Origin of the sequence: Nocardioides carbamazepini, from assembly GCF_024614185.1 — a bacterium.
Taxonomy (GTDB): Bacteria; Actinomycetota; Actinomycetes; order Propionibacteriales; family Nocardioidaceae; genus Nocardioides; species Nocardioides carbamazepini.
The window spans coordinates 56,302-113,972 of the sequence record NZ_JAHTLF010000008.1 but is presented as its reverse complement, the minus strand read 5'-3'; the positions used below and the strand labels follow the sequence as shown (position 1 = coordinate 113,972).

At 70.6% G+C, this 57,671-nt stretch carries 51 protein-coding genes (2 of these 51 only partly in view); 46 read left to right on the top strand and 5 right to left on the bottom strand.

All coding sequences use genetic code 11. The annotated features are described in order from the left end of the window. The 20 genes from KVF89_RS03110 to KVF89_RS03015 all read left to right on the top strand — a co-directional run. Positions 1 to 717 carry the 3' portion of a class I SAM-dependent RNA methyltransferase gene (locus KVF89_RS03110; protein WP_308212699.1) on the top strand. It extends 414 nt beyond the left edge of the window, so 717 of the gene's 1,131 nt are visible here — the last part of the coding sequence; its start codon lies beyond the left edge, outside the window; its stop codon occupies positions 715 to 717. Between the two features lie 154 nt (positions 718 to 871). After that, positions 872 to 1,594: a helix-turn-helix domain-containing protein gene (locus KVF89_RS03105; RefSeq protein WP_257423271.1), complete on the top strand. Its 723-nt coding sequence runs from the start codon at positions 872 to 874 to the stop codon at positions 1,592 to 1,594. Beyond that, positions 1,591 to 2,325 carry a hypothetical protein gene (locus KVF89_RS03100; RefSeq protein WP_257423270.1) on the top strand — a complete coding sequence of 245 codons (735 nt, stop codon included), beginning with the start codon at positions 1,591 to 1,593 and terminating at the stop codon, positions 2,323 to 2,325. The genes KVF89_RS03105 and KVF89_RS03100 overlap by 4 nt, the downstream gene beginning before the upstream one ends. Positions 2,326 to 2,346: 21 nt before the next feature. Then, on the top strand, positions 2,347 to 3,321 hold the full coding sequence (locus KVF89_RS03095; RefSeq protein WP_257423268.1) for an ERCC4 domain-containing protein: 975 nt from the start codon (positions 2,347 to 2,349) through the stop codon (positions 3,319 to 3,321). Between the two features lie 160 nt (positions 3,322 to 3,481). Next, positions 3,482 to 3,634 (top strand): hypothetical protein, encoded by a 153-nt coding sequence (locus KVF89_RS03090; RefSeq protein ID WP_257423267.1) that lies wholly within the window; start codon positions 3,482 to 3,484, stop codon positions 3,632 to 3,634. A 74-nt stretch (positions 3,635 to 3,708) separates the two neighbouring features. Next, positions 3,709 to 4,317, top strand: coding sequence for a hypothetical protein (locus tag KVF89_RS03085; protein WP_257423265.1), 609 nt, complete (start codon positions 3,709 to 3,711; stop codon positions 4,315 to 4,317). Then, complete coding sequence (locus tag KVF89_RS03080; RefSeq protein ID WP_257423263.1) at positions 4,314 to 6,251, top strand: YhgE/Pip family protein; 1,938 nt, start codon at positions 4,314 to 4,316, stop codon at positions 6,249 to 6,251. Before KVF89_RS03085 ends, KVF89_RS03080 begins: the two co-directional genes overlap by 4 nt. Before the next feature lie 55 nt (positions 6,252 to 6,306). Then, entirely contained in the window at positions 6,307 to 8,187 is a 1,881-nt protein-coding gene (locus KVF89_RS03075) for an ABC transporter ATP-binding protein (RefSeq protein ID WP_257423261.1), read from the top strand. 138 nt (positions 8,188 to 8,325) lie between these two features. Next, on the top strand, positions 8,326 to 11,142 hold the full coding sequence (locus KVF89_RS03070; protein ID WP_257423828.1) for an aconitate hydratase: 2,817 nt from the start codon (positions 8,326 to 8,328) through the stop codon (positions 11,140 to 11,142). 82 nt (positions 11,143 to 11,224) lie between these two features. Continuing rightward, positions 11,225 to 11,524, top strand: coding sequence for a thiamine-binding protein (locus KVF89_RS03065; protein ID WP_257423260.1), 300 nt, complete (start codon positions 11,225 to 11,227; stop codon positions 11,522 to 11,524). After that, complete coding sequence (locus KVF89_RS03060) at positions 11,521 to 12,294, top strand: thioredoxin-like domain-containing protein (RefSeq protein WP_257423258.1); 774 nt, start codon at positions 11,521 to 11,523, stop codon at positions 12,292 to 12,294. The genes KVF89_RS03065 and KVF89_RS03060 overlap by 4 nt, the downstream gene beginning before the upstream one ends. Positions 12,295 to 12,452: 158 nt before the next feature. After that, a complete protein-coding gene (locus KVF89_RS03055; RefSeq protein ID WP_257423256.1) occupies positions 12,453 to 13,919 on the top strand; it encodes a dicarboxylate/amino acid:cation symporter in 1,467 nt (488 codons plus the stop codon). Next, positions 13,916 to 15,163, top strand: coding sequence for a fibronectin type III domain-containing protein (locus KVF89_RS03050; RefSeq protein ID WP_257423254.1), 1,248 nt, complete (start codon positions 13,916 to 13,918; stop codon positions 15,161 to 15,163). Before KVF89_RS03055 ends, KVF89_RS03050 begins: the two co-directional genes overlap by 4 nt. 81 nt (positions 15,164 to 15,244) lie before the next feature. Further along, positions 15,245 to 17,566 (top strand): Ig-like domain-containing protein, encoded by a 2,322-nt coding sequence (locus tag KVF89_RS03045; protein WP_257423252.1) that lies wholly within the window; start codon positions 15,245 to 15,247, stop codon positions 17,564 to 17,566. A gap of 94 nt (positions 17,567 to 17,660) precedes the next feature. Next, on the top strand, positions 17,661 to 18,599 hold the full coding sequence (locus KVF89_RS03040; protein WP_257423250.1) for an SMP-30/gluconolactonase/LRE family protein: 939 nt from the start codon (positions 17,661 to 17,663) through the stop codon (positions 18,597 to 18,599). An 18-nt stretch (positions 18,600 to 18,617) separates the two neighbouring features. Beyond that, positions 18,618 to 20,528: a 1-deoxy-D-xylulose-5-phosphate synthase gene (dxs, locus tag KVF89_RS03035; protein ID WP_257423249.1), complete on the top strand. Its 1,911-nt coding sequence runs from the start codon at positions 18,618 to 18,620 to the stop codon at positions 20,526 to 20,528. Beyond that, entirely contained in the window at positions 20,509 to 21,762 is a 1,254-nt protein-coding gene (locus tag KVF89_RS03030) for a gluzincin family metallopeptidase (RefSeq protein ID WP_257423247.1), read from the top strand. Before dxs ends, KVF89_RS03030 begins: the two co-directional genes overlap by 20 nt. Positions 21,763 to 21,769: 7 nt before the next feature. After that, a complete protein-coding gene (locus KVF89_RS03025; RefSeq protein WP_257423245.1) occupies positions 21,770 to 23,263 on the top strand; it encodes an amino acid permease in 1,494 nt (497 codons plus the stop codon). A gap of 9 nt (positions 23,264 to 23,272) precedes the next feature. Further along, positions 23,273 to 24,223 (top strand): proteasome assembly chaperone family protein, encoded by a 951-nt coding sequence (locus KVF89_RS03020; protein WP_257423243.1) that lies wholly within the window; start codon positions 23,273 to 23,275, stop codon positions 24,221 to 24,223. Next, positions 24,220 to 25,083: an acyl-CoA thioesterase gene (locus KVF89_RS03015; protein WP_257423241.1), complete on the top strand. Its 864-nt coding sequence runs from the start codon at positions 24,220 to 24,222 to the stop codon at positions 25,081 to 25,083. The genes KVF89_RS03020 and KVF89_RS03015 overlap by 4 nt, the downstream gene beginning before the upstream one ends. Here the strand turns inward: KVF89_RS03015 and KVF89_RS03010 are convergent. Further along, complete coding sequence (locus KVF89_RS03010) at positions 25,080 to 25,934, bottom strand: MaoC family dehydratase (protein ID WP_257423239.1); 855 nt, start codon at positions 25,932 to 25,934, stop codon at positions 25,080 to 25,082. The genes KVF89_RS03015 and KVF89_RS03010 overlap by 4 nt on opposite strands. A 1-nt stretch (position 25,935) precedes the next feature. Next, on the bottom strand, positions 25,936 to 27,270 hold the full coding sequence (locus KVF89_RS03005; RefSeq protein ID WP_257423236.1) for a 3-oxoacyl-ACP reductase: 1,335 nt from the start codon (positions 27,268 to 27,270) through the stop codon (positions 25,936 to 25,938). A gap of 97 nt (positions 27,271 to 27,367) precedes the next feature. Between KVF89_RS03005 and KVF89_RS03000 the strand changes: the two genes are divergently transcribed. Further along, positions 27,368 to 28,648, top strand: coding sequence for an acetyl-CoA C-acetyltransferase (locus KVF89_RS03000; protein WP_257423234.1), 1,281 nt, complete (start codon positions 27,368 to 27,370; stop codon positions 28,646 to 28,648). A 46-nt stretch (positions 28,649 to 28,694) separates the two neighbouring features. Here KVF89_RS03000 and KVF89_RS02995 read toward each other — a convergent pair whose 3' ends face one another. The 3 genes from KVF89_RS02995 to KVF89_RS02985 all read right to left on the bottom strand — a co-directional run bounded on the left by KVF89_RS02995 (position 28,695) and on the right by KVF89_RS02985 (position 31,585). Beyond that, on the bottom strand, positions 28,695 to 29,381 hold the full coding sequence (locus tag KVF89_RS02995; protein ID WP_257423232.1) for a TetR/AcrR family transcriptional regulator: 687 nt from the start codon (positions 29,379 to 29,381) through the stop codon (positions 28,695 to 28,697). 67 nt (positions 29,382 to 29,448) lie between these two features. Next, positions 29,449 to 30,972: an ATP-dependent DNA ligase gene (locus tag KVF89_RS02990; protein WP_257423230.1), complete on the bottom strand. Its 1,524-nt coding sequence runs from the start codon at positions 30,970 to 30,972 to the stop codon at positions 29,449 to 29,451. Positions 30,973 to 30,976: 4 nt separating this feature from the next. Further along, on the bottom strand, positions 30,977 to 31,585 hold the full coding sequence (locus KVF89_RS02985) for a TetR/AcrR family transcriptional regulator (protein ID WP_257423228.1): 609 nt from the start codon (positions 31,583 to 31,585) through the stop codon (positions 30,977 to 30,979). A gap of 118 nt (positions 31,586 to 31,703) precedes the next feature. On the opposite strand from KVF89_RS02985, the gene KVF89_RS02980 reads away from it, so the two are divergent. The 25 genes from KVF89_RS02980 to KVF89_RS02860 form a co-directional block, all read left to right on the top strand. After that, entirely contained in the window at positions 31,704 to 32,669 is a 966-nt protein-coding gene (locus KVF89_RS02980; protein ID WP_257423227.1) for a DNA-3-methyladenine glycosylase family protein, read from the top strand. A gap of 171 nt (positions 32,670 to 32,840) precedes the next feature. Next, on the top strand, positions 32,841 to 33,665 hold the full coding sequence (locus tag KVF89_RS02975) for an MlaE family ABC transporter permease (protein ID WP_257423226.1): 825 nt from the start codon (positions 32,841 to 32,843) through the stop codon (positions 33,663 to 33,665). Continuing rightward, positions 33,665 to 34,534 carry an MlaE family ABC transporter permease gene (locus KVF89_RS02970; protein ID WP_257423224.1) on the top strand — a complete coding sequence of 290 codons (870 nt, stop codon included), beginning with the start codon at positions 33,665 to 33,667 and terminating at the stop codon, positions 34,532 to 34,534. Before KVF89_RS02975 ends, KVF89_RS02970 begins: the two co-directional genes overlap by 1 nt. Positions 34,535 to 34,543: 9 nt before the next feature. Continuing rightward, positions 34,544 to 35,602, top strand: a complete 1,059-nt coding sequence (locus tag KVF89_RS02965) for an MlaD family protein (protein WP_257423222.1) — start codon at positions 34,544 to 34,546, stop codon at positions 35,600 to 35,602. Next, entirely contained in the window at positions 35,599 to 36,615 is a 1,017-nt protein-coding gene (locus tag KVF89_RS02960) for an MCE family protein (protein ID WP_257423221.1), read from the top strand. The genes KVF89_RS02965 and KVF89_RS02960 overlap by 4 nt, the downstream gene beginning before the upstream one ends. Further along, a complete protein-coding gene (locus KVF89_RS02955; protein WP_257423219.1) occupies positions 36,612 to 37,595 on the top strand; it encodes an MCE family protein in 984 nt (327 codons plus the stop codon). Before KVF89_RS02960 ends, KVF89_RS02955 begins: the two co-directional genes overlap by 4 nt. Continuing rightward, a complete protein-coding gene (locus KVF89_RS02950; protein ID WP_257423217.1) occupies positions 37,592 to 38,641 on the top strand; it encodes an MCE family protein in 1,050 nt (349 codons plus the stop codon). The genes KVF89_RS02955 and KVF89_RS02950 overlap by 4 nt, the downstream gene beginning before the upstream one ends. Positions 38,642 to 38,649: 8 nt before the next feature. Continuing rightward, on the top strand, positions 38,650 to 39,843 hold the full coding sequence (locus KVF89_RS02945; protein WP_257423215.1) for an MCE family protein: 1,194 nt from the start codon (positions 38,650 to 38,652) through the stop codon (positions 39,841 to 39,843). 1 nt (position 39,844) lies between these two features. After that, positions 39,845 to 40,936, top strand: a complete 1,092-nt coding sequence (locus KVF89_RS02940; RefSeq protein ID WP_257423213.1) for an MlaD family protein — start codon at positions 39,845 to 39,847, stop codon at positions 40,934 to 40,936. Further along, a complete protein-coding gene (locus KVF89_RS02935) occupies positions 40,933 to 41,493 on the top strand; it encodes a hypothetical protein (protein WP_257423211.1) in 561 nt (186 codons plus the stop codon). Before KVF89_RS02940 ends, KVF89_RS02935 begins: the two co-directional genes overlap by 4 nt. Positions 41,494 to 41,523: 30 nt before the next feature. Continuing rightward, on the top strand, positions 41,524 to 42,786 hold the full coding sequence (locus tag KVF89_RS02930; RefSeq protein WP_257423209.1) for a phospholipase D-like domain-containing protein: 1,263 nt from the start codon (positions 41,524 to 41,526) through the stop codon (positions 42,784 to 42,786). A gap of 94 nt (positions 42,787 to 42,880) precedes the next feature. After that, a complete protein-coding gene (locus KVF89_RS02925; protein ID WP_257423207.1) occupies positions 42,881 to 43,762 on the top strand; it encodes an SDR family oxidoreductase in 882 nt (293 codons plus the stop codon). Continuing rightward, the gene (locus tag KVF89_RS02920) at positions 43,759 to 44,325 is read left to right on the top strand and encodes a carboxymuconolactone decarboxylase family protein (RefSeq protein WP_257423206.1); all 567 of its coding nucleotides are present in this window, start codon (positions 43,759 to 43,761) and stop codon (positions 44,323 to 44,325) included. Before KVF89_RS02925 ends, KVF89_RS02920 begins: the two co-directional genes overlap by 4 nt. A gap of 46 nt (positions 44,326 to 44,371) precedes the next feature. Beyond that, a complete protein-coding gene (uvrB, locus tag KVF89_RS02915) occupies positions 44,372 to 46,501 on the top strand; it encodes an excinuclease ABC subunit UvrB (RefSeq protein ID WP_257423205.1) in 2,130 nt (709 codons plus the stop codon). A gap of 179 nt (positions 46,502 to 46,680) precedes the next feature. Then, entirely contained in the window at positions 46,681 to 47,454 is a 774-nt protein-coding gene (locus KVF89_RS02910) for an MlaE family ABC transporter permease (RefSeq protein ID WP_257423203.1), read from the top strand. After that, positions 47,454 to 48,293, top strand: a complete 840-nt coding sequence (locus KVF89_RS02905) for an MlaE family ABC transporter permease (RefSeq protein ID WP_257423202.1) — start codon at positions 47,454 to 47,456, stop codon at positions 48,291 to 48,293. Before KVF89_RS02910 ends, KVF89_RS02905 begins: the two co-directional genes overlap by 1 nt. A 19-nt stretch (positions 48,294 to 48,312) precedes the next feature. Next, positions 48,313 to 49,629, top strand: a complete 1,317-nt coding sequence (locus KVF89_RS02900; protein ID WP_257423201.1) for an MCE family protein — start codon at positions 48,313 to 48,315, stop codon at positions 49,627 to 49,629. Continuing rightward, entirely contained in the window at positions 49,626 to 50,714 is a 1,089-nt protein-coding gene (locus tag KVF89_RS02895; RefSeq protein ID WP_257423199.1) for an MCE family protein, read from the top strand. The genes KVF89_RS02900 and KVF89_RS02895 overlap by 4 nt, the downstream gene beginning before the upstream one ends. A gap of 126 nt (positions 50,715 to 50,840) precedes the next feature. Next, positions 50,841 to 51,833: an MCE family protein gene (locus KVF89_RS02890; RefSeq protein ID WP_257423198.1), complete on the top strand. Its 993-nt coding sequence runs from the start codon at positions 50,841 to 50,843 to the stop codon at positions 51,831 to 51,833. A 5-nt stretch (positions 51,834 to 51,838) separates the two neighbouring features. Beyond that, a complete protein-coding gene (locus KVF89_RS02885) occupies positions 51,839 to 53,068 on the top strand; it encodes an MCE family protein (RefSeq protein ID WP_257423827.1) in 1,230 nt (409 codons plus the stop codon). Further along, the gene (locus KVF89_RS02880; protein WP_257423197.1) at positions 53,065 to 54,441 is read left to right on the top strand and encodes an MCE family protein; all 1,377 of its coding nucleotides are present in this window, start codon (positions 53,065 to 53,067) and stop codon (positions 54,439 to 54,441) included. The genes KVF89_RS02885 and KVF89_RS02880 overlap by 4 nt, the downstream gene beginning before the upstream one ends. Next, positions 54,438 to 55,709, top strand: a complete 1,272-nt coding sequence (locus KVF89_RS02875; RefSeq protein WP_257423196.1) for an MCE family protein — start codon at positions 54,438 to 54,440, stop codon at positions 55,707 to 55,709. The genes KVF89_RS02880 and KVF89_RS02875 overlap by 4 nt, the downstream gene beginning before the upstream one ends. Next, complete coding sequence (locus tag KVF89_RS02870; RefSeq protein WP_257423194.1) at positions 55,706 to 56,296, top strand: Rv1363c family protein; 591 nt, start codon at positions 55,706 to 55,708, stop codon at positions 56,294 to 56,296. Before KVF89_RS02875 ends, KVF89_RS02870 begins: the two co-directional genes overlap by 4 nt. A gap of 20 nt (positions 56,297 to 56,316) precedes the next feature. Next, on the top strand, positions 56,317 to 57,165 hold the full coding sequence (locus KVF89_RS02865; protein ID WP_257423192.1) for a hypothetical protein: 849 nt from the start codon (positions 56,317 to 56,319) through the stop codon (positions 57,163 to 57,165). A gap of 19 nt (positions 57,166 to 57,184) precedes the next feature. Next, a protein-coding gene (locus KVF89_RS02860; RefSeq protein WP_257423190.1) for an NAD(P)/FAD-dependent oxidoreductase crosses the window boundary here: on the top strand, positions 57,185 to 57,671 show its 5' portion. 515 nt of this gene lie beyond the right edge of the window; only the first 487 of its 1,002 coding nucleotides appear in the window; the start codon lies at positions 57,185 to 57,187; its stop codon lies off the right edge, out of view.

Here is a 57,671-nt window from a genome sequence, read left to right as displayed (position 1 = left end):
CCCGGCGACGAGAACGGCCTGCACTGGCGGACCCGGCAGCGGTACGTCGAGCTGCCCGGCGGCGGGCGCGGCATGCGCAAGCACCGCTCCCACGACACCGTCGCGGTCGACGCCTGCCTCCTGGAGGCACCGCACGGCCCGTCGTACGACGTCCGCGGGCGGGCCTTCGAGGTCGCCACGGCACCGGATCAAGCGGCGAGCTTCTGGCAGGTCCATCCGGGCGCTCCGGAGGCTCTGGTCGGGGCCGTGCTCGAGGCGCTCGACCCGCGGCCGGGGGAGAGCGCTCTCGACCTGTACGCCGGCGTGGGACTGTTCAGCCGGTTCCTCTCCGAGGCGGTCGGGCCGACCGGCCGGGTCGCGGCGGTGGAGGGCGATCCGACCGCGTCAGGGCTCTCCGAGCGCAACTGTCCCGCTGTCCTGGCCCGCGCGGGCGATGTCGGCGCCGTCCTCGCCGACGGGCTCCCACCGGAGTGGGCCCGCGCCGACCTGGTCGTGCTCGACCCGCCCCGGGCCGGCGCGAAGCGTGCCGTCGTCGAGCAGGTCGTGGCGCGCGGACCCCGTGCCGTCGCCTACGTCGCCTGCGACCCGGCGGCGCTCGCGCGCGACGTCGCGATCTTCGCCGAGCACGGCTACCGGCTCGCGTCGCTGCGCGCCTTCGACCTGTTCCCGATGACGCACCATGTCGAGTGCGTGGCGAAGCTTGTCAAAAGCCGCTGACCTGCCGTTTTACGGCAAACGACTCGCTGTCGCGACGCCTGGGGCCTGCTTTGGGCTCGCTTTGGACTCGGTTTGAGGTCGTGGGGAGGCCATAGACGTGACTTTCGGGAACCATGCCGCCAGCGGTATGGTTGACGAAAGGGAGGTGAGGTTGATGGCGATCAGCGTCAAGGAAGCGTCGAGCCGACTCGGGGTCAATGACTCCCGCGTCAGGCAGTTGCTTCGTTCGGGAGACCTGCGTGGTCGCCGCCTGGGCAACTCCTGGCTCGTCTCGTCTCAGGATGTAGCTCGGCTGGAGCTGCAAGGACGTCCCCCGGGCCGACCGTTGGCACCGAAGCGTGCTTGGGCAGTCATCGATCTCCTCGACGAGGGGCGGGCAGCCTGGTTGTCGGACTCCGCGCGTTCGCAGGTACGCCGCTATCTCGCTGATCTGCAAGATCCGGGTCCGGACGGCTGGCGCGCCGCTCTGCGTGGACGCAGCAACCTGCTCGATGTTGTCGCGCACCCGGCGGCTGTTCAGCGCCTCCGGCGAGCGGGTGGTGTTCGCGCTGCCGGGATCGATGATGCAGCCAGCCGCGGGTTCGACGTCGTTGCTCTGGCGAACCCGATCCCCGAGTTCTACGTCGAGGAATCGCATTGGCCCGAGCTGTCGCGGTCACTCGCACTGCGCGAAGGGGCCGATCCCAATCTCAGGATCCGCGTTCCGAAGGAGGTCTGGCCGTTCGCGGGGGACGGAGCCTTGGCGCCTGGCGGGGTGGGTGACGCCGTGCTCTCTGCTGACCTTCTCGAGAGCATGGAGCCTCGTGCCGTCGCCGCGGGTGCCGCGCGTCTGGCGGAACTGCTCTCGGCCTGGCAAAGCGAACGGTCCCGCGCATGACCGTGGTCATCGAACTCCCGATCCTGCCGGCGCCGGTTGACGAGTTGTGGCACACGCTCCTTGATCTAGGCGAGAGCCTGGACGTGCCTTGGGCGCTGATCGGGGGTCAGATGGTGCTGCTGCATGCGCTCGAGCACGGCCAGGTTCCGCCGCAGATCAGTCAGGACGGGGACGTGATCGCGGACATTCGGGCCATCCCCGGTGCCTTGACCCGGGTCGTGGCCGGCATCGAGGACCTCGGGTTCTCGCTGCAGTCCATCAGCGCAGATGGACTCGCTCACCGCTACATCCGGGCCGCGAAACCACGCCCGGTCGTCATCGACGTCCTGGCACCGGAAGGCCTGGGAGAGCGGGCCGATCTGACGACAACGCCTCCGGGGCGGACCATCGAAGTGCCTGGCGGTACTCAGGCGCTGAGTCGCGCTGAGCGGATCACCGTCGTGCATGAAGGGCGCCGCGGAATGATTCCACGGCCCACTCTGCTGGCAGCAATCGTAGGCAAGGCGGCGGCGACGGCGCTGCCCGGTCCCGAGCGTCACTACCGGGATCTCGCGCTGCTTTGCGCTCTCGTCCCGGACCCTTTCGACGTCGCGGAGCAGTTGACTCGCAAGGATCGGCAGAGGGTGCGCTTGGCGAGCAAGCTCCTCAGCGACACCCACCCGGCCTGGGCACTGGTGCCCGACGCGATCCGCAGCTCGGGACAGATCGCCTACGGCGTCATCCACGGCTGACCTGACGTTATCGTGGCCGGCGTGTCGGAGGACTTCGTCATCGCTCGCAACACCGAACCCCGGTCGACGCTGCCCTACCTGCTCCGGATCCCGCTCGGGGACGGGATCATTCTCAAGGCCAAGGACACCTGGCCGCGTACCGGCAAGGTCTACTGCCACCGTGCCGAGGAATGGCCGGATGATGCCGAGATCGTCGAGCGGATTCCGGTGCGGTCGTGCGTGAGGCGCGGCGCTGCCATCGACCTGGTCCTCGACCGCAGTCGGGAGAACCGCTCCCAGATCATCATCACCAATGGCCGCGGGCGGCAGATGATCTTCTGGCAGACCGCCCGCACCGCCAAGCAGGCACGTCCCGCGGTCAACGTCCCGGGCGCCCGCGCCAGCGGAGTCGCCGACCTCGAGATCGCGGTCGACATCCGCGAGCGGTACCCGTTCACGTTTGCCGACCGGCAGGTGACAACGCGACGTGCGCCGCTCAGTGCCGGTGACTACGGACTCATCGTCGACGGACTGCTGCAGGCGACGGTCGAACGGAAGTCCCTGGCCGACCTCGTCTCGTCGCTGACGACGGGCAAGCTGACGTTCCAGCTCACCGAACTGTCGGCGATCCCGCGCGCCGCGGTGGTCGTGGAAGAGCGCTACTCCCAGGTCTTCAAGCTCGACCGCGTCCGGCCCAGCGTCGTGGCCGACGGGATCGCCGAGTGCCAGATCAGGTTCCCGACAGTGCCGATCGTCTTCTGCGAGACCCGCAAGCTCGCCCAGGAGTGGACCTACCGCTTCCTCGCGGCTGCGCGCGTAGGACTGGCTGAGGAGATCGTCGGCGACCTCGCCGTGCGCGGACTCGAGGCGCCACCGCCGCTCGCGCCCGCACCGCCGACGCCCGCGGACGTACGTCGCTGGGCCTTCGCGCACGACATCGACGTCTCGGACCGCGGCCGGATCCCAGCCACGCTGATGGATCAGTACCTCGAAGCCCGCGCTCGCGGCGAGACCTGAAGCTGCGGTCGTTCGCGACCATCGGTGCCCGCTGGCACGAGGGCTCGAATTGGGCTCGCTCTGATTCGCAGACACCCGCGGCCAGAAGGCGGGCGCGCAGATCGTCGAGCTGGAGCGCCCCCACCTGGGCTCGGAGGACTTCGCCTACTATCAGCAGGTCGTGCCCGGCGCGATGTTCATGCTCGGCTGCGGGCGGCCAGTTGCCACCGGCGGCGGCCTGCACACCGCGACCTTCGACCCCGACGAGGATGCCCTCGCCGTCGGTCTGGCGGTGCTCTCAGCGATCGCGCACCGGGTCAACGGCGCGACCTGACCGACTCGGTCACGTCGCGTGCGTCGCGCTCCGGGTTCCGAGGTACGGGAGGTGGTCACGGCAGACTGACCGTCATGGCGAACCTGGTCATGACGGACGGGGCAGTCGCAGGGCTGCTGGAACCCACCTCGGTGGAGCTGGTTCCGGGGGAGGTGGTCGTGGCGGTGGGCCGGCCGGGGCACGGCAATGTGGCCCTGGCCCTGGCGCTCGCCGGCCGACTTCGGTTGACCGGCGGCAGCGTCGACCTCGGGGGTGATCCCGCGCCGGCCACGCTCCAGCGGGCGGTGGTGCTGGTCGACGTACCGGGGGTCACGGAGCCGGACGACAGTGTCCCGTTCCGGGTGATCGTCGCCGAGGAGCTGGCGCTGGCCGGCCTGTCCTCCGGCCCGCACGCGACCTCGGCCTGGCTGCGTGAGCACCGGCTCGGCACCAGCCCGCGGCTGCGGACCGAGGAGGTTCCTCCCGGCGACCGGATCCGGTCGCTGACCGAGCTCGGGGCCTCGCGACCGGACGCCCGGTTCCTGGTCCTGCTCTCCCCGGACCGGCACGGCCTGCACCGCCGCGAGTGGTGGCCGATCGCCCACGGGGCGGCCGACCGCGGACTGGGCGTCCTGGTCACCATCAGCGAGGCGGTCGACCTCGGCGACGTCGCCCGGGTGGCGTCGATCGGGGGTGCCGCGTGAACGCCCTGCGCATCGCCTGGAGCGAGCTCTCCCGGCTGCTCAGCATCCGGATGGGCCGGATCACCGTGCTCGCGCTGGTCACCGTCCCGACCATCTACGCCGGGCTCTACCTGTACGCCAACCACGACCCGTACTCGGCACTGGACCGGGTGCCGACGGCCCTGGTGGTCGAGGACGCCGGGGCCACCGGACTGGACGGCGCCCGGCTCGAGGCCGGGCGCGAAGTGGCCGACCAGCTGCTCGACGCGCGGGACTTCGGCTGGCACGAGGTCGACCGCGCGACCGCGAAGGCCGGTGTCGACGACGGCACCTACGACTTCGCGCTGGTGATCCCGCGTGGCTTCTCGGCAGCGTTGACCAGCACCTCCGGCTCCGAGCCGGAGCAGGCCCGGATCACGATGATCACCAATGACGCCAACTCCTACCTGTCCACGACCATCGCCAACACGGTCGCGACCAAGGTGCGTGACGCGATCGGCGAGAAGGTCTCCCAGGAGGCGGTCGGCACCTTCCTGCTCGGCATCGCCGACGTCCGGCAGGGCCTGCAGCAGGGCGCCGACGGCGCCGGCCAGCTCCACGACGGCCTGCGTGAGGCGAAGCACGGGTCCCGCAGGCTCGTCGACGGCAGCGCCCGGCTCGCCGACGGCGCGGGAGACCTCCGCGACGGCGCCGGACAGCTGCGTGACGGGCTGTCCACGCTGGCGACCCGGACCGCGTCCCTGCCGCAGCAGGCCCGGCAGCTGGCCGCCGGCGCCCGCCAGGTCGCGGACGGTGACCAGAAGGTGGCCGACGCGGGCAACAAGGTGGCCGATGCGGTCCACACCGCCCGGGTCGCGTACGACGGCGGCCGTGCCGACCTCGTCGCCCAGATGAACCAGCTCGGGATCGACCAGGCCGGCCAGGACCGGCTGCTGGCCGTCTACGACCGGGTCGGTGCCAAGGTCCACGCCGGCGACGCCAGGGCCGGCACGGTCCGCAAGCAGCTGAACCAGCTGGCGGACGGAGCCGACCAGGTGGCCGACGGCGCGAGTCAGCTCGCCCGCTCGGCCCCCGCGCTGGTCGACGGCATCGGGCAGGCGCGCGACGGAGCCGGTGAGCTCTCGGCCGGCGCCGGGCGGCTGACCCGCGGGGCCGGCACCCTGCATGACGGCACGGTGGAGCTGCGCTCCGGGCTGCGGGAGCTGACCAGCGGCGCGGGCACGCTCCGCGACGGGCTGGCCGCCGGCGTGCTGCAGGTCCCCGACACCACCGAGGAGTCCCGCCAGCGGATCGCCGAGACCGTCGCCAACCCGATCGACGTCCGGGCCCGCAGCGACGCGGCGGCCCGCAACTACGGCGCCGGACTGGCTCCGTTCTTCCTGGCCCTCGCGGCGTGGATCGGCGGGTACGTCCTCTTCCTGCTGGTGCGCCCGCTGTCGAGCCGGGCACTGGCGGCCAACCAGCACCCGCTCCGGGTCGCCCTCGGCGGCTGGCTGCCGCCGGCGCTGATCGGCGCGGCCCAGATGACCCTGGCGTTCGTGGTGGTTGCGGTCGCGCTCGACGTCGGCATCGTGGAGAGCCTGCGGACGTGGCTGTTCATGATCCTGATCTCGGCGACGTTCGTCGCTGTCGTCCACTTCATGAACGCGCTGCTCGGCACCCCCGGCCAGTTCCTGGCGCTGGTCTTGATGGTCGTCCAGCTGGTGACCGCCGGGGGCACCTTCCCGTGGCAGACGATCCCCGAACCCCTGCACTGGCTGCACCAGGTGCTGCCGATGAGCTATGCCGTCGACGGGCTGCGCCAGCTCATGTACGGCGGGGACCCGGCCCGGGCGCTCACCGCCGCGCTCGTGCTGGCGGCGTACCTCGTCGGCGCCCTGGCGCTCACCTCGCTGGTCGCGCGGCGGCAGCGGGTGTGGACCCCGAGCCGGGTCAAACCGACGGTCGTGCTGTAGCGGATCCGCGCTCGCGCTTGTCCTCATGTCGGCTTGAGGTTCTACGGTCACCGATATGAGCATGGAGTCGATCGCCTGGAACCAGGTGTACCGGGGGATGAACGGGCCGGACGAGGAGCGGGCGTTCAGCGCGGCGACCGCGAAGCGGATCTTCCGCTTCGCGCGGCCGCACCGCCGCAAGCTGGTCGGGTTCGTGGTCCTGAGCGTCGTCACCTCCGGGCTCGCGGTGGCGACGCCGGTGCTGGCCGGTGGCGTCGTCAACGCGATCGTCGCCGGCGACAGCCGGGACGTCGTCGTACGGCTGGCGGTGGCCATCGCCGTCCTGGCGGTGCTCGACGCGGCGCTGGGCCTGGTGGCCCGCTGGCTGTCGTCCAAGATCGGCGAGGGCCTGATCCTCGACCTGCGCACCGCGGTGTTCGACCACGTCCAGCGGATGCCGGTCGCGTTCTTCAGCCGGACCCGGACCGGCGCCCTCGTGAGCCGGCTCAACAACGACGTGATCGGGGCGCAGCGCGCGTTCAGCCAGACCCTGTCGGGCGTGGTCGGCAACCTGGTGACGCTGGTGCTGACCCTCGTCGTGATGCTCGGGATCTCCTGGCAGGTGACGCTGCTCGCGCTGGTGCTGCTGCCGGTGTTCGTGGTGCCGGCGCGGCGGATGGGCCGGCGCCTGGCCGACATCCAGCGGGAGGCGGCCGACCACAACGCCGCGATGGGCAACCAGATGACCGAGCGGTTCTCGGCGCCCGGCGCGACGCTGGTCAAGCTGTTCGGGCGCCCCGAGCAGGAGTCCGCCGAGTTCGCCGCGCGCGCCGAGCGCGTGGCCGAGATCGGCGTGCGGACCGCGATGGTGCAGACCACCTTCGTCACCGCGCTGACCCTCGTCTCCGCGCTCGCGATCGCCGTCGTCTACGGGCTCGGCGGCGCCCTCGCCCTGGAGGGGACCCTCGACGCCGGCGACGTCGTCGCCCTCTCCCTGCTGCTGACCCGCCTCTACGCGCCCCTGACCGCGCTGGCCAGCGCCCGGGTCGAGGTGATGAGCGCCCTGGTGAGCTTCGAGCGGGTCTTCGAGGTGCTGGACCTGGAGCCGCTGATCACGGACCGCGCGGGCGCCGGGCCGGTGCCCGACGGGCCGGTCGGTGTCGAGATCGACGACGTGCACTTCGCCTACCCGTCGGCCGACAAGGTCTCGCTCGCCTCGCTGGAGGCGGTCGCCACGCTCGACACCCGCGGTGGCGAGGAGGTCCTCCACGGCATCTCGCTGCGTGCGGAGCCGGGGCAGGTCGTCGCCCTCGTCGGCTCCTCGGGGGCGGGGAAGTCGACCATCGCGCAGCTGGTGTCGCGGCTGTACGACGTCGACACGGGCGCCGTACGCCTGGCGGGGGTGGACGTGCGGGACCTGACGGCCGCGTCGATCCGCGGCGCGGTCGGGATGGTGACCCAGGACGGGCACCTGTTCCACGACACGATCCGTGGCAACCTCCTGCTGGCCCGTCCGGAGGCGACCGAGCAGGAGCTGTGGGACGCGTTGGCCCGCGCCCGGCTGGCCGACCTGGTCGACGCGCTGCCCGACGGGTTGGAGACCGTGGTGGGGGAGCGCGGCTACCGGCTCTCCGGTGGTGAGCGGCAGCGGCTCACGATCGCGCGGCTGCTGCTCAAGCAGCCGCGCGTGGTGATCCTCGACGAGGCGACGGCCTCGCTCGACTCGACCTCGGAGGCGGCGGTGCAGGCGGCGCTGGGGGAGGCGCTGGCCGGGCGGACCGCGCTGGTCATCGCGCACCGGCTCTCCACGATCCGGGCGGCCGACCTGATCGCGGTCGTCGAGGACGGGCGGATCGTGGAGCGGGGCACCCACGCGTCGCTGCTGGCGGCGGGCGGCCGGTACGAGGAGCTGTACCGCACCCAGTTCTCCGAGACTTCTCCGGATCGTGTATCTTGATATCAAGAGATATCGGGACTCCGGTGTCCCTGCGAACTTAGGTCAACCTCACTATCCGGTCCGCCGTCGGCGGCGGCAGGATGCAGCAGGAGACCTACCAACGATCAGTCGATGGCAGTCGATGAGGACGGAGACGCGATGGCCAGCAAGAACAGCTTCGGCGCCAAGAGCACCCTGGATGTGGAGGGGAAGTCCTACGAGATCTTCCGTCTCGACGCGGTCAAGGGCGACGGGCTCCCCGACAACGCTGTCGAGAGCCTGCCCTTCTCACTGAAGGTGCTGCTCGAGAACCTGCTCCGCACCGAGGACGGCGCGGACATCACGGCCGAGGACATCAAGGCCCTGGCCGGCTGGGACGAGACCGCCCAGCCCGACAAGGAGATCCAGTTCACGCCGGCCCGCGTGATCATGCAGGACTTCACCGGCGTCCCCTGTGTCGTCGACCTCGCCACCATGCGCGAGGCCATGGCCGAGCTCGGCGGCGACGCCACCAAGATCAACCCGCTCGCGCCCGCCGAGATGGTCATCGACCACTCCGTCATCGCCGACGTCTTCGGCAATCCCGAGGCGTTCGAGAAGAACGTCGAGATCGAGTACGAGCGCAACCGCGAGCGCTACCAGTTCCTGCGCTGGGGCCAGACCGCGTTCGCCGACTTCAAGGTCGTCCCGCCCGGCACCGGCATCGTGCACCAGGTCAACATCGAGCACCTCGCCCGCACCGTCTTCACCCGTGAGGTCGATGGCGAGCTGCTGGCCTACCCCGACACCTGCGTCGGCACCGACTCCCACACCACCATGGTCAACGGCATCGGCGTCGTCGGCTGGGGCGTCGGCGGCATCGAGGCCGAGGCCGCCATGCTCGGCCAGCCCGTGTCGATGCTCATCCCGCGCGTGGTCGGCTTCAAGCTCTCCGGCGACCTGCCCGCCGGCGCCACCGCGACCGACCTGGTGCTCACGATCACCGAGATGATGCGCAAGCACGGCGTCGTCGGGAAGTTCGTCGAGTTCTACGGCCCCGGCGTCTCGGCGCTGCCGCTGGCCAACCGCGCCACCATCGGCAACATGAGTCCCGAGTTCGGCTCGACGATCGCGGTGTTCCCGATCGACGAGGAGACGGTCAAGTACCTCAGGCTGACCGGCCGTCCCGAGGAGCAGCTCGCCCTTGTCGAGACCTACGCCAAGGAGCAGGGGCTCTGGCACGACCCGGCCGCCGAGCCGCGCTACTCCGAGAAGCTCGAGCTCGACCTCGCCACGGTCGTCCCGTCCCTGGCCGGCCCCAAGCGCCCGCAGGACCGGATCTCGGTGACCGAGGCCAAGGCGTCGTTCCGCACCGCGCTGGTCGACTATGCCGGTGGGCCCCAGGGCTACGACGAGGCCGTGGACGAGAGCTTCCCCGCCTCCGACAGCCCGTCGCACGACAGCAACCAGTCCAACGGTGAGCCCGCCCCGGGCGACCTGCCCGCCGTGGCAGCCGGTGCCGGGCGCGCGTCCAAGCCGGTCGAGGTCACCCTTGCCGACGGCACGACCTTCACCCTCGACCACGGCGCCGTCACGATCGCCGCGATCACCTCGTGCACCAACACGTCCAACCCCTCGGTCATGATCGGCGCCGCGCTGCTCGCCAAGAAGGCCGTCGAGAAGGGCCTGACCCGCAAGCCGTGGGTGAAGACCACGCTGGCGCCGGGGTCCAAGGTCGTCAGCGACTACTACGACCGCTCGGGCCTGACGCCGTACCTCGACAAGCTGGGCTTCAACCTCGTCGGCTACGGCTGCACCACGTGCATCGGCAACTCGGGCCCGCTCATCCCCGAGGTGTCCGCCGCGGTCAACGAGGCTGACCTCGCCGTGGTGTCCGTGCTGTCGGGCAACCGCAACTTCGAGGGCCGGATCAACCCGGACATCAAGATGAACTACCTCGCCTCGCCTCCGCTGGTCGTGGCGTACGCGCTCGCCGGGTCGATGGACGTCGACCTCTACGGCGACCCGCTCGGCCAGGACACCGAGGGCAAGGACGTCTATCTCGAGGACATCTGGCCGACCCCGGCCGAGGTCGAGGAGACCATCGCCCAGGCGATCAACGCGGAGATGTTCGGCGAGTCCTACAAGGACGTGTTCGCCGGCGACGAGCGCTGGCAGTCGCTGCCGACGCCCGAGGGCAACACGTTCGCCTGGGACCCCGAGTCGACGTACGTCCGTCGGGCTCCCTACTTCGACGGCATGCCCGACGAGCCGACGCCGGTCACCGACATCGACGGTGCGCGGGTCCTGCTGAAGCTGGGCGACTCGGTGACCACCGACCACATCAGCCCGGCCGGTGCGATCAAGAAGGACAGCCCCGCCGGTGCATACCTCGCCGAGCACGGCGTCGAGCCGCGGGACTTCAACTCCTACGGCTCGCGTCGCGGCAACCACGAGGTGATGATCCGCGGCACCTTCGCCAACATCCGGCTGCGCAACCAGATCGCCGAGGGCACCGAGGGCGGCTTCACCCGGGACTTCACCCAGGCTGACGCGCCGGTCTCGTCCATCTACGACGCGTCGGTGAACTACCAGGCCGCCGGCATCCCGCTGGTCGTCCTGGCGGGCAAGGAGTACGGCTCCGGCTCGTCGCGCGACTGGGCCGCCAAGGGCACGTCGCTGCTGGGCGTCAAGGCCGTCATCGCCGAGTCGTACGAGCGGATCCACCGCTCGAACCTCATCGGCATGGGCGTCATCCCGCTGCAGTTCCCCGAGGGTGCGAACGCCGAGTCGCTGGGTCTGACCGGAGAGGAGACCTTCTCGTTCTCGGGCATCACCGAGCTCAACGAGGGCACCACGCCCTCGACCGTGAAGGTCACCACCGACACGGGCGTGGAGTTCGACGCGGTCGTCCGCATCGACACTCCCGGCGAGGCGAACTACTACCGCAACGGCGGCATCATGCAGTACGTCCTGCGCAACCTGCTGCGCGGCTGACACTCGCTCGACCCGACGGCCCGCTCCCTGACGGGGGCGGGCCGTCGGCATTCCGCCGTGGCCGGCTGACTACGGTGGGGCCATGCTCGTCGCGTTCAGCATCAGCCCCTCGGTCTCCGACGACACCGGTGGGGTGTCCGAGGCGGTCGCCGCCGCGGTCCGCGTGGTCCGCGCGTCCGGGCTGCCCCACGAGACGACGTCCATGTTCACGACGATCGAGGGGGAGTGGGACGAGGTGATGGCGGTCGTGAAGCAGGCGGTCGACGTCGTCGCCGCGACCTCACCCCGCGTCGGGCTGGTGCTCAAGGCCGATATCCGCCCCGGCTTCACCGGCGAGCTCACCGCCAAGGTGGAGCGGGTCGAGCGGGCGCTCGAGCAGTGAGTCAGCTGCCGCCGCCCCCGCCGCCGTTCGGCCCACCGTCTCCGCCGCACGGCCCGCCGCCCGGCGCGCCGCCTCCGCCATACGGCCCGCCGCCCGAGTCGCCGCCGGCCTACCCGCCGTCCTTCCTGCCGCCGTTCCCACCGCCCCCGCGGCGCCGCTCGCCACTGCCGATCGTGCTCGCGGTCCTCGCCGCGGTACTGGTCGTCGGTGCGGCGGTGCTGGTGCCGGTCGTGCTGACGAGGGGCGACGACGACGCGGACGGGTCCGACCGGTCGCGGGCGAGTGCCGCGAAGGTCGACACGAGCAACCTCGACGCCGTCGAGGAGTACACCGGGCTGACCAACCAGCATCTCGCGATCGGTGCGGACCACGACTACCCGCAGTCCCCGCCGGTGGGCGGCGACCACGCGCCGTACTGGCTCGAGTGCGGCGTCTACGACGAGCCGCTCCCCGAGGAGCCCCTCGTGCACGACCTGGAGCACGGCACCGTGGTGCTGACCTACCGTGACGACGAGGTCGATGCGGCGGGCGTGCGTCGGCTCGCGGACCAGCTGCCGGCCAACGGGATCCTGGCGCCGTACCCCGACCAGGAGCCGTCGGTCGTCATCACCGTCTGGGGCCGACAGCTGGCGCTGACCGGTGCGGACGATCCGCGGATCGGCCTCTTCGTCGCGGCGTACGGCGCCGGCGACACCGCGCCCGAGCCGTTCGCCTCGTGCCACGGCGGCGTCCATCCGGACGACCTGCCCTCGACGGACACCAGCGCCTGACCTGCCCGACTCCGCCTCTGTGCTGATAGGCGGAACCGATCAGCCATCCCGGTTCTCGGGATGGCTGATCGCATTTCGGCCGTTTTGGCACGAGACACCCTCGCCGACCCCATAGTCTTTAATTCGATCGAAATAGTCGACTAAAGAAGAGGGGCGCCATGGGCGGGTACGCCGTCACCGCACTGCTGGTGACGCTGGGGCTGTTCGCCGGCATCTACGTGCTGGGCCGGTTGCGGGTGAACTTCAGCGTGCTGACCATCGCGGCGCTGGGACTCGGTGTGGGGGTCGGGGTGGTCTTCGAGGGCCACCTCGACTACGTCGAGCCGGTCGGCAAGGTCTACCTGAACCTGCTGCTCGCGATCGTCGCGCCGCTGATCATCGTCTCGATCCTGTCGAGCATCACCTCGCTGGGGACCACCGCGCAGCTGCGCACCATCGGTGCCCGTTCGGTGGGCTGGCTGCTCGGCCTCAACGCCCTCGCGGTGCTGCTGACCCTCGGGCTGGCACTGCAGCTGGGGATCGGCCGGGGCGCGGGCATCGAGGTCGGGGAGCGCGACACGTCGGCGCTGGAGAACATCAAGAAGCCGTTCTCCGAGGTCTTCATCGACTTCTTCCCGACGAACATCGTCACCGACATCGCCGAGACGAACGTCATCCCGATCATCCTGTTCAGCGTCCTGATCGCGGTGTCGTACTCGCTGGTCGCCGACCGGGCGCCCGCGACGGTGGCGCCGTTCAAGGGGTTCATCGACGCGCTGCGCGAGATCATCTACCGCGCCGTCGGCTTCGTGATCGCGCTGACGCCGTACGCCGTGCTCTCGCTGACCGCCGTCGCCACCGCCCGTGCGGCGGGGCAGTGGTCGCAGATGGTCTCGCTCCTCGGCGTGCTCGGTCTGGCCTGGCTGGCCTGCTTCGTCCACGCCTTCATGATCAACGGCGTGCTGCTGCGGGTCTTCGCGGACGTCGATCCGGTGCTTTTCTTCCGCAAGATCCTCCCGGCCCAGGTGACGGCGTTCACCACGCAGAGCAGCGCCGGCACCCTGCCGGTGACCACGCGGCTGCTGCGCGAGCGGGTCGGCGTGCCGTCGGACATCGCCGGGTTCACCGCACCCCTCGGCACCACGATCGGCATGCCGGGCTGTGCCGGCGTGTGGCCCGTGCTGCTGGCCGTGTTCGGGGTCAACGCGCTCGGCATCTCCTGGGGCGTGCAGGACTACCTGGTCCTGATCCTGCTCGGGGTGATCGTCTCGGTCGGGACGGCGGGCGTGCCGGGCACCGCCACGATCACGGCGACCACGGTGCTCACCGCGGCCGGCCTCCCGCTCGAGCTGGTGGCGATCACGCTGCCGGTCAGCATGGTCGCCGACATGGCGCGGACCCTCGACAACGTCACCTCCGCCGCCGTCGCCGCCACGATCGTGGCCCGTCAGGAGGGCCGGCTCGACGACGCGGTCTTCGACGGGACGGCCCTCCCCGCCGACTCGCCCGACGACCTGGCCGACGACCTGGCCGGGCAGGTCTCCGACGACGTCTTCGACGACGTGCTGCTCGTCGACCCCGGCGTCCCCATCGGCGCCTGCGCGCTGCCCACCCCCACCCGCACCCCCCAAGGAGTGAACGCATGACCGTCCGGCGATCCCATCGGATCCTTGCCCTGCTGCCCGCTGCCGCCATCGCCGCGACACTGGCCGTCTCGATCGGCCCGGCCCCGGCCGCGCACGCGGACGGCTGGGTCGACGGGGCCGACGAGTTCCCCTGCCTCGACGATGTGACCTGCCTGTGGATCCAGGACTGCGAGCTCGACGAGAACCAGCACCCCGTCTACCCGAACCGCAACGGCAAGACGTCCTACCCCGCCGGCAGCTACAGCTACAAGGGGGACACGCCGACTCCCACCCCCACACCGACCCCGACGCCGACCCCCACCCCGAGCCCCGGGGGGACCGGCGGCGGAAGCACCGGCGGCACGTCCGGCACCGCGGGCTCGGGCACCGGCAAGGACACGGGCAAGAACACCGGCAAGAACACCGGCAAGACCGGAGGCGCCGGCACGACGGGGACGACGGGCGCCGTCGTCGACCCGACCGCGACCGAGGGTGCGACCGAGCAGGTCGCTCCCGGCGCGCCGAGCGCCCTGGCCGCACCGACCCTCGCGGTCGACGGCGACACGGTGACGGTGTCGTGGGCCGCCTCGGCCAACGCCGAGATCGAGCAGGTCACCGGCTATCTGATCCGGTTCACCGGACAGGCGGCGGTCGAGACCGACGCGACCACCTTCGAGTACGTCTTCGAGGACGTGCCGCCCGGCAGCTACCGCGCCGCGGTGTGGGCCAGCAACGCCGCCGGCGAGTCGCCCGGCTCGCCGCCGTCGGACCCGGTCGTCGTCGGCGTCGACCCGACCACGGTCGCCGGCACGGTCACGGTGACCGGCGAGCTCGCGCCCGGCGCCACGGTGACCGTCACCGGCACCGGCTTCGCGCCCCGGATCGAGGGCTATGCCCTCGAGCTGCACTCCGACCCGGTGCCGCTCGGCACGGTCACGACCGACGACAACGGCGGGTTCACCGCGGAGGTCGTCGTCCCGGCCAACGTCCCCGAGGGCGACCACGAGCTCGTCGTCCTGTTCGCCGGCACCCAGGTCTCCAGCAGCCCCGTCGCCGTGTCCGCGGCCGCCACGGGCGTGGCCGCGCCGGCGGAGGAGGCCGCCGAGAAGGAGGCCACCCCGGTGCCCGACAACGCCGGCCTCGCGATCCTCGGCGGCCTCGCCGCCGCCGGCGCCCTCGCGCTGGCCTGGCGCCTCCTGCGCGGACGCCGCCACCGTCCCCGCCGGGCTCTCGTGCCCACGACGGTCGCTGCGCGCACGTCCTGACCGCGAGCACCGCGAGCACCGCGAGCACTCCGTCCGACCCGATCGACACTCACCCACCCGAGAGCAGAGAGCGAAGCACCCATGAACCACCGCACCCACCTGAGGCGCACCGCCGCGACCGCCACGGTCGTCGCGCTCGCGGCGTCGGCCCTTCTGGGGACCGACTCGCCGGCGCGCGCCGCGGACCCCGATCCGGCCCCGGCGACCTACCCGGCGGCCACCCACGGGGCCACCGTCGACTGGTTCGACGACAGGTTCCCGGCACTCGACCCGGGCAGCGTGTTCGAGACCGTGACCTTCGAGCGCTTCGAGTACCTGCTGAAGAAGAACACCGGGAGGTGGGCCTTCGTCATCGGCGGCGCCGAGGACGACTACCTCCAGGACACGATCGGCGCCATCCAGGACGTCGCCGAGGCCGAGGGCATCGAGCGGATCTACAACTTCGACCCGAACCTCGACGGCGAGGCGCTCAGCGTCTTCGACCTCACCGGCTACGAGCTGGCCAGCGCCGACAACGCCGGCAAGGACCAGTTCCTCGACCTCGGCGAGCGACTCGTGACCAGCTACCTCGGCAAGGACGCCGAGACGCCGTTCACCGTCGTCACCGACCCGGCCAGGCCGGACCAGCGGGTCTCGGCGGAGCACCCCTACCTCTTCGTGTACGACGCCGCGGGCGGCGACTCCGCCCGCATCGTCGACGCGCTCGTCACGCCTCCCGCCGACCTCGCGTCGCCGCCCGCGCTGGCGGCGTACAAGACCGACGTGAAGCGGGTGCTGACCTCGGCGCCGCTCGACGTCGACACGCAGTGGGACTTCCTGAGCACGGAGCACAACCGGCGCCACTACGAGCGTTACGTCAAGAACGCCGATCCCGCGACCGAGGCGCTGAACCGCAAGCGGTTCGGCGGCGACGTCTTCGACGCCGCCAAGGACCTCGCCGACGGCGACGAGGACGACTTCCGGATCCAGAGCGTCACCTATCCGGAGCTGATCGACATCCTCGACAGCGAGGGCGACTTCCTGCTCCTGTTCGGCGGCACCTGGTGCCACAACACCGCGGCGATCATCCAGCAGACCGCCGAGTACGCCCGCCGCTACGGGATCCGCAAGGTCTACAACTTCGACTTCTCGCTCGACTCGACCGGCAACGCCGGCTCGCTCGACAAGCACATCCGCGACAATGCCTTCCGCACCGTCGGTGGCGCGCCCCTGCAGACCCGGCCGTCCCACCTCTACGGCCGGATCCTCGAGAGGCTCTCGAACGCGCAGACCCAGTACCGGATCACCGCCGACGAGCCGGGCACACAGAGCACCAGCCCGGTGAAGTACTACGCCGACGGGGTGGTCACCGACCCGGCGAACCCGGCCACGGGGGAGAAGCTCGCTCGCAAGATCCAGGTCGGGCACCTGCTGTCGTACGACAAGGACGCGTCCGCCGGTGGCCAGTCCGCCCCCGTGCTCGACCAGGCCATCCGCGACGGCTGGACCAACCCCGCCGCGGGTGACCCGCCGGCCGCGCAGTTCGCCGGCAACGTCGAGTACATGACCGAGGTCTGGTTCACCCAGGGCAAGGACGACGCGTACGACGCCGCCGACCCGGACCGGCTGCGCGGCAACGTGAACGTCAGCGCCGAGGCTGGCCAGAACTCGCTGCGGAACCAGCGCAACTTCGCCCGTGAGGCGATCGACGAGATCCGCGACGTGATCGCCGGTGTCGGCGGTGGCTACGACAGCGCGCTGACCGTGTCCGGCGCCCCGGCGACGGTCCCGGCCGCGAACCCGGGCACCCTGACCGCCCAGGTCGCCGTCGACAGCACCTTCAGCGGGTTCTTCTCCGACCGGACCGCGGGCGCCACCCTCGCCCCGCTCACCGGTCGGCGCCCGGTCGGCGGCTCCGTCCAGGTCTACCTGGACGGAGCGAAGCTCGGCGAGGTCGACGTGGCCGCCGACCGGGTGGCCGCGGTCAGCCTGCCGCTCCCGGCCCTCGCCGTCGGGCAGCACAGCGTCCGCTACGTGTACGGCGGCGGTGCGGCCGGCCTCGTGGGCGGGTCCGAGCGGACGCAGCCGCTGACCGTCCAGGCCGCGAGCACGCCGATCGGCCCGGTCGCCGTGTCCGGTGCGAGCCTCGGCATCACGAAGAAGCCGACGTCGAAGAAGGCCGGCACGGCCCAGGTGACGATCGCCGTCCCCACGGGGCAGCCCGCGGCCACGGGCACGGTCAAGGTGGTCCTCAAGAAGGGTGCCGTCAAGCGGACGGTGAAGCAGGCCGTCGTGAACGGCGTGGCCACCGTGAAGCTGCCGAAGCTGGCCAAGGGCAGGTGGAAGGTGAGCGTGAAGTACTCCGGCGACGCCGGCTACCTGCCGCTGACCTCGGCGGCGAAGGCGATCAAGGTCGCCAAGTAGCGCCGGCCCCACCCACGACCGGGCCCGGCGGCACCGTGCCGCCGGACCCGGTCGTTCCCACCTGGGCCGGAGGTGATCCGGCTAGGGTCGGACCGTGACCTCTCTCACCGTCATCCCGGTCCCCGGCCACGGCGCGGAGGACGTCGTCGTGGCGACGTCCGGTCCCGACCGCGGCTGTGTCTTCACCGGCACCGAGGACGGCGCGATCCTGCGGGTCAGCCCCGAGGGCGGGAAGGTCGAGCGGGTGGCCCACACCGGCGGGCGGCCGCTCGGCATCGAGTTCGCGCCCGACGGCCGGCTGCTGGTGTGCGACGCCCGGCGCGGGCTGCTCTGGGTCGATCCGGCAACGGAGGACGTCGAGCTGATCACCGCCGACGTCGACGGCACGCCGATGGTGTTCTGCAACAACGCGGCTCTCGCCGAGGACGGCACGATCTGGTGGTCGGACTCCTCGACCAGGTTCGGGATCGCGCGCTGGAAGGACGACTTCGTCCAGAACACCCGCACCGGCCGGCTGCTGCGCCGCGACCCCGACGGCACGGTCACCGTCGTGCTCGACGGGCTCGCCTTCGCCAACGGCGTCGCGCTGTCGGCCGCCGGCGACTTCGTGTGCGTCGCCGAGACCGGCGCCCGCACGGTGGTGCGGCGCTGGCTCAGCGGGCCCAACAAGGGCATGCGCGACCGGCTGTGCACCGACCTTCCGGGCTACCCCGACAACATCGCCCGCGGCTCCGACGGGTTGATCTGGATCACCCTCGCCAGCCCCACCGACCCGCTCGTCGAACGCCTGCAGCGGGGGCCGATGGTCTTGCGCCGGCTCGCCACCAAGCTGCCCGACGCGCTCCAGCCGCAGCCCAAGCAGACCGTCCGCGTCGTCGCCTACGACGAGCGCGGCGCGCTGGTCCACGACCTCGACATCAGCCCCGCCGACCACGGTGCCGCCTACCACATGGTGACCGGCGTACGGGAGGACGAGGGCCGGGTCTGGCTGGGCAGCCTGCACGAGTCGGCGATCGCCGTCTACGACCGCTGACGCCGTAGACTCGCGTCCATGTCTGTCCTCGACACCATCACCGGACCGCGCGATCTGCGGGCACTGTCCGAGGACGAGCTCACCCAGCTGGCGGCCGAGATCCGCGACCTCCTGATCCGCACCGTCGCGACCAACACCGGCCATCTCGGGCCCAATCTCGGCGTGGTCGAGCTGACCCTCGGGATCCACCGGGTGTTCGACTCGCCGCGCGACAAGGTCGTCTTCGACACCGGGCACCAGTCCTACGTCCACAAGCTCGTGACCGGCCGCGCCGCCGACTTCGGCACGCTGCGGCGCGAGGGCGGGCTCAGCGGCTACCCGAGCCAGGCCGAGTCCGAGCACGACCTGGTCGAGAACTCCCACGCCTCCACCGCGCTCAGCTATGCCGACGGCATCGCCAAGGCGTTCCGGATCCGTGGCGAGGACCGGCACACCGTCGCCGTCATCGGCGACGGCGCGCTCACCGGTGGGATGGCCTGGGAGGCGCTCAACAACATCGCGATCCAGCACGACTCGCGACTCGTCATCGTCGTCAACGACAACGGCCGCTCCTACACGCCGACCATCGGCGGCCTGGCGACCGCGCTGACCGCGCTGCGCACCAACCCGCGCTACGAGACCGTGCTCGACGTCGTCAAGCGCCGGCTCAACGCCGTGCCGGGCGTCGGCGCGGCGGCGTACGACGCCCTGCACGCGATGAAGAAGGGCCTCAAGGACGCGCTCGCCCCGCAGGGGCTCTTCGAGGACCTCGGGCTCAAGTACGTCGGCCCGGTGGACGGCCACGACCGCGCGGCCGTGGAGCACGCGCTCGGGCAGGCGAAGCGGTTCGGCGGCCCGGTGATCGTGCACGCGATCACCCGCAAGGGGTTCGGCTACGACCCGGCCGAGCGGCACGAGGCCGACCAGTTCCACGCGCCCGGCCCGTTCGACGTGCAGACGGGGGCGGAGAAGCCCAAGGGGCCGATCTGGACCGACCACTTCGCCGACCACGTGGTGCGGATCGGTGAGCGTCGTCCCGACGTCGTGGCGATCACCGCGGCGATGATGCACCCGGTCGGGCTCGACAAGTTCCAGGCCCGGTTCCCCGAGCGCACGTTCGACGTGGGCATCGCCGAGCAGCACGCCGCGACCTCCGCGGCCGGGCTCGCGATGGGCGGCCTGCATCCGGTCTTCGCGGTCTACGCGACCTTCCTCAACCGGGCCTTCGACCAGGTGCTGATGGATGTCGCACTGCACAAGTGCGGCGTGACCTTCGTGCTCGACCGCTCCGGGGTGACCGGTGACGACGGCGCCAGCCACAACGGCATGTGGGACATGTCGCTCCTGCAGGTCGTCCCCGGCCTGCGCCTCGCGGCGCCCCGCGACGTCACCCGGATGCGCGAGCTCCTCGACGAGGCGGTGGAGGTCGCCGACGCGCCGACGGTCGTCCGGTTCCCGAAGGGGCCGCCGCCGGAGGACGTCGTGGCCGTCGACCGGGCCGGTGGGTGCGACGTCCTGGTCCGCGAGGGCGCGCGCGACGTGCTCGTCGTCTCGGTGGGCTCGATGGCCCCGGTTGCCGTCGACGTCGCCCAGCGCCTGGTCGCCCAGGGCATCGGCGTGACCGTCGTCGACCCGCGCTGGGTCAAGCCGGTCGACCCGGCGCTCATCGACCTCGCCCGCAGCCACCGCCGGGTCGTCACGATCGAGGACAACGGCGTCGTGGGCGGCGTCGGCGCGGTGCTGCTCCAGACCCTCGCGGCCGAGGGCGTGCGCACACCGGTGCGGATCCACGGCATCCCCCAGGAGTTCCTCGACCACGCCAAGCGGGCCGCGATCCTGGAGCGGATCGGCCTGACCCCCGCGGCGATCGCCCTCGAGATCGTCCACGACATCACCGCAGAGCCCGCCCCGGAAGGACGGACGCTCCTCGATGTCGACGGTCCGCGCTAGGACCCTCGTCCCCGCGCTGGCGCTGCTCCTGCTGCCGCTCACCGCCTGCTCCGACGACCAGCCGCCGCCGACGTACTCCGGCACCGGCTACGACGACGTCACCGCACTCATGCAGCAGGCGCTCGACCGGCGCGCCCGGGGCCTGCGCACCCACGACGTGGCCCGCTTCCGGCGCAGCCTGGACCGCTCCGACGCTGGCCTGCTCACCGAGCAGCAGACCTACTTCGACAACATCGGCCGGCTGCCGGTCGGCGAGCTGCGCTACGAGGTGGCCGCCGACACGATCACGCCCGTCGAGGGCAGTGCGGACTACTGGGCCGAGGTGGTGCTCGTGCTCGGCCTCGACGGCTACGACACCACACCGGCCCGCACCCGTGACCGCTTCCTGTTCACGCCCTCGCCCGACGGCCGGCGGCTGGTGATCACCTCGACCACCGACTACGCCTGGGAGACCGCCCATCCCGGGAACGTCCAGCCCTGGGACCTCGGGCCGGTCCGTGTCGAGCAGGCCGTCGGCGTGCTCGGCATCTTCGACGACACCACGGTGCGGCACGCCGGCGCGGTGCTCGACGCAGCGGGCAACGGCCGCTACGACGTGCGGGCCGTGATCGGTGGCGCCGGCGCGGGCGTCGCCTCCGGTGTGGTGGTCTACTCGCTGCGCGATCCCGCGTTCCTCCGCGGCCTGGCCGACCAGACCGTGGGCGACCCGGACCGCGCGGACGGGCTGACCATCGCGGTGCCCGTCGACGGCACGGACGCCAACCAGGGGGCGGCGTCGTACCGGATCTTCCTCAACCCGCGCGTCCTCGACCAGCAGGCCGGCGTGCTGGGCCGGTTGGTGCGCCACGAGCTCGTCCACGCGACCCTCGGCGCCCGCGGACACGGCGCGCCGCTGTGGCTGAGCGAGGGCATCGCGGAGTACGTCTCGGTCCGGCCGATGACGCCGGCGCGGCGCCGGCTCCCGGCCCGGGCGCTCGACGTCGCCGCGACCGCGACCACCCTGCCGGGGGCCGCCCAGTTCGGGGGAGCCGACGCCGAGGCCTGGTATGCCGTGTCCTGGTGGGTGTGCGAGTACATCGCCGGCACCTACGGCACGCCGATGCTCTTCCTGCTCCTCGACCGGCTGGCCGACGGCGCCGACCAGGCGCAGGTCGTTCCGGACGTCCTCGGCGTGACTCCTGCCCAACTGGCCCAGCGAGGTGTAGGACTGATGGAGCGCACCTACTCGGGTTAGGAGTTCCATGAGCCTGTTCCGCATCAAGTCGGTCGAGCAGTCGATAGCCGACACCGACGAGCCGGACCATCGCCTGCGCAAGGATCTGTCGGCGCTCGACCTCACGGTGTTCGGCGTCGGGGTCATCATCGGCGCCGGGATCTTCGTGCTCACCGGCACGGTGGCGGCCAGCAACGCGGGTCCGGCGCTCGCCCTCAGCTTCGTGATCGCGGCGGTGGCATGCGGCCTCGCCGCCCTCTGCTACGCCGAGCTCGCCTCGACGGTGCCGGTGGCCGGCAGTGCCTACACCTTCAGCTACGCGACGCTCGGCGAGCTGGTGGCCTGGATCATCGGCTGGGACCTCGTGCTCGAGTTCACCGTCGGCGCCGCGGCGCTCTCGACGGGCTTCTCCGCCTACCTGCAGGAGGTTCTCGACATCGTGGGTGTCACGCTGCCCGGGCGGATCAGCTCCGCGGCGACCGGCGTCATCGACCTGCCGGCGGTGGTGATCGCGCTGCTGGTCACGTTCCTGCTCATCCGCGGCACGAAATTCTCCAGCCGGTTCAACCAGTTCGTCGTCGCGCTCAAGCTGGTCGTCGTCGCGGCGGTGATCGTCGTCGGCATCGCGCACATCGACGTGAGCAACTGGACGCCGTTCATCCCCGACGCGCAGCCCGCGCCCGAGTCCGGCGGCGGCTTCGCCGACGTCCCGCTGATCACCAGCCTGCTCGGCCTCGAGCCTGCCGTGTTCGGGATCGCCGGCGTGATCTCCGGCGCCGCGATCGTCTTCTTCGCCTTCATCGGCTTCGACATCGTCGCGACGACCGCCGAGGAGACGAAGAACCCGCAGCGCGACGTCCCGATCGGCATCCTCGGCTCGTTGGCGATCGTCACCGTCCTCTACGCCGCGGTCAGCCTCGTCGTCACCGGGCTGCGCAGCTATCGGGACATCGACCCCGACAGTGCGGCCCCGCTCGCCGACGCCTTCCAGGCCACGGGCGTCGACTGGATGCCCGACCTGATCTCGATCGGCGCCTGCGTCGGCCTGGTCGTGGTCGCGATGATCCTGATGCTCGGGCAGTCCCGGGTCGGCTTCGCGATGGCTCGCGACGGCCTCCTCCCACGGGCCCTGGCCAAGGTGCATCCCAGCTGGGGGACGCCGTACCGGATCACGATCGTGACCGGCGTGGCCGTCGCCGCGCTCGCCGGCTTCGTCGACCTGAGCACCCTGGCCCACCTGGTCAACATCGGCACCCTGTTCGCGTTCATGCTGGTCAGCATCGGAGTCGTGGTCCTGCGGCGGACCCGGCCCGACCTGCCGCGCGGCTTCCGCACCCCGCTCGCCCCGGTGGTCGCCGCGGTGTCGACGCTGATGTGCTTCTACCTCATGCTCAACCTCACCGGTGACACCTGGATCCGGTTCCTGGTGTGGATGGCGATCGGTGTCGTCGTCTACGCCGTCTACGGCCGGCGGCACAGTCGGCTGCAGCCGCCCCGCCCGGTGCCGGGAGCGGACCACTAGGCTCTCGGTGTGACCCCATCGCCCCGTCTCGTCCACATCGTCGACGAGGTGCCCGAGCTCGAGGGCGTGGAGAACCTCGCGCTGGTGGTGGCGCTCGAGGGCTTCCTCGACGCCGGCAGCGCCGGTGCGCTGGCCTGCCGCCACCTCGTCCGCGCGGGCGCCTTCTCGGCCGACGGCGGGGGAGTCGTGGTCGCGACCTTCGACGTCGACCAGCTGCACGACTACCGCGCCCGGCGGCCTCCGCTGACCTTCGCCCGCGACCACTACGAGGGCTACGAGGCCCCGCGACTCGTGGTCCGGATGCTGCGCGACGCCGGTGGCGCGCCGTACCTCCTCCTGCACGGGCCCGAGCCCGACATCCGCTGGGAGGCGTTCTGCCGCGGCGTGCGCGAGGTCATCGAGCGCTTCGACGTCGCGCTGGTCGTGTCCATGGGCTCGGTGCCGATGGCGGTGCCCCACACCCGCCCGATCGCGATCACCCACCACGCCAACAACCCCGACCTGCTCACCGGCACCAGTCCCTGGCGCGGTGAGCTGCGGGTGCCGAGCAGCGCCCAGGCCCTGCTCGAGGTCCGCCTCGGCGAGTGGGGCCACGATGCGCAGGGCTTCGTGGCGCACGTGCCGCACTACCTCGCCCAGCTCGACTACCCCCGCGCCTCGGTGTCCCTGCTCGAGCAGGTCGAGCTGGCGGCCCGGCTCACCGTCGACCTCGGCGAGCTGCGCACCGCGGCCGACGAGCGCGAGGAGGAGATCAGCCGCTACCTGTCCGCCAACGGCGAGGTGCAGGACGTCGTGACCGCGCTGGAGCAGCAGTACGACACCTTCGCGCGCGCCGAGGAGGAGGGCAGCAGCCTGCTCGCCGAGGACGAGCCGCTGCCCACCGGTGAGGAGATCGGCCGGCAGTTCGAGCAGTTCCTGGCCGGCCTCGAGGGGCCCGACGAGACAGGCGGCGGATCATGAGCGACCGGGTGATGGGGGAGGCGACCCGGAAGCTGGTCTCGCTGCTCGATCTCGAGCAGCTCGACACCGACCTGTTCCGCGGCCAGCAGCCCGAGACGATCCGGCAGCGGGTCTACGGCGGCCAGGTCGCCGCCCAGGCGCTGATCGCCGCCACCCGGACGGTCGACGAGGGCATGCACGTGCACTCGCTGCACTCGTACTTCCTGCTGCCCGGCGACTACACCGTCCCGATCATCTACGACGTCGAGCGGATCCGCGACGGCAAGTCGTTCGCCACCCGCCGCGTGCTCGCCCGCCAGCACGGCCGGCCGATCTACTACCAGTCGCTCAACTTCCAGCGGGCCGAGGAGGGCCTCGAGCACCAGGACCTGATGCCCGAGGTCAAGACCCCCGAGGAGGGGCTGGACCTGATGTCGCTGATGGCCGACCGCGGCGCCGACGACGGCCTGAGCAAGGAGTGGGCAGCGCTCGACGTGCGCTGGCTCGGCAGCTCGGCCCACGGCATGGAGCCGGACCCGATGCACCCCGCGCAGACCCAGGTGTGGATCCGGGTCGACGGCCGGCTCAGCGACGACCCGATCGAGCACCTCGCGACGTTCACCTACGCCAGCGACGTGTCCCTGCTCGGCGCGACCCTCGCCGCGCATCCGGAGCACGGGCCGCACAAGGTGCAGATGGCCTCACTCGACCACACCATCTGGTTCCACCGGCCGTTCCGCGCCGACGAGTGGTGGCTCTACGACCAGTGGTCCCCGTCGGCCAGCGGAGGACGAGGTCTCGCCCTGGGCCGGATCTTCACCCAGGACGGGACCCTCGTCGCCACCGTCGCCCAAGAAGGACTGATCCGGCCGCGTCGCTAGAGCGCGGTGGTCCGCCCGAGCAGGTGGGGCGCGCCGTTCTTGGGGTTGAGCAGTGTGAAGTCGTAGCCGGTCGCGGTCTGCTCGGCGCCGAACTGCGCCTTGCCGGGCAGGAAGATCGGCTTCTTGAAGGCGACCTCGACCTTGACGGCGTCGGGCAGCCGGTTCTCCAACGCCGCGATGCAACGGGCCTTGCTCCACATGCCGTGGGCGATGTGACGCGGGAAGCCGAGCGCCTTGGCCGTCAGCGGGTAGAGGTGGATCGGGTTCCGGTCGCCGGACACCGCGCCGTAGCGGCGGCCGAGGTCACCCGGGAGCGACCACACCGGACCTTTCGCCACGATCTTCTCCAACTGCAGACCAGGGTCACCGTGCACTGCATCATTGGGGTCGCCCTTCCCGACCCGCAGGTACGTCGACACCGACTCCCACACGACCTCGTCGTCCACGGTGCCGGTGACGTTCATGTCCCACGCGCGGCCCTTCGTGCTGGCCCGCAGGTTGTCGGCCGTCAACGAGAGCGACACCGTCTCCCCGATGGCGACCGGACGGTGCTGCACGATGGTGTTCTCCAGGTGCACCGAGCCGATGGCCGGGAACGGGAACCGCGCGTCGGTCATCAGCTGCAGGTGCAGCGGGAACGCCAGCATGTGCAGGTAGGGCACCGGCGCGATGTCGCGGTGGGGGAAGCCGCACACCTCGGCGTACCGCTGGACCGCGGCCCGCTCCACCACGACGTCGTCGCGCGTCAGGGTGAGGTCGGGCAGAGTGCCGCCGGTCTTCTTGATGCCGGGGAGCTGGTTCACGCCGGGGATCGCGGGCAGCGCGGCCTTGAGCATCACGGGCAGAGCCATGTCAGGCACCCAGCATCATCTGGCCGCAGACCCGCACGACGTTGCCGTTGACGGCGGTGGAGGCGGGGGAGGCGTACCAGGCGATGGTCTCGGCGACGTCGACCGGCAGGCCGCCCTGGGACATCGCGTTGAGGCGCTGGCCGACCTCGCGGGTCGCGAACGGCACGGCGGCGGTCATCTGGGTGATGATGAAGCCCGGCGCGACGGCGTTGACCGTGATGCCGTCCTCGAGCCTCTCGCTCAGCGAGTCGACGAAGCCGATGACGCCGGCCTTCGACGCGGCATAGCTGGTCTGGCCCAGGTTGCCGGCGATGCCCGCGATCGAGGCGACGCCGATGATCCGGCCGTTGGCGTTGACGACCTTCTGCTCGAGCAGCTCGGCGGTGATCCGCTCGGGCGCCTCGAGGTTGATCTGCAGCACCTTGCCGAACCGCTCCGGCGTCTGGTTGGCGAGCTTCTTGTCCATCGTCACGCCGGCGTTGTGCACCACGATGTCGACCCCGCCGTGCTTCTCCTCGAGATGGTGCGCGATCCGCTGCGGGGCGTCGGCCGCGGTGATGTCGAGGGTGAGCCAGTCGCCGTCGAGCTCCTTCATCACCTTGACCAGGTCGTCGGCGGCCTGCGGGACGTCGAGGCCGACGATCTTCGCGCCGTCGCGGTGCAGCACCCGCGCGATCTCCTCGCCGATGCCGCGGCTGGCGCCGGTGACGAAGGCGATCTTGCCGGCCAGCGGCGCGGTCCAGTCCTCCAGCGCGGAGCCGTGCTGCTCGTCGTGGGCGCCGATGCGGACCACCTGGCCCGACACGTAGGCCGACTTGGGGCTGAGGAGGAAGCCGAGGGTCGACAGGACCGAGTCCTCGTAGCCGTCGGCGACGTAGACGAGCTGGACGGTGCCGCCCTTGCCGATCTCCTTGCCGAGGCTGCGGGTGAATCCCTCGAGCGCACGCTGGGCGATCCGCTCGCTGCCCTCGACCAGGCTCGGCGGGGTGCCCAGGACCACGACGCGGGCGCAGCTCTCGAGGCTGCGCATGAGGGGGGTGAAGAACTCCTGCAGCTCGACGAGCTGCTCGACGCCTGCGATGCCGGTGGCGTCGAAGACGAGGCCCTTGTACCTCTGGCCCTCGGTCTGGGCGCCCGCCGAGGAGATGCCCAGCACGTCCAGGAGGCCGGGGAGGGACTCGGCGAGCCGACCGCGGCCACCGGTGAGGACGGTGCCCGTGACCAGCGGATCGCCGGCGCGGTAGCGCTCCAGCTTGGTCGGGTTGGGAAGCCCGAGGTTCTTGACGAGGAGCTTGCCGATCGGGGAGCTCACGAAGCCCTGGTACTTGTCAGTCATGGCACCCATGTAACTAGATGTGTAACTCTGAGTCCACATTTCGTGATCTCGCCCTCAAAGGGTTCTGCCCGGGGCGCACCTGAGTGAGGATTGATCCATGACTGAGACTGTTCGCCGCGCTGCCGTACTCGGCGGTAACCGGATTCCGTTCGCGCGCTCCAACGGTGCCTACGCCACCGCGTCCAACCAGGAGATGCTGACCGCCGCTCTCGACGGCCTCGTGGCCCGGTTCGGGCTGGAGGGTGAGCGTCTCGGCGAGGTCGCCGGCGGTGCGGTCCTCAAGCACAGCCGGGACTTCAACCTGGTCCGCGAGTCGGTGCTCAGCACCCGCCTCGCGCCCGAGACCCCGGCCGTCGACCTGCAGCAGGCCTGCGGCACCGGCCTCCAGGCGATCAACTACATCGCCAACAAGATCAAGCTCGGCCAGATCGACTCCGGTATCGGCGGTGGCGTCGACACCACCTCCGACGCGCCGGTCGCGATCGGCGAGAAGCTGCGCAAGAAGCTGATCCAGCTCAACAACGCGCGCTCCACGAAGGACCGGCTCGCGATCCTCGCGACCGTCCGCCCCGGCGACATCGGGCTCGCGATCCCGTCCAACGGTGAGCCGCGCACCAAGCTGTCGATGGGCGAGCACCAGGCGCTGACCGCCCTCGAGTGGCAGATCGCCCGCGAGGCCCAGGACGAGCTGGCCGTCGCCTCGCACCACCACCTCGCGGCGTCGTACGACGAGGGCTGGCAGGACGACCTGATCTCCCCGTTCCGCGGTCTGGAGCGCGACAACAACCTGCGCGCCGACTCCTCCCTGGAGAAGCTCGCCAAGCTCAAGCCGGTCTTCGGCAAGGGTGAGGCGGCCACCATGACCGCCGCCAACTCGACCCCGCTGACCGACGGCGCCTCCGCGGTGCTGCTCGGCTCCGACGAGTGGGCTGAGGCGCACGGGCTCGAGGTGCTCGCCTACTTCGTCGACTCCGAGGTCGCCGCGGTGGACTTCGTCAACGGCGCTGAGGGGCTGCTCATGGCTCCGGCGTACGCCGTCCCGCGGATGCTCGAGCGCAACGGGCTCACCCTGCAGGACTTCGACTTCTACGAGATCCACGAGGCCTTCGCCTCGCAGGTGCTCTCGACCCTCGCCGCGTGGGAGAGCCCGGTGTTCTGCAAGGAGCGCCTCGGTCTGGACGCGCCGCTCGGGTCGATCGACCGAGCGTTGCTCAACGTCAAGGGCTCCTCGCTCGCGGCAGGGCACCCGTTCGCCGCGACCGGTGGCCGGATCGTGGCCAACACCGCGAAGCTGCTCCGGGCCAACGGCGGCGGCCGGGCGCTGATCTCGGTCTGCGCGGCCGGTGGTCAGGGCGTCGTCGCCATCATGGAGCGCTGAGCCGGGCCGAGACACGGCTGGTCGCCGCCGGCCCGCACCACCAGGGTCAGGCGGCGACCAGCGAGAGCGCCGAGCGCACGAGGTAGGAGCGCACCTGCTCCGCCGAGATCTGCCCGACCGTCGGGATGCCGGGCGCCGCCTCGGTGACGAGGATGCCGAGCCGGGCCAGCTGGAGCGCGCCGAGGCCGCTGGCGTAGAGCGCGTTGGCGAGCAGCACGGGGTCGTCGCTGAGGTCGAAGGCGCCCTGCTCCACGCCGTGGCTGAGGGTGTCGGACAGGACGGTCAGGCACGACGTGATGCCGCGCCCGAGCCGGAACAGCGGGCCCTCCGCGATCTCGTCGAGCAGCTCGTCGCCCGGCCGGACCATGAGCGCCTGGGCGCAGTCCACGAACGCCGGGTGCGCGACGCCGTAGTCGACGAACGATCCCACGATCCGCTCCAGCTGCTCACCCGGCGAGCCCCCGCTCGCCGCGGCCGCGGCCATCGCGTCGTGCAGCTCCTCGAGGTAGCCGACCAGGGTGAGCGCGAACAGCTCCTCCTTGCCGGTGAAGTGCCGGTAGACGATGGCCCGGTTGATCCCGACCGCGCTCGCGATCTCCTCGATCTGGACGTCGCGCACGCCCTTGGAGTCGAAGATCTGGCGGGTCGCGGTGATGATCTCCGCCTGGCGCGCCTTGCGTCGGGCTGCCGCAGCTCTGCGACGTCCGTCGGAGGCTGGTGCGTTGGTCGCCATGGGGCGAGTGTACGGGACGTGCAACTCGGTGTTGCAACATCTGTGACCGGGTGAGACACCGGTCGCCTCAGGGCAGCAGCCCTCGCACCGTCTCGATCGTGTCCGCCTCGTCGGCGGACTTGTCGGCGCGGTAGCGCACGACCCGGGCGAACCGGAGGGCGAGGCCACCGGGGTAGCGGGTGGAGCGCTGGAGGCCGTCGAGCGCTATCTCGACGACCTGCTCGGGGCGCACGGTGACGACCCAGCCGTCGTCCTCCACCTGGAGCTCCCGGAAGCGCTCGGTCTGCCAGGCGAGCATCTCGTCGGTCATGCCCTTGAACGTCTTGCCGAGCATCACGAAGCCGGTGGGCGAGGAGGGGTCGCGGGCGCCGAGGTGGATGTTGGAGAGCCAGCCGCGGCGGCGTCCGGAGCCGTGCTCGACGGCGAGGACGACCAGGTCGAGGGTGTGCACCGGCTTGACCTTGACCCACGCCGAGCCGCGCCGGCCGGCGTCGTACCCGGCGTCGGCTGACTTCACCACGACGCCCTCATGGCCCGAGGCGAGTACGCCGGAGGTGAATGCCGTCGCGTCCGAGACGTCGGTGCCGATCCAGCGCTGCACGCGGTGCTCGGCGGGGACGAGGTCCTCGAGGATCTGCCAGCGCTCGTGGGCGGGCCGGTCGATGAGATCGGTGCCGTCGAGGTGCAGGACGTCGAAGAAGTACGGCGACACGACGGACTCGCCCGCGACGTCCGAGGACGCTGTGCGGGAGGCCGTCTCCTGGAACGGCCGGGGACGACCGTCGGCGGCGAGCCACAGCGCCTCGCCGTCCAGCACCACCTGCGCGGTGGGCAGGGCGCGGGCGATCGCGACGACCTCGGGCAGCCGATGGGTGATGTCGTCGAGGCTGCGCGTGGCGATGACGACGTCGTCGCCGGAGCGGTGCACCTGGATCCGGATGCCGTCGAGCTTGGCGTCGACGCCGACGAGCCCCGACCCGCGACCGGCGGCCTTCGCGACCGCGGCCGCGACGTCCGGCGCGGAGGAGGCGAGCATCGGCAGGACCGGCCGGCCGACGGTCAGGCCGACCTCGGCGAGGGCGTCGGCGCCGGAGAACGCCGCGTCGACGACGTAGGTCGACCCGCCAGCCAGCATCGCGGCCCGCCGGACGGCGGCCAGCGGGACCTCGGCCGCCGCCGCGAGCGCCTCGGTCACGACCGCCTCGAGCGCGCCCTGGCGGACCTCGCCGACGGTCACGGCGCGCAGCCACTCCTGCTCGGGCGCGGTCGCCCGGCCGAACAGGTCCGCGACCGCCGCCGCCCGCAGCCCGGCCGAACCTGCGCCGGCCAGCAGCGACATCGCCGCGAACCGGGCGTCGACCTCGACGACCTCCAGGCTCGACGCCTCCGCGGGAGCGGGGAGGGACTGGAGACTGCGCCACCCGAGACCGGTACGCCGCTGACGGAGTCGTCCGCCGAGGTAGTGGGCCACCAGCGAGCGCTCGGCGGGGTCGGCGGTGAGCAGCAGTCCGCTGATCAGACGGGTCTTCTCCTTGCGCGAGCGCGTCGCGGCGACCTGGCGGGAGACGTCGACGAGGTCGCGGAGCAGCATCGGCTCAGCGCGTGGCTTCCAGCGACGCGGCGGTCACCGCGCCGTCGATGACCTGCTCGTAGACCAGGTCGAGGTCGAGGGCCTCCGCACTGGTGCCGGACAGGTCGCCGAAGTACCCGGCGACCTCCAGCGACACGAACCCGTGCAGGGAGGCGAACAGCGCCATCGCGCTCTTCAGCAGCCGGTCGTCCGGGAGGCCCGCGGAGCGGACCATCACGGCCAGCGCCTCGATCGCGTCGAGCGCCGCCGTGTAGAACGCCTCGCGGTCGATCGGCGGCCGGGTGAGGGCGGCGTACCGCTGCGGATGGCTGCGGGCGAACGCCCGCAGGGCGTGGCTGAGCGCGCGCAGGCCGTCGATGCCGGCGTGGCCCATGGCGGCGGCGCGGACGTGCTCGCCGAGCAGCCGCATCGCCCGGACCTGGATGAGCGCGCGCAGGTCCTCGAGGTTCGCGACGTGGTTGTAGAGCGAGGAGACCCGGGCCTCGAGCTCGGCCGCGAGCGAGGTCATGGTGAGGGCGTCGTACCCGTCGCGGTCGACGAGCGTCTCCGCCGCCCGGAGCACCGCCTCCTGGTCGAGGCGGGTCCGACGACCGCGGGTGGTGTCGATGCTCAACTGCCCTCCGGAGCCTGAGGATGTACGTCGTGAACGAAAAGGGTTCGTCCTTGCGCGAGAGAGCCTAGTGCGTCGCGCCTCGAAGCGCAGCGACCTGCCGTCGCCGTACAGTGCTCCGATGACCTCCCCGGCCGCCTCGGCCGCCTCGGAAGCCCCCGCCGCGACCCGCAGCTGGCGGCCGGGCCGCCCGGTCCCGGTCGGTGCGCTCCTGCGCCAGCAGCGCCGCGGGAGCGGTGACCCGACCCACCGGCTCGCGGTCGCGGGGAGGCACTGGCGCGCGAGCCGGACCCCGCAGGGCGTGGCCGCGCTGGCGGTCTGCGAGCAGGACCACGACGGAGTGATCGCAGCGTCCGCGTGGGGCCCGGGCGCCCCGTGGGCTCTCGACCAGCTGCCCGCGCTGCTCGGTGACCTCGACGACTGGACCGGCTTCGAGGCGCGACACCCGGTGCTGGCCGAGGCCCGACGGCACCACCCGCACCTGCGGCAGGGGCGCACCGGCCTGGTCCTGGAGGCCCTCGTGCCCGCCATCATCGAGCAGAAGGTCACCGGCCAGGAGGCCTTCGCCGGCTTCCGCGCGCTCGTTCGCGGGCACGGCATCCCCGCGCCCGGACCCGGGGCCGCGCACGGGTTGATGGTCCAGCCCGACGCCGCAACCCTGCGACAGGTCCCCTCGTGGGAGTGGCTGCGACTCCACGTCGATCCCGCGCGCAGCCGGGCCGTGGTGACCGCCGCCCGGCACGCCGAAGCCCTGGAGCGGGCCGCCGGCCTGCCGGGGGAGGAGGCCGAGCGGCGGCTGCGTGCCCTGCCCGGCATCGGCGTCTGGACCGCCGCGGAGGTACGCCAGCGCGCGCTCGGCGATCCCGATGCCGTCTCGTTCGGCGACTACCACGTCGCGAAGGACGTCGGCTGGGCGCTGGAGGGCCGCCTGTTCGACGACGCGGAGCTGGCGCGCTACCTGCGTCCGTGGGCGGGCCACCGCGGGCGGGTCCCGTTCCTCGTGGCTGCCGCGGGCCTGCGCCGACCACGGCGCGGTCCGCGGATGGCGCCTCGTGGTCACCTCGGGGGCCGTGACCAAATCGCGTGATAAGTGTTACACCGAGCAACAGGCAGTCGCCGGGGCGGGATCGGGACTCCGGGTGTGGCAGGCGGGGGTGCGTATGGGAGGGCCGGGAGCGGTGTTCGCCGTGGCGAGCCATGACGTCGGTCGGGTGACCTCCGTTGTCGGAGTCATGGACGACGAGAGGCGGGCGCCGCGATGAGCGCCGTGGCCGCCGGAGGGCGGTCCTTCCTCGACAACGTGACCGCCCGGTTCAGGGCCGGGGTGGTCACCACCGGTGAGCTGGTGAAGCTCGCGGTGGAGTCCATCCAGTGGGGCTTCTCCGACATCCTCGCGCGCAGGTTCTCGTGGTCCGAGTTCCTCCTGCAGTGCTGGTTCATGACGCGCGTCTCACTGCTGCCGACCATCCTGGTCGCGATCCCGTTCGGCGTCATCACGTCGGTCCAGATCGGCGCCGCCGCCAACCAGATCGGTGCGCAGTCGTTCATCGGAGCGGTCAACGGCATCGGCGTGCTCCGGCAGGGCGCGCCGTTGGTGACCTCGTTGATGATCGCCGGCGCCGTCGGGTCCGCCGTCTGCGCCGATCTCGGTGCCCGCACGGTGCGTGAGGAGATCGACGCGCTCAAGGTGATGGGCATATCGCCGATCCAGCGCCTGGTCGCGCCGCGGATCCTCGCGGCCCTCGTCGTCTCCCTGCTGCTCACCGTGATCGTCGCGATGACCGCCATGACGACCGCCTTCGTCATCGTCGTCGGCGGCGGCCAGATCTCGTCCGGCACCTATCTCGACTCGTTCGTCGGCCTCGCGCAGCCGGGCGACCTGGTCCTCGCCGAGCTCAAGGGCCTCATCTTCGGGTTCGTCGCGATCGTCGTCTGCGCGCACAAGGGACTGAGCGCGCGTGGTGGACCGAAGGCGGTCGCCGACGCGGTCAACCAGGCCGTCGTCCTCAGCGTGATCCTGCTCGCCGTGATCAACGTCGGCCTGACCCAGGCCTACGTCATGCTCTTCCCCGGAGGTGCCTGATGTCCGAGGTCCAGCTCGGTCGCGGCCTCGGCGCGCGCCTCTCCGACGCCATCGTCGGCCTCGCCGACGCGGTGATGAGCACGCTCGCCATGTTCGGCTCGTTCGTGAGCTTCTCCGGGAAGGTCTTCCGGGAGGTCCCGGCGACCATCGCCCTCTACCCGAGGGAGGTGCTGCGCCAGATCAAGGACATCGCCTGGGGCAGCGGCGCCCTCCTCGTCGGCGGCGGCACGGTCGGCGTCATGATCCTGCTCTCCGTCGCGGCCGGCACGTCGATCGGCATCGAGGGCTTCAACGGCCTCGAGATCGTCGGCCTGGCGCCACTGACCGGCTTCATCTCCGCGAGCGTCAACACCCGCGAGCTCGCGCCGCTGATCGCCGCCCTGGCACTCGGTGCGCAGGTCGGCTGCCGGTTCACCGCCCAGATCGGCTCGATGAAGATCCACGAGGAGATCGACGCCCTCGAGGTGATGGCGGTCAGCGCCGTGCGCTACGTGTGCACCACGCGCGTGATCGCGTGCATGGTCGCGATCCTGCCGCTCTACCTGATCGGACTGATCGGGAGCTATGTCGCCTCGCAGGTCTCGGTGGTGGTCCTGTTCGGGCAGTCACCGGGCCAGTACGACCACTACTTCTCGACGTTCATCCAAGGCCGGGACATCGTCTTCTCGATCGTGAAGATCCTGCTCTTCGCCCTGACCGTGGCCCTGATCCACTGCTGGTACGGCATGCGGGTCGGTGGCGGCCCGCAGGCGGTCGGCGAGGCGACCGGCACCGGCATCCGCGCGAGCATCGTGTCCATCGTCGTGCTCGACATGGTCCTCACCCTGGTGTTCTGGGGCGGCGACCCGGGCTTCCGGATCTCGGGGTGAGGTGACGACATGGCACGCGAGGTCTCCCGCAACGAACTGGCCCGTCGGGGCCTGATCGCGCTCGTCGCGCTCGCCGTCATCGGCGCGTTCATCACGCTGCGCAGCAACGGCACGTTCGGGTCCCGGCCGCACGTCAGCGCCGAGGTGGCCAACGCCGGCGGCGCGCTCCGTGCCGGCTCCGACGTCAAGATGAACGGCGTCATCATCGGCAAGGTCTCCAGCATCGCTCGCGCCGCCTCCGGTGGCGTCACCGTCGACATGGAGATGTCGAAGCAGGACCTGGACGTCGTACCCGGCAACGTCGTCGCGCGGATCCTGCCGGCGACCGTCTTCGGCACCACCTTCGTCGACCTGGTCGTGCACGGCACCGCGGCGGGCGAGCTGAAGGCCGGTGCCAAGGTCCCGGCCGACAGCACCCAGGAGACGCTCGAGCTCCAGCAGGCCCTTGACGACATCGACCGCCTGGTCAAGGCGCTCGGCCCGGCCGAGCTGGCCTCGGCGATCGGGTCGGCGGCCGAGGCGCTCGACGGGCGCGGCGGCCAGATCGGGGCCACCGTCCGCACCCTCAACGGCTACCTCGACCGGATCAACCCGCGGATGCCCCAGGTGCGCGAGGACCTGGAGGCGCTCGCCTCAACGACCCGGCTCGTCGACGAGATCGCGCCGGGTCTCCTCGACGCGACCGACGACGTCCTCGTCACGCTCCACACGATCGTCACCCAGGAGGCGGCGATCACCGCGCTGATCAGCGGGGGCACCAACCTGGCCCGCCCGTCGCGCTCGTTCTTGAAGGAGAACGAGAAGAGGCTGGTGGACTTCATCAACGGCTCGGCGGTCCTGCTGGACGCCGTCTACGACAATCGCAAGGCCGGCATCACAGATGCGCTCGCCGTCAACATCATGCTCGGCACGAGCCTGCCGCAGGCGGTGCGCGGCGGCTTCGTGAGGACCGACGGCACCCTGCGGCTCTCACCGCCGCCCTACTACACCAGCGGCCAGCGGCCGGTCTACCGCACGGGCAGCACCGACCCGGCCGGCGTCGGGCGGCTGTGGGGGGAGGGCCGATGACCGGGTTGCGCTCGATCGCGATCAAGTTCGCCGCCTTCGCCGTGGTCAGCGGCCTGATGCTGCTCCTGCTGGTCAACACCATGCAGAACGGCGTCAGCGGCGGCACCCACGAGTTCAGGGCCGAGTTCGCCGACGTCAGCGGGTTGCGCGTCGGCGACGACGTCAAGGCCGCAGGCGTCCGGGTCGGCCAGGTCAAGGGCATCGAGGCGACCGACGACGGCGCCGAGATCAAGCTCGAGCTGGTCGAGGACCAGCCCCTGCTCGACTCGACCAAGCTGGTCATGCGCTACCAGAACCTGCTCGGCCAGCGGTACATCTCGCTGGTCCAGGGTGCCCAGCGGGGCGGCGAGCTCAAGGACGGCGCGACGGTCCCCATCACCCGGACCGACCCGGGCTTCGACCTCACCGGCCTGCTCAACGGCTTCCGGCCGCTGTTCAAGGTGCTCCAGCCCGGCGACGTCAACCAGCTGGCGACGTCGCTCGTCAAGGTGCTCCAGGGCGAGGGCGGCACGGTCGAGCAGCTGCTCCAGCAGACCGGCCAGCTCAGCAACTTCCTCGCCGACCGCGACGCCGTGATCGGCGAGGTGATGACCAACCTCCAGCCGGTGCTGGACAACATCGCGGGTCGGGGCGACGAGCTCTCCCAGACCGTCGCCGAGCTGCGCCGGCTGATGACCGGGCTCGCCGAGGACCGCACGTCCATCGGTGCCTCGATCGACGGCGTGAGCCGACTCGTCGGCGCGACCAGCTCGCTGCTCAAGGAGGTCAAGGTGCCCCTGACGAGGACGACGGACCGGCTGGTCACCGTCGCCGACATGTTCGAGCGGTCCCGCAAGGGCCTGGTGGACGCGATCCCGGCGTTCACCACCGTCTTCGAGTCGCTGGGCCGCGCGTCGTCGTACGAGAACGCGCTCAACGTCTACGTCTGCTCGTTGTCGATCGCCCTGACCGCCAACAGCTCCGGCATCAACCCGGTCGGCAACAACGGCCCCTGGTCGGCGGCGTGCCGATGAAGCCCATGAACGAGCGCAACCCGCTGCACGTCGGCATCGTCACGCTGGTGATCCTCGGCCTGGTCGGCGCGGTCGTGATCGTGCTCAGCGTCAGGACCTTCGGCACGAAGACCTACACCGCGGTCCTCGAGCACACGGCGGGCCTGCGTCAGGGTGAGGACGTCCAGGTCCACGGCGTGATCTCCGGCAAGGTCACCGGCATCGAGCTGGAGGCCGACCACGTCCTGGTCACCTTCGCCCTCGACTCCGGGATCGCACTCGGCGAGCGGTCGTCGGCGACGGTCAAGGTGGCCACGCTGCTCGGCACCCACTACCTCGAGGTCGACCCGAACGGGTCAGGCAGCCTCGCCGGCGGCCAGATCCCGCTGGAGCGGACCTCGGTTCCCTACAACCTGCAGGACGTCATCGAGAAGGGCTCCGAGGCGCTGGACGAGCTCGATCCCGAGCTGCTGGCCCAGGCGCTGACCGCGATGGCCGGGACACTCGGTGCGAGCAAGGAGGAGATCGGTCCGGCGCTGGAGGGCGTCGCCCGGCTCTCCGAGGTGGTCTCGAAGCGGTCCGACCAGGTCGGCGACCTGTTGGAGTCCACCCGGAAGGTCACCGACCAGCTCTCGGCGAGCAGCCAGGACATCGTCGGCCTGATGAAGCAGACCAACCTGGTCGTCGGCGAGATCACCGCCCGCCGCGAGGCGATCCACCGGCTGCTCGTGGAGACGACGGATCTGTCCAAGGCGCTCACCGCGATCGTGAAGTCCACCGACGGCAAGCTCGGGCCCGCGCTGAAGGACGTCGAGGCGGTGCTCGACACCCTCAACAGCCAGGACAAGCAGCTGACCAGGCTGCTGGAGCAGATGGCTCCCGCCATCCGCTACGTCACCAACGCGACCGGCAGCGGTCCCTACCTGCCGCTCTACGTCAAGCCGCCGGCGATTCCGGCCGACGACACCACCTGCAAGCTGGAAGGGACGTGCCAGCGATGAGCCGGGCCCTCGACAAGCGTGTCACCCGCGCCACCCACGTCGCCGGCGCGGTCGTCGCCGCCCTCGCCCTCCTCCTCACCACCGGGTGCGGTGTCGTCGGCGGGTCGGACAAGATGACCGTGAAGGCCTACTTCGCCGACTCGGCGGGCCTGTTCGTCGGCAACGACGTCGGCGTCCTCGGTGTCACCATCGGGTCCGTCGCCTCGATCGAGCCGGCGGGCGACAAGGTCCTCGTGACCATGGAGATCGACGCCGACCAGCCCGTGCCGGCCGAAGCCGGCGCGGTCGTGGTGGCCCGGTCGGTGGCCACCGACAGGTACGTCGAGCTGACGCCCGTCTATCGCGAGGGCGCGAAGATGCGGGACGACGCCACGATCACACTGGACCGCACCCAGACGCCGGTGGACTTCGACCAGGTGCTGGAGTCGCTCAACGACTTCGCCACGGGCATCGGCGGCAACGCCGAGACGACGAAGGCCGTCCAGGAGTTCATCGACGCCGGCACGGAGGCCCTCCAGGGCCGTGGCCCGCTGCTCAACCAGACCATCCACTCGCTCGCCGACGGTGTGGACGGGATCGCCAGCCACCGCGCGGACATCGCGGCGACGCTGAGGTCGCTCGACGTCCTCCTGACCACGATCTCCGCCAACGAGGACACGGCCCGCACCTTCATCCAGCAGGTGTCGCAGGCGTCCCAGCTGCTCGCCGACGAGCGGGGCAACTTCCAGAAGGCCCTCCGCTCGCTCGACGAGGCGGTCACGACCGTCGCGCGGTTCGCGGTCGACAACCGGGAGTCGATCGTGGCCAGTCTCGACGGCTCGACCACCCTGATGAACACGCTGCTCGCCAAGCAGGACCAGCTCGCCGAGATCCTCCGCGTGATGCCGCTGGCGCTGCAGAACCTGCAGCTGGTGCAGGGCGATCGGCTCCCGGTGCGGATCGACCCCCTGATCCTCGACCCGCTGGGTGGCCTCCTGCAGCAGGTATGCCAGGGCCTGCTGGGGCCGCTGTGCAACATCATCAACGGCACGCAGCCGGGATCGTGAGGAGAGTGATGACCGCGATGAGGACACGGGGCACGCTCGCGCGAACCGGTCTGGTCCCCGCGCTCGCCCTGGTGCTGGGTGTGCTGTCGGCCTGCGGCACCACGATGCGCGACCTGCCCATCCCGGGCACCGGGGTCTCCGGTGACACGATCGAGATCGAGGCGCAGTTCGACGACGCCCTCAACCTCGCGGTCGGAGCACCGGTGAAGGTGAACGGCGTCGACATGGGCAAGGTCAAGTCGATCGAGCCCGACGACTTCACGGCCCGTGCGACGCTGACGGTGAAGAAGGACGCGGCCGTCCGGGAGGGTGCTCAGGCGCGACTGCGCTACACCACCCCGCTCGGTGAGCTGTTCGTCGACGTCACCAACCCGGCCTCGGGCGCCGAGCTCGCCGACGAGGCGGTCCTCAGCCGGGAGAGCACGCGGACGGCGCCGTCCGTCGAGGATGCACTGGCCCAGGCGTCGCTGCTGATCAACGGAGGCGGCCTCGACCAGCTGCAGACCGTGACCGAGGAGCTCAACACCGCGCTGAGCGGCAACGAGGAGGACTACCGGGCCCTGCTCGACAAGGCGTCGGTGTTCCTCACCCAGGCCAACTCCACCACGCAGGCGATCGACGGCGTCCTCACCTCGATGAACTCGCTCTCGACGACCCTGAACGGCCGCAAGAAGACCATCAACCGCGCGCTCAAGGAGATCCGGCCGGCGGCCAAGGTGCTGCGGGAGAAGACCCCGGCGTTCACCGAGCTGCTCGCCGAGGTCGAGAAGTTCAGCGGGGCGGCCAACGACACGGTCACCAAGACCCGGACCCAGCTGCTCAGCATGCTCAGTGAGCTGGAGCCGGTGCTGGCCGAGTTCGCGGCCAACAACGGGACCTTCGAGAAGTCGCTGCAGGCCGTGATCCAGGCGTCCGGCTCGGCGGACGCGGTGATCGGCACCGACTACCTCAACATCGCGCTCGAGCTGCACGTCGACAACCTGAACATCGACGGACTCCTCACCGGTGCCGTCAGCGGTCTGGTCACCGACCTGCTCGACCTGATCGGCCTCGGGAACCTGCTGCCCGGGCTGCTGGGCGGCGGGAAGGCGGGCGGCAAGACCGGTGGGGGCACCGGTGGGCCCACCGGTGGGGCAGGTACGACGACCGACCCGCTCGGACTCAACGGCCTCCTCGGCGGCCTCTTCGGACGGGGGGACTGAGATGGTGAAGAAGGTCCTGGGCGACCGGCTCTACCTGAGTCTCGCGGGCATCGTCGCCGTGCTGGCCGTGACGACCGCCTACATCTTCGCTGCCGTCCTCGACCAGCCGCTGACCTCGCGGCCGGTGGAGGTGAAGGTCCAGCTCGCGCAGACGGGCGGCCTCTTCGAGGGCTCCGTGGTCACCTATCGCGGGATCAAGGTCGGCAAGGTCCGCTCGATCGTGCCGTCGGTCGACGGGGTCGAGGCCACGATCGCGATCACCACCGGGACGGAGATCCCGAAGGACTCGCTGGCCCGGGTGCGGAGCCTCTCGCCGGTCGGCGAGCAGTACCTCGACTTCCAGCCGAAGCAGGCCAAGGGTCCGTACCTCGCGACCGGCGACGTCGTACCCGCGGAGTCGACCGATCTGCCGAAGAGCCTCAGCTCGACGGTCGTCGCGGTCAACAACGTGCTGCGCCAGATCGACGACAAGAAGCTGAGGATCGTCCTCGGTGAGCTGAGCACCGGCCTGAAGGGCACGGGCGACGACCTCGGCCAGATCCTCGACCAGGGCACGGCGATCCTGCAGACGCTCGACGAGGTGTGGCCCGAGACCGACCGGGTGATCGGCAACTCCGGCAGCGTGCTGTCCATCGCGACCGACAACGCCGACTCATTGCGCCAGCTCGCGGCCTCCGCGAAGCAGTTCGCGAGGTTCCTGCGCGACTACGATCCGGAGCTGCGTGACCTCCTCGAGCGTGGCCCCGGCCAGCTCGAGGAGCTGGTGGCGCTGGTCGAGGACGCCCAGCAGGTGCTGCCCGGGTTCTTGTCGACGGGGGTAAGTTTCACCGACGTGTTCCGTTCCTACGAGCCCCATCTGCGGAGTCTGCTGCAGAACTACTCGCCGGGGCTCCGGTCGCTCCTGTCGAAGGTGCGTGACGGAGAGCTGCGGATCGAGCTGATCCCGGACATGGACCCGCGGTGCAGCTACGGCACCGCGCGTCTGGACCCCAAGAAGACCGAGCGCCGGCCGTTGCAGAAGGACGGCCGCTGCGACGCGTCCTTCGCCACGCTCCAGCGCGGCGCGGCCCACGCACCGGGGCCGGTCCGGTGACCCGCGAGTCGAGGTCGGGCAACCTGCTCATCGCGCTGGTCGCGGCCCTGGTCGCCAGCCTGGCGGTGATCGGCTGGCTGGTCACCCAGGAGCGCGGCGCCAGCGACGATCTCGCCGACGCGCGGTCGCGCGCGCAGGCGCTCTCGGCCCAGGACGACGCCGAGAAGGCGGCGCTCGAGGCCGCCAAGGAGGTGCTGGTGCAGATCACGACGTACTCCTGGAAGGACGGCGAGCACGACTTCGCCTGGCTCGACAAGATCGCCAACGCGGAGCTGAAGGAGAAGCTGGCCCCCAATGTCGGCGACCTCCAGAAGGCGATCGTCGACGGCCAGGCCACGGCCAAGGGCCAGGTCGTGGACGCGGCCGGCCGCGTGGTCGACGACAGCCAGGTCGAGGTGCTCGCGTTCGTCGACCAGGCCATCACCGACGAGACCAGCGCCGACGTCAAGATCGAGGAGCAGCGGGTGAGCATGACGATGAAGCTCGTCAGCGGCAGTTGGCTGGTCGACCGTCTCGAGCTGCTCAGCGGCACCAACAGCGGAGAGGGCGCGCGGTAGCGCGGAAGACCAACCACTAGATTGACGCGCGTGGCGCACGACGAGAACGACCCGCTGGCCGGCCTGAGGACCGTGCTGCGGCGCGTCCTGCTGGCGTTGATCGGCGTGCCCTTCATCGTGGCGATCGCCATGTCGCTCGTCGACTCCTACCGGCGGCGCGGCAAGCGGCCCAAGCCGTTTCCGACCAGGCCGCCGCGCACGGTCGCGGTCGGCGACGGGAACGTGACGACCTACACCTTCGGCCGTGACCTGTACGACGACATGCTGGCCGCGATCGACGGTGCCCAGCGCCAGATCCTCTTCGAGACCTACATCTGGAAGGGCGACGCGACGGGGGAGCGGTTCAAGCGCGCGCTGATCGCCGCGGCCGAGCGCGGGGTCGACGTCTACTGCATCTACGACGGGTTCGCGAACCTGGTCGTCTCGCCGGCGTTCCAGCGCTTCCCCCCGAGCGTGAAGGTGCTGCGCTACCCGGTCTACTCGGCCGGCTGGCGCTTCTTCGACCTGCGCCGCTACGGCCGCGACCACCGCAAGATCCTGGTGATCGACGACAACGTCGGGTTCGTCGGCGGCTACAACATCGGCTCGGCCTACGAGTCGGAGTGGCGCGACACCCACGTCCAGATCACCGGCCCCGCGGTCTGGGACCTCAAGCGGGCGTTCGCGGACTTCTGGAACCTCAACCGGCGCCGCCGGCTGCGCGGCTCCGAGCGGCCGCTGCTGCTGGAGACGGCGTCGACCTGGGAGCCCCGGGTGCGGGTGCAGCGCAATGTGCCGCGGCTGTGGATGTTCCCGATCCGCGCGATGTACATCGAGGCGATCAACCGGGCCAGCCGCAACGTGTGGATGACCCAGGCCTACTTCCTGCCCGACGAGGACTTCATCGACGCCGTGAAGGCGGCGGCGCGCCGCGGCGTCGACGTCCGCCTGCTGCTGCCGCTGAAGTCCAACCACATCGTGGCCGACTGGATCTCCCGCGGGCACTTCACCCAGCTGCTCGACGCGGGCGTGCGGATCCTGCGCTACCGCGACGCGATGGTGCACGCGAAGACCGCGACCGTCGACGGCACCTGGGCGACCGTCGGCACCGCCAACATCGACCGGCTCAGTCTCACGGGGAACTTCGAGATCAACGTCGAGATCATCGACGAGGGCTTCGCCCGCGAGCTCGAGGAGATCTTCGAGATCGACCAGTCGCACTGCCTGGAGCTCACCAGCGGTGAGTGGGAGGCCCGCGACGTGCACCGCAAGTTCACCGAGCTGGTGCTGGCCCCGCTGCGCCCGCTGCTCTGAGGTGACGGCCGGCGTCGGCCTGCTAGGGTGAGCGCAGTTGTAACAGTGTGTTGCACTCGTGGTTGCAACAACGGTTGGATCGAGGAGGAAACCCATGTGGTTCCGCGCACCCGTCCGTGACCTGACCGGCAAGCAGGTGCTCGTCACCGGTGCCGCCAGCGGCATCGGCCGCGCGGTCGCCGAGCAGGCGGCCGACCGCGGCGCGGTGCTGCACCTGACCGACGTCCAGGCCGAGCGCCTGGCCGAGGTGGCCGACGCGATCCGGGCCCGTGGCGGGCGGGTCGGCACCGCGGAGGTCGCCGACGTCGCCGACCACGCACAGGTGCGCCGCCTCGCCGCCCACGTCACCGAGCGGGCCGGGGCGATGGACGTCGTGCTCAACGTCGCCGGCATCTCGGTCTGGGGCACGGTCCGCAGCCTGGAGCCCGAGCACTGGCAGCGGCTGGTCGACGTCAACCTGATGGGACCGATCCACGTCATCGAGGAGTTCGTGCCGCCGATGATCGACGCGGGCCGCGGCGGCCAGCTGGTGAACGTCTCCTCGGCCGCCGGCATCATCGCCATGCCGTGGCACGCTGCCTACAGCGCGACCAAGTTCGGGCTGCGCGGCGTGTCCGAGGTGCTGCGCTACGACCTGCGCAAGCACCGGATCGGCGTCAGCCTGGTCTGTCCCGGCGGCGTCGACACCGGCCTGGTCGAGACGCTCAAGATCGCCGGGATCGACCAGCAGAGCAAGGCCTTCGTCCGCGCCCGCGGGCACTTCCAGAAGCGCGCGGTCTCTCCGGAGCAGGCGGCCGCCGCGATCTGGAAGGGCGCGCTGCGCAACAGGTACTGGGTCTACACCTCGCCCGACATCCGGCTGGCGCACTGGCTGCAGCGCTACTTCCCGCCCGGGTACGCCGTCGCGATGCGGATCTTCAACTACGGAGCCAACAAGGTGCTGCCGGCCGTCGAGCAGGCCCGGCGGGCCGCATGAGCGCGGCCCCCCTCGCTGACGAGCCACGGATCCCGCCCGGCGGCTGGCGTGAGGTCGGCCCGTTCGTCGCGGTCCTCGCCCGCATCGCCGGCCGGGTGCAGGGCACCGAGCCCCCCGCCGTCTTCCTGACCCTGGGCCGCCATCGCCGGCTGTTCTGGGGCTGGCTGCACTTCGCCGGCCGGCTGATGCCCGGCGGGCGGCTGTCCCGCCGGGAGTCGGAGCTGGTGATCGTCCGGGTCGCGGCCCGCCGCGGGTCGGCGTACGAGCTGGAGCAGCATCGACGCCTGGCGCGGCGGGCGGGACTGTCGCGGGAGGAGGTGGCCGCGATCGAGGCGGGGGAGACCGAGCCGTCGGTGGGCTCGTTCGGTCCCCGTGAGCTGCTGCTGCTGCGCGCCACCGACGAGCTGCTCGCCGACCAGGACCTCTCCGACCCGCTGTGGGCGGAGCTCGGCGTGCACTTCGAGGACCGCGAGCGGATCGAGATCCTGATGCTCGTGGGCCACTACGCCATGCTCGCCACGGCCCTGCACGCCCTGCGGGTGCAGCCCGACCGCTCCCGCTGAACCCGGCGGGTCGGGCGCTGTCGGCGCGCCCTCGTACGCTGGAACCATGCGTCCGGTCACCGATCTCGAGCGTCGCGTCGCGCCCTTCCACGTGCAGTCCGACTACCAGCCCTCCGGCGACCAGCCGGCCGCCATCGCCGAGATCACGAAGCGGATCAACGACGGTGTCCCGGACGTCGTCCTGCTCGGCGCGACGGGCACCGGCAAGACGGCCACGGTCGCCTGGGTCGCCGAGCAGGTGCAGCGGCCGCTCCTGGTCCTGCAGCCCAACAAGACCCTGGCGGCGCAGTTCGCCAACGAGCTGCGGCAGCTCTTCCCCGACAACGCGGTCGAGTACTTCGTCTCCTACTACGACTACTACCAGCCCGAGGCCTACGTGCCGCAGACCGACACCTACATCGAGAAGGACTCCTCCATCAACGAGGAGGTGGAGCGGCTGCGGCACTCGGCGACCAACAGCCTGCTCACCCGCCGCGACGTGATCGTGGTCTCGACGGTGTCGTGCATCTACGGCCTCGGCACCCCGCAGGAGTACGTCGACCGGATGGTCCGGCTCCGGGTGGGCGAGGAGCACGACCGCGACTCCGTGCTGCGCCGACTCGTCGAGATCCAGTACACCCGCAACGACCTCGCGTTCACCCGGGGCACCTTCCGGGTCCGCGGCGACACCCTCGAGATCTTCCCTGTCTACGAGGAGCTGGCGGTCCGGATCGAGTTCTTCGGTGACGAGATCGAGCGGCTGATGACGCTGCACCCGGTCACGGGCGAGGTCATCACCGAGGACCAGGAGCTCTACATCTTCCCGGCCAGCCACTACATCGCCGGACCCGAGCGGATGGAGCGGGCGATCAACGGCATCGAGGCCGAGCTCGCCGAGCAGCTGTCGACCTTCGAGCGGCAGGGCAAGATGCTCGAGGCACAGCGGCTGCGGATGCGCACGACCTACGACATCGAGATGATGCGCCAGGTCGGCTCCTGCTCCGGCATCGAGAACTACTCGATGCACATGGACGGCCGGGGTCGCGGCACAGCACCCAACACCCTGCTCGACTACTTCCCCGAGGACTTCGTCCTCGTCGTCGACGAGTCCCACGTCGCCGTCCCGCAGATCGGCGGCATGTACGAGGGCGACATGTCGCGCAAGCGCAACCTGGTCGAGCACGGCTTCCGGCTGCCGAGCGCGATGGACAACCGGCCGCTGCGCTGGGAGGAGTTCCTCGAGCGGATCGGCCAGACCGTCTACCTCTCCGCGACGCCGGGCAACTACGAGCTCGACAAGGTGCAGGGCGACGTCGTCGAGCAGATCATCCGCCCGACCGGCCTGGTCGACCCGCAGGTCGTGGTCAAGCCGACCAAGGGCCAGATCGACGACCTGATCCACGAGATCCGGCTGCGCGCGGAGAAGGAGGAGCGGGTCCTGGTCACGACGCTGACCAAGAAGATGTCCGAGGACCTCACCGACTACCTCCTCGACGCGGGCATCCGCACCCGCTACCTGCACTCCGAGGTCGACACCCTCAAGCGGATCGAGCTGTTGCGCGACCTGCGACTCGGCCTCTACGACGTGCTCGTCGGCATCAACCTGCTCCGCGAGGGACTCGACCTGCCGGAGGTGTCGCTGGTCTCGATCCTCGACGCCGACAAGGAGGGCTTCCTGCGCTCCGACAAGTCGCTCATCCAGACCATCGGCCGCGCGGCGCGCAATGTGTCCGGCGAGGTCCACATGTACGCCGACCGGATCACTCCGTCCATGGAGTCGGCCATCGACGAGACCACCCGGCGCCGGGCCAAGCAGGTCGCCTACAACGAGGCCCACGGCGTCGACCCGCAGCCGTTGCGCAAGAAGATCGCCGACATCACCGAGATGCTCGCCCGTGAGGACGAGACGACCCAGGAGCTGCTCCAGACCTGGGCCGACGTCGGCCAGAAGGGTCGCGCCGGGGGAGTGAAGCCGAAGAAGTCGCCCACGCCCCAGCTGCGCAGCACCGACATCGGCGGACACGCCGCCGAGCTCGCCGGCCTGCCGAGCTCCGATCTCGCCCAGCTGATCCAGGACCTCACCGACCAGATGAAGGCGGCCGCCGCCGAGCTGCAGTTCGAGCTGGCCGCCCGGCTGCGCGACGAGGTCGGGGACCTGAAGAAGGAGCTCCGGCAGATGCTGGAAGCGACCAAGTGAGGAGGAAGCGCCGGCCGAGGAGGACGTGACTCGGGCCGGGGCGGCCGCGTTGGACGTGAGAAGTCGGGTGAAAACGACCACGCTCCGGCCATGTCGCCTTGGTCACAACGAGAACGTGTTCTAGTATCGCCCCGTTGCCGGAGCAGGACCGGCGACAACATGGGGAGAGGAGTCGGCGCGTGGCGTTCAATGCCATGGCGGTCGTGCGGGGCCCCGGCGAGATCGCGTTGATGGTCGTCGAGGTCACCAAGCTGATCTTCACGCGCCCCTTCCAGTTCCGTGAGTTCCTCGAGCAGGCCTGGTTCGTCACCAGCGTGACGCTGATGCCGACGATCATGGTCTCGATCCCGTTCGGCGCGGTCATCTCGCTGCAGGTCGGCAACCTGACCGGGCAGCTCGGCGCCCAGTCGTTCGCCGGCGCCACCGCCGTCCTCGCCACGGTGCGCGAGGCGGCCCCGATGGCCGCCGCCATGATCATCGCCGGCGCGGCCGGGTCCGCGATCTGCTCCGACCTCGGCGCCCGCAAGATCCGCGAGGAGATCGATGCCATGGAGGTGCTCGGCATCAATCCGCTGGAGCGCCTCGTCGCGCCTCGCGTGGTCGCGACCATGTTCGTGGCGGTGATGATCAACGGCATCGTGATCGGCACCGGCATCGGCGGCGGCTACTTCTTCACCGTCATCGTCCAGGGCGGCTCGGCGGGTGCGTTCCTGTCGTCCTTCACGGCACTGGCCTCCCTGCCCGACCTCTACATCGCGATGATCAAGGCGCTCATCTTCGGCTGGCTCGCGGCGATCATCGGCGCCTACAAGGGCCTCAACGCTGGTGGCGGTCCCAGCGGCGTCGGGCGCGCGGTCAACGAGTCGGTGATCATCGCCTTCATGGCGCTGTTCTTCCTCAACGCCGTGATCACCGCCATCTACTTCCAGGTCGCACCACCGGCGGGTCTGTGATGACAGCGGCGGGCGAGTTCCTCGGCGACGCGTACAAGAGCGGGCGCGGCTCTCTCGAGGGGTACGGCGACCAGCTGCTCTTCTACGTCAAGGCACTCTCCTGGGTGCCGCGCGCGATCCGTCGCTACCCGCGCGAGATCAGCAACACCCTGGCCGAGGTGGCCTTCGGGGCGGGCGGCCTGAGCCTGATCGCCGGCTCGGTCGGCGTGATCGCGTTCATGGCCTTCTTCGCCGGCACCGAGGTCGGCATCCAGGGCTATGCCTCCCTGAGCCAGATCGGCGTGGCGAAGTTCAGCGCCTTCATCTCCGCCTACTTCAACACCCGCGAGGTCGCGCCCCTGGTCTCCGCGATCGCGCTCGCCGCCACGGTGGGCTGCGGCTACACCGCTCGCCTGGGCGCGATGCGGATCTCGGAGGAGATCGACGCGCTCGAGGTGATGGGCATCCCGTCGCTGCCGTTCCTCGTCACGACCCGGATGGTCGCCGCCTTCATCGCGGTGATCCCGCTCTACATCGTGGCCCTGTTCGCGTCGTACCTCTCGCCGCGGCTGATCGTGACCCTGATCTACGGGCAGTCCGCGGGCACCTACGACCACTACTTCCTGCAGTTCCTGCCTCCCATCGACATGGTGTGGTCGTTCTTCAAGCTGCTCTTCCTGGCGGTCGCGGTGATCCTCATCCACTGCTACTACGGCTACACCGCCTCGGGCGGCCCGGCCGGCGTCGGCCGGGCGGTCGGCAAGGCGATCCGGACGAGCATCGTGACGATCGTCGTGGCGGACTTCTTCCTCAGCTTCGCGATCTGGGGATCCACCACCACGGTCAGGATCACGGGATGAGCCGGGCGGAGGTGGCCTCGTGCTGGTGAACATCCATCACGACAGCGCGAAGGAGCACAACCGGCTCCTGGTGGCCGGTGTCGTCTTCCTGAGCCTGATCTCCCTGCTCATCTGGCTGTCGATCGCGATCTACAACAAGACCTTCGACAATGTCACGACGGTCACGGTCAAGGCGGACCGCGCCGGCCTCCAGCTGGCGAAGTTCGGCGACGTCCGGATCAACGGCGTGCTGGTCGGGCGGGTCGACAAGATCGACCAGGACGGCAAGCAGGCCGAGATCACGCTCGCGCTCGAGCCGGACGCCGCCGAGCGGATCCCGGCCAACGTGGGCGTCCGGATCCTGCCGACCACGCTGTTCGGCCAGAAGTTCGTCGCCCTCGTCCGTCCCGACGGGGCGAGCGGGCGCCTCCAGGACGGCGACGTGATCCCGTCCGACCGGGTCGAGACGAATGTCGAGCTGAGCCAGGTGCTGGCCGACCTGTTCCCGCTGCTGCGGGCGGTCCGACCCGCGGACCTCAACGCCACGCTGCACGCCCTCGCCACGGCCCTGGAGGGCCGGGGCGACCAGCTCGGCGCGACGATGGACCAGCTCGGCGACTACGTCGGCGCGATCAGCGACCACCTGCCGACCCTGCGCAAGGACCTGATCGCCCTCGCCGACGTCGCCGACGCCTACGACCTGGCTGCGCCTGACCTCCTCGACGTGCTCGACAACGTGACCGTCACCAGCAAGACCGTGACCGAGAAGGCCAAGGAGCTCGACGTCTTCTTCTCCGACCTCACCGGTCTGTCGGACACCGCGACCCGGTTCCTGGCCGACAACGAGCAGAACCTGATCCGGATGGGGCAGGTCACCGCCCCGGTCCTTGACCTGCTGGCCGAGTACTCCCCGGAGTTCCCGTGCCTGATCAGGGGCGCCGCCAACTACGCGCCGATCCTGTCCAAGACCTTCGAGGGCAACGTGGTCAAGCAGTACATCGAGTTCTTCCAGCCGCAGTTCCGCCCCTACGACGAGCGTGACCTGCCGCAGTACGGCGAGGTCGGCCACGGCCCCTGGTGCGCGGGCCTGCCGAACTTCACCGTCCCCGGGACCCCGAACCCGCTCGACCAGGGCTCCGACATCGATGAGGTGGGCGGCTTCTCTCCGCTGCCGCTGCAGGGGCTGCTCGGCCGGCCGGCCGCGATCGACAGCGGGTACGCCGGCAGCGCGGCCGAGCAGCGCGTCGTCAACGCGATGCTGGCCGGCGAGAGTGGCAGCGACGACCCGTCGTCCTACGGCGCCCTCGGCTCGCTCCTCTACGGCCCCGTCGTGCGTGAGGGGAGGGCCGCGGGATGAGCAGGCGCAACCAGCGCAACGCGACGACCGTCGCCGCGGCGGTCAAGCTCGGCGTGTTCACACTGGTGTCCGTCTTCGTCACCGGCCTGCTGGCCGTCATCATGGGCAACATCGGCTTCGGGGAGCGCAACGAGTACCAGGCGATCTTCACCAACGCGACGATGCTGGAGAAGGGCGACGACGTCCGGGTCGCCGGCGTCAGCGTCGGCGAGGTGAGGAAGGTCGAGCACTACCGGCGCTCGATGGCCAAGGTGACCTTCAAGGTCGACTCCGGCGTCGCGCTGACGACGGCGTCGCGGGCCAACATCCGGTTCCTCAACCTGGTCGGCGACCGCTACATGAGCCTCGAGCAGGGGACCGGCGCCGACGAGGCGAAGACCCTTGCCGACGGCGCCACGATCCCGATGGACAACACCGAGCCGGCCCTCGACCTGACCGTGCTCTTCGACGGCTTCAAGCCCCTGTTCGCCGCGCTCACACCCGACCAGGTCAACGAGCTCAGCATGAACCTGGTCCAGGTGCTCCAGGGCGAGGGCGGCACCGTGCGCAGCCTGCTCGACCACACCGCGTCGCTCACCACGACGCTGGCCGACCGCGATCAGCTCATCGGCGACGTCGTCACCAACCTCACCCAGACCCTCAAGACCGTCGACGACCGCCACCAGCAGCTCAGCTCGCTGATCGTGGAGCTCAAGGACTGGATGACCGACCTCGCGAAGGACCGCGACACGATCGGCTCCTCGCTCGACAACATCTCCGAGCTCACCGTGGCCGTCGCCGACCTGCTCCGCCGCGGCCGTCCGCTGCTCAAGGAGGACATCGCCGCGCTGCGCGAGCTCTCCAAGCTGCTCAACAAGAAGGAGAACCGGGCGAACCTCGCCGAGCTGCTCGACCGGATGCCCGAGACGATGACCGACCAGACCCGCACCGGCACCTACGGCTCGTGGTACCAGTACTACGTCTGCGGGGTCTCCGCCAGCATCCGCCTCCCGTTGATCGGCGACCTGCCGATCATCAAGGAGATCCAGAAGTTCATCACCGACTTCTCCTTCAAGTCCACGGCTCCGAGGTGTCAGGACCGATGAACCACCCCACGAAGTTCTTCTCCTCCGCTGCGCTCCCCCGAACAACTTCGCGGGGACCCCGATGAACCACCCCACGAAGTTCTTCTCCTCCGCTGCGCTCCCCCGAACGACTTCGCGGGGACCCCGATGACCCATCCCGCTACGAAGGCCCGCGACGCCCGTGTCCTCCGCCTCGGCGTGGTCACCCTGGTGCTCATGACGTTGGTCTCCGCGGCCACCTTCAACCTGGGCAAGTTCCCCGGCTTCCGCGGTACGAGCTACTACGCCGAGTTCAGCGACGCCAGCGGCATCCACAAGGGCAATATCGTCCAGGTCGGCGGCATCCGGGTCGGCCGGGTCACGGGCGTCGCCCTCGCCGGCGACCGGGTCGAGGTCAAGTTCGAGGTCGACGGCGATGTCGAGTTCGGCACGGAGAGCAGCGCTTCCATCGAGGTGCTCAACCTGCTCGGCGAGAAGTTCCTGGATCTCCAGCCGGGTGGCAAGGGTCAGCTCGCGGAGGGCGGGACGATTCCCGTCGAGCGCACGCAGGCGGCCTACGACATCGTCGGCGTGTTCGGCGATCTCACCACGACGACCGAGGAGATCGACACCGATCAGCTCGCCCGGGCGCTCGACACCGTGGCCGACACGCTCGACGAGTCGGCGCCGGAGATCCAGGCCTCCTTCGACGGCATCTCCCGGCTCTCGCGGACGATCGCGTCGCGCGACGCCGAGATCCAAGGCCTCTTCGAGAGCTCGAAGGAGGTCACCCAGGTCCTCGCCGACCGCAGCGAGGACATCGTGGAGCTGATGAAGAACAGCGATCTCGTCTTCCAGGAGCTGACCAAGCGCAAGGACGCCGTCCACGCCCTGCTCGTCAATGCCCGGGCTCTCGCCAAGGAGCTGCGCGGCGTGGTCAAGGACAACGAGGAGCAGATCGGGCCGGCGCTCCAGGAGGTCGACGGACTCCTGTCGTTCCTGGTGTCGAAGAAGGACAAGCTCAAGGCCACACTCGCCGCGCTCGGCCCGTATGTGTCCATCCTCAGCAACATCATCGGCACCGGTCCCTGGTTCGACGCCTACGCCGCGAACCTCCTGGCGCTGCCCACCGGTGAGTTCGTCCCCGGGTTCGACGGGTGATCGCGATGGTGTCCACCGTGCTCAAGCGGATCGATCGCCGCATCCTCGCCGTCGTCGGCGTGGCGCTGCTGCTCGCCGTCGGGGTCAACCTGGTGCGCTCACCGGCCGAGCTGAAGACCGTCACCGCCCACTTCCCCCGTGCCGTCAGCGTCTACGAGGGCACCGACGTGCGGATCCTCGGTGTCAACGTCGGCAAGGTCACCGCGGTGATCCCCGAGGGCAACTCGGTGCGGGTCGAGATGGAGTACGACGCGTCCTACAAGGTTCCCGCCGAGGCGCAGGCGGTGATCGTGACCCCGACCCTCGTCGCGGACCGCTTCGTCCAGCTCACCCCTGTCTTCCAGGGCGGCGACGTGATGGCGAGCGGTGCCGACATCGCGCTGCCCCAGACTGCGGTGCCGGTCGAGCTGGACCGCATCTACGGCAGCCTCCAGGCGCTCACCCGCGCCCTGGGCCCCAACGGCGTCAATGCGGACGGCACCCTCGATCACCTGCTCGAGGCCGGCAACAAGGCCTTCGCGGGCCAGGGCGCCAAGGGCAACCAGATGATCCGCGACCTCGCCGACGCGGCACAGACCTTCGGGGACGGCGCCGGGCCGCTGTTCGAGTCCGTCACCCAGCTCGCGAAGTTCACGACGACGCTCGCGGAGAACGACTCGCTGGTCCGGGCGTTCATGCAGGACCTCACGGGTGTCTCGGCGATGCTCGCCGAGGAGAGCGACGAGCTCCAGAAGGCGGTGGCGGCCGTCGCCAAGGCGGTGGGCAGCGTGAAGGGCTTCGTCCGCGACAACCGCGACGCCTTCGTCGCGGATATCCGCAAGCTCACCGAGGTGATGAGCACGATCGCCTCGGAGAAGGAGAACATCGAGACCGCGGTGAAGGTCGCCCCGGTGGCGATGGGGAACCTGGCGATGGGGTTCGACCACGTCAGTGGCAGCCAGAACTCCCGGATGGCGATCGGCGGCCTGGTCTGGGACGTCGACGGCGTGGTCTGCGCGTTCATCCAGCAGAACCCGGCGATGCCGGCGGCGCTCAAGGACACCGCCTGCGACCTGATCGAGAAGCTGATCGAGCCGATCCTCACCAAGCTGCCGTGGCTCCCGCCCGAGTTCAAGAGCTACCTGCCGCGGCAGGCCGCGACGAAGGACGGGATCCAGGTGCCCGACGTGTCCGACGTGTCCTACTCGACCGGCGAGGACGCCTCGGTCGCGACCCTGCTCGGAGGTGCCTCGTGACCAGCCCTCGGACCGCCCGGCGCGGATCGCGGAGCAGATCCTGGCGCGGTGCCGTCGCCCTCCTGCTCGGCACCACGCTGCTGGCCGGCTGCAGCAGCTTCGACGGCGCCTACGACCTGCCGCTGCCCGGGCACCCGGTCGACGCCGACGAGGCGTTCGAGGTGACGGCGTACTTCCGTGACGTGCTCAACGTCGTGCCACGTTCGCCGGTCATGGTCGACGACGTCGTCATCGGCGAGGTCACCGAGGTCGAGCGGTCCGGGTGGAACGCACGGGTCACCCTGCGGCTGCGCGACGACGTCGAGCTGCCCGACAACACGATCGCGGACATCCGCCAGGTCTCGCTGCTCGGCGAGAAGTACGTCGCCCTGGACGCGCCGCAGCAGGAGGCGCCCTCCGGGCGGCTGGCGGAGGGCGACGAGATCGCCCTCGCCAAGACCGGTCGCAACCCCGAGGTCGAGGAGGTCCTCGGAGCGCTGTCCTTCCTGCTCAGCGGCGGCGGTGTGGCCCAGCTCGGGAGCATCACCCGGGAGGCCAACCTGGTGATGTCGGGACGCGAGGACCGGCTCCGCAACCTGCTCTCCTCACTGGACTCCGTGGTCGGGACGATCGACCAGCAGAAGCTGGACATCATCCAGGCGCTCGAGTCGCTCAACAACCTCACCTCGACGCTCAACGCGGAGAAGAAGACGATCGGCGACGCGCTCGACGCGGTCGGGCCCGCGGTCGAGGTCCTCGCGGCCCAGCACGACGAGCTGATCGAGATGCTCGGCTCGCTCGACGAGCTCGGCCGGGTCGGCACCCGGGTCATCAACTCCAGCAAGGAGGACGTGCTCCGGATCCTCGAGGACCTCAGCCCGGTCCTGCGCCGGCTGACCGAGGCCGACGAGCAGCTCGCGCCGGGCCTCAACCTGCTGGTCAGCTTCCCGTTCCCGCAGGCGGCCAACAACATCGTCCAGGGCGACTACGCCGACACCATCATCCGCGCCGACCTCGACTTCGCGAACCTCTACAAGACGCTCGGACTCCCGGAGATCCAGCTGCCCGACCTGGGCGAGGTCCTCGACCAGGTCGGCCGGTGCCTCAAGAGCGGCAGCCTCACCAGCGCGGCCTGCCTGAAGGTGCTCAGCGACGTCAACCTGCTCGCCGACCTGCAGACCAAGTGCCAGGACCCGGCGATCAAGGACAGCCCGGTCTGCAAGCTGCTCACCTCACTGCCGAACCTCGACCTCGGCGGACTCCTCGGTGGCTCCAACGGCCTGCTCGGTCCGAACGGCCCGCTCGGCGGACTGCTCAAGGGCCTGACCGGCGCACGGCCGTCGGCCCACCACACCACGACCGAGAACCTCCTGGGCGGAGGTGTCCTGTCGTGAGCAGGGGAGTGCGGATCCGGCTGATGGCGTTCGTCGTGCTCAGCGCCGTCGGCATCACCTACATCGGCGCCACCTATCTCGGGATCGTCGACCGGATCACCGGCCGTGGTATCACCGTCACGGCGAGCCTGCCCGGATCGGGCGGCCTCTTCGAGGGCAGCGAGGTGACCTACCGGGGCGTCAAGATCGGCCGCGTCTCGCGCATGGACACGACCGACGACGGGGTCGACCTCACCCTCGACCTCGCGGAGGAGACGCGGCTGCCCCTGGACTCGCGGCTGTTCGTCCACAACCTCTCGGCGGTCGGCGAGCAGTACCTCGACTTCCAGCCCGCCGACGTGAAGGGCCCCTACGCCAAGGACGGCTCGACCTTCGCCGGCGACGAGCACTCCCTGCCCGTCGACGAGGGCGACCTGCTCGTCGACCTCAACCGCTTCGTGGGCTCGGTCGACAAGGAGAGCCTCGCGAAGGTGGTCGAGGAGCTCGGGCTGATGTTCACCGACACCGGCGCCGACCTGCAGCAGCTCCTCGACGGCGGCTCGGCGTTCATCGCCGAGGCGAGCGCGCACACCGAGGAGACGATCAAGCTGCTCGACAGCGGCCTCGCGGTGCTCCAGACCCAGCAGGGCCAGAAGGAGAACATCCGCCGCTTCGCCGCCGACCTCAACACGATCACCACCGCGCTGCGCGGCAGCGACGGCGACCTGCGCACCGTCCTCAGCGCCACGCCCGGTGCCGCCCGGGCGCTGACGAAGCTGCTCAAGGACCTGGAGCCGACGATCCCCGTGCTCCTCGGCGACCTGATCACGGTCGACCAGGTGCTGGTCAGCGAGCTCGACGGCATCGAGCAGCTGCTCGTCACCTACCCGGCGCTCATCGCCGGCGGCCCGACGGGCAGCACCGCCGACGGCTGGGGACACGTCAACCTGCAGTTCGACTACAGCGTGCCGCCCTGCACCCAGGGCTACGTGCCACCGTCGGAGTGGCGTTCGACGCAGGACCTGACCGACGCCAAACCGGCCGACGTGAACTGCACGGCGGGGCCGCCGTACGTGATGCGCGGCAGCAAGTACGCGCCGGGCAACCGGAAGAACCGGGCCTCGCCCGGGCGCGTCTACAGTGGCACCTACGATCCGTCCACGGGCCAGGTGCCCGGGCTGGTCGACACAGCGGGGAACCCGGTCGAGCTGCGGCAGCCGGAGGACCTGTCCGTCCTGGGAGGGGATGCGTGGAAGTGGCTGTTGGTGGGTCCGGTGGCGAGCAAGTGACGGACGAGAGGAGCCGCGTCCGTCTCAACGTCGTCCTGTACGCCGCCACGGTGATCTGCGGCTGCGTGGCGCTGTTGCTGCTCTACATCCACGTGAGCACCTCCGACAACGAGGTCAACGGCACCGACGTCGTGCCGGGCGCCGGCCAGGACGTCGGCCGTGGCACCATCGAGGCGGTCCGGCTCGCCGACGACGCCGAGCAGGAGCGCACCGCGGCCCAGCTCGAGGCCGCGACCAAGATGGTCACCGCGTTCGTGAACTTCGACTACCAGGAGCCACAGAGCACCATCGAGGCGGTCAAGTCGATGGCCACGGGGACCTTCCTCTCGCAGTACTCCGAGGGGGCGAAGGACCTGGAGAAGCTCGCCACCGAGGCGCAGTCCGACATGGACGCCGAGGTGGTCTGGGCCGGCCTCGTCGCGGGCGACGACGACACCGCGACGGCCATCATCGCGACCAGTGGCACAGTCAGGAACAAGACGACCGACTTCCAGCCGGAGGCCCGCAACTACCGGATCCAGCTCGAGCTGGTGCTGGAGGACGGTCGCTGGCTGACCAAGGACCTCCAGTACGTCGCGCTGGGCTGAGCGACCAGGACGAGGAACAGATGAGTCGCCCCACCCCCCGCAAGCCCGCCAGCTCGCGCGGGCAGACGCCCCGCCCGCGCCGGATCGCCGGCCGGACCGACGTCGGCCGGACCGACGTCGACCGCCCGACGGCTCCTGACGAGGTCGACGAGCAGCTCGACCACCAGCCGGCGGAGCAGCCCGACGAGCAGCCCGACGAGCAGCCGGCGGATCGCGGCCCCGGGCTGCTGGCCCGACCGCGGACCACACGGGTGCTGATCGCGGTGCTGGCCCTGGTCACCCTCGCGCTGGTCGCCGAGTTCGCCCTGCTCCTGGTCGACCGCTTCGGTGACGACGACGAGCCGTCGGAGCGGGTCAACGACACCAGTGGCCTCAGCGTTCCGAAGGGGCGCCCGGTCGTGGTGCCCGCCCTCCAGTGGCGAGACGGCGTCGAGGCCGCCGCGAAGGCGGCCCAGGAGCTCGTGTCGGTCGACTACGGCAAGTACGACGAGGAGGTCGCCCGGGCGGTCGAGCTCACCACGGACCGCTACGAGCAGGACTACCTCAAGACGATCGGCGACGTGAAGGAGCAGGGGATCGCCCAGGAGCTCGTCGTCCAGGCGAGTGTCGTCGCCCAGGGCGTCGTGCGGGCGAACCGGACCCGGCTCGAGGCGCTGGTCTTCCTCAACCAGGTCGTGGAGCGGAAGCGTGATGGTGAGAAGGAGACCGTCGTGACGCCGTACCGCGTGCTGGTCACGATGGTCAACACCGACCACGGCTGGCTCGTCGACCGACTCGACACCGACGACCCCGCCGCGGCACGGGCCTCGGACGCGCCGACCTCGGACGCGCCGACCTCGGACCCGGCAGAGCAAGACAAGACGAACTAGAACACGTTACAGTTCTGTCGTGGCCACCACAGGAGAGAGCATCGTCGACTGCGATCTGGCCGTGGTCGGCGCGGGCCCGACCGGTCTGTTCGCCACCTACTATGCAGGATTCCGCGGGATGCGGGTAGCGCTGATCGACTCGCTGCCCGAGCTCGGCGGCCAGATCACCGCCATGTACCCGGAGAAGGCGATCCTCGACGTCGCCGGGTTCCCGAGCGTCAAGGGCAGGGATCTGGTCGAGGGTCTGGCCGCGCAGGCGCTGAGCGCGAAGCCGGAGCAGCTGCTCGGCCGCACGGCCACCGACCTCGCCGTCGACGACGACGGCCTCACGCTGAGCCTCGACGACGGCACCGCCGTCCGGGCCAAGGCGCTCGTCATCACTGCCGGCATCGGCAAGTTCAGCCCACGCCCGCTGCCCGCGGCCGAGGCCTGGATCGGGCGTGGGGTGGAGTTCTTCGTGCCGGGCTTCGAGCCGTACCGCGACCGGGACGTGGTCATCGTCGGTG

Bases quoted from the DNA above. Each gene is read 5' to 3' on its own strand.
- KVF89_RS02895 (WP_257423199.1), top strand. From the start codon at position 49,626: ATGAGCAGGCGCAACCAGCGCAACGCGACGACCGTCGCCGCGGCGGTC.
- KVF89_RS02925 (WP_257423207.1), top strand. From the start codon at position 42,881: ATGTGGTTCCGCGCACCCGTCCGTGACCTGACCGGCAAGCAGGTGCTC.
- KVF89_RS02920 (WP_257423206.1), top strand. From the start codon at position 43,759: ATGAGCGCGGCCCCCCTCGCTGACGAGCCACGGATCCCGCCCGGCGGC.
- KVF89_RS02995 (WP_257423232.1), bottom strand. From the start codon at position 29,381: ATGGCGACCAACGCACCAGCCTCCGACGGACGTCGCAGAGCTGCGGCA.
- KVF89_RS02905 (WP_257423202.1), top strand. From the start codon at position 47,454: ATGACAGCGGCGGGCGAGTTCCTCGGCGACGCGTACAAGAGCGGGCGC.
- KVF89_RS02940 (WP_257423213.1), top strand. From the start codon at position 39,845: ATGGTGAAGAAGGTCCTGGGCGACCGGCTCTACCTGAGTCTCGCGGGC.
- KVF89_RS03055 (WP_257423256.1), top strand. From the start codon at position 12,453: ATGGGCGGGTACGCCGTCACCGCACTGCTGGTGACGCTGGGGCTGTTC.
- KVF89_RS02950 (WP_257423217.1), top strand. From the start codon at position 37,592: ATGAGCCGGGCCCTCGACAAGCGTGTCACCCGCGCCACCCACGTCGCC.
- KVF89_RS03010 (WP_257423239.1), bottom strand. From the start codon at position 25,934: ATGGCTCTGCCCGTGATGCTCAAGGCCGCGCTGCCCGCGATCCCCGGC.
- KVF89_RS02890 (WP_257423198.1), top strand. From the start codon at position 50,841: ATGACCCATCCCGCTACGAAGGCCCGCGACGCCCGTGTCCTCCGCCTC.
- uvrB (WP_257423205.1), top strand. From the start codon at position 44,372: ATGCGTCCGGTCACCGATCTCGAGCGTCGCGTCGCGCCCTTCCACGTG.
- KVF89_RS03050 (WP_257423254.1), top strand. From the start codon at position 13,916: ATGACCGTCCGGCGATCCCATCGGATCCTTGCCCTGCTGCCCGCTGCC.
- KVF89_RS03065 (WP_257423260.1), top strand. From the start codon at position 11,225: ATGCTCGTCGCGTTCAGCATCAGCCCCTCGGTCTCCGACGACACCGGT.
- KVF89_RS02955 (WP_257423219.1), top strand. From the start codon at position 36,612: ATGAAGCCCATGAACGAGCGCAACCCGCTGCACGTCGGCATCGTCACG.
- KVF89_RS03005 (WP_257423236.1), bottom strand. From the start codon at position 27,270: ATGACTGACAAGTACCAGGGCTTCGTGAGCTCCCCGATCGGCAAGCTC.
- KVF89_RS03030 (WP_257423247.1), top strand. From the start codon at position 20,509: ATGTCGACGGTCCGCGCTAGGACCCTCGTCCCCGCGCTGGCGCTGCTC.
- KVF89_RS03000 (WP_257423234.1), top strand. From the start codon at position 27,368: ATGACTGAGACTGTTCGCCGCGCTGCCGTACTCGGCGGTAACCGGATT.
- KVF89_RS03070 (WP_257423828.1), top strand. From the start codon at position 8,326: ATGGCCAGCAAGAACAGCTTCGGCGCCAAGAGCACCCTGGATGTGGAG.
- dxs (WP_257423249.1), top strand. From the start codon at position 18,618: ATGTCTGTCCTCGACACCATCACCGGACCGCGCGATCTGCGGGCACTG.
- KVF89_RS02960 (WP_257423221.1), top strand. From the start codon at position 35,599: ATGACCGGGTTGCGCTCGATCGCGATCAAGTTCGCCGCCTTCGCCGTG.
- KVF89_RS03105 (WP_257423271.1), top strand. From the start codon at position 872: ATGGCGATCAGCGTCAAGGAAGCGTCGAGCCGACTCGGGGTCAATGAC.
- KVF89_RS03100 (WP_257423270.1), top strand. From the start codon at position 1,591: ATGACCGTGGTCATCGAACTCCCGATCCTGCCGGCGCCGGTTGACGAG.
- KVF89_RS02885 (WP_257423827.1), top strand. From the start codon at position 51,839: ATGGTGTCCACCGTGCTCAAGCGGATCGATCGCCGCATCCTCGCCGTC.
- KVF89_RS03015 (WP_257423241.1), top strand. From the start codon at position 24,220: ATGAGCGACCGGGTGATGGGGGAGGCGACCCGGAAGCTGGTCTCGCTG.
- KVF89_RS03045 (WP_257423252.1), top strand. From the start codon at position 15,245: ATGAACCACCGCACCCACCTGAGGCGCACCGCCGCGACCGCCACGGTC.
- KVF89_RS03085 (WP_257423265.1), top strand. From the start codon at position 3,709: ATGGCGAACCTGGTCATGACGGACGGGGCAGTCGCAGGGCTGCTGGAA.
- KVF89_RS03075 (WP_257423261.1), top strand. From the start codon at position 6,307: ATGAGCATGGAGTCGATCGCCTGGAACCAGGTGTACCGGGGGATGAAC.
- KVF89_RS02970 (WP_257423224.1), top strand. From the start codon at position 33,665: ATGTCCGAGGTCCAGCTCGGTCGCGGCCTCGGCGCGCGCCTCTCCGAC.
- KVF89_RS02990 (WP_257423230.1), bottom strand. From the start codon at position 30,972: ATGCTGCTCCGCGACCTCGTCGACGTCTCCCGCCAGGTCGCCGCGACG.
- KVF89_RS02965 (WP_257423222.1), top strand. From the start codon at position 34,544: ATGGCACGCGAGGTCTCCCGCAACGAACTGGCCCGTCGGGGCCTGATC.
- KVF89_RS03025 (WP_257423245.1), top strand. From the start codon at position 21,770: ATGAGCCTGTTCCGCATCAAGTCGGTCGAGCAGTCGATAGCCGACACC.
- KVF89_RS02945 (WP_257423215.1), top strand. From the start codon at position 38,650: ATGACCGCGATGAGGACACGGGGCACGCTCGCGCGAACCGGTCTGGTC.
- KVF89_RS02980 (WP_257423227.1), top strand. From the start codon at position 31,704: ATGACCTCCCCGGCCGCCTCGGCCGCCTCGGAAGCCCCCGCCGCGACC.
- KVF89_RS02975 (WP_257423226.1), top strand. From the start codon at position 32,841: ATGAGCGCCGTGGCCGCCGGAGGGCGGTCCTTCCTCGACAACGTGACC.
- KVF89_RS02865 (WP_257423192.1), top strand. From the start codon at position 56,317: ATGAGTCGCCCCACCCCCCGCAAGCCCGCCAGCTCGCGCGGGCAGACG.